This window comes from Staphylococcus sp. HMSC059F04 (assembly GCF_001812565.1).
Taxonomy (GTDB): Bacteria; Bacillota; Bacilli; order Staphylococcales; family Staphylococcaceae; genus Staphylococcus; species Staphylococcus lugdunensis.
In genome coordinates, this window is record NZ_KV809470.1 from 1 (window position 1) to 57,671 (window position 57,671).

At 33.0% G+C, this 57,671-nt stretch carries 49 protein-coding genes and 1 pseudogene (1 of these 50 running past the window's edge); 37 read left to right on the plus strand and 13 right to left on the minus strand.

Annotated features, from left to right (window positions below):
- The first annotated feature begins 241 nt into the window (after positions 1-241).
- From stsA to HMPREF2864_RS07070, 8 genes are read left to right on the plus strand one after another with little or no spacing between them, the layout of a single operon-like run.
- Complete coding sequence (stsA, locus tag HMPREF2864_RS12075; RefSeq protein ID WP_103284522.1) at positions 242-394, plus strand: stapholysin S; 153 nt, start codon at positions 242-244, stop codon at positions 392-394.
- A gap of 59 nt (positions 395-453) precedes the next feature.
- A complete protein-coding gene (locus HMPREF2864_RS07040) occupies positions 454-1,317 on the plus strand; it encodes an ATP-binding cassette domain-containing protein (protein WP_070545410.1) in 864 nt (287 codons plus the stop codon).
- Positions 1,314-2,048 carry an ABC transporter permease gene (locus tag HMPREF2864_RS07045; protein WP_002460972.1) on the plus strand — a complete coding sequence of 245 codons (735 nt, stop codon included), beginning with the start codon at positions 1,314-1,316 and terminating at the stop codon, positions 2,046-2,048. Before HMPREF2864_RS07040 ends, HMPREF2864_RS07045 begins: the two co-directional genes overlap by 4 nt.
- An 11-nt stretch (positions 2,049-2,059) precedes the next feature.
- Positions 2,060-2,353: an LlsX family protein gene (locus tag HMPREF2864_RS07050; protein ID WP_070545409.1), complete on the plus strand. Its 294-nt coding sequence runs from the start codon at positions 2,060-2,062 to the stop codon at positions 2,351-2,353.
- Positions 2,350-3,228, plus strand: a complete 879-nt coding sequence (locus HMPREF2864_RS07055; protein WP_002460970.1) for a SagB family peptide dehydrogenase — start codon at positions 2,350-2,352, stop codon at positions 3,226-3,228. Before HMPREF2864_RS07050 ends, HMPREF2864_RS07055 begins: the two co-directional genes overlap by 4 nt.
- Positions 3,229-3,235: 7 nt before the next feature.
- Positions 3,236-4,165 carry a hypothetical protein gene (locus tag HMPREF2864_RS07060; RefSeq protein ID WP_002460969.1) on the plus strand — a complete coding sequence of 310 codons (930 nt, stop codon included), beginning with the start codon at positions 3,236-3,238 and terminating at the stop codon, positions 4,163-4,165.
- Positions 4,152-5,477: a YcaO-like family protein gene (locus HMPREF2864_RS07065; RefSeq protein ID WP_070545407.1), complete on the plus strand. Its 1,326-nt coding sequence runs from the start codon at positions 4,152-4,154 to the stop codon at positions 5,475-5,477. Before HMPREF2864_RS07060 ends, HMPREF2864_RS07065 begins: the two co-directional genes overlap by 14 nt.
- Positions 5,478-5,490: 13 nt before the next feature.
- Positions 5,491-6,066, plus strand: a complete 576-nt coding sequence (locus HMPREF2864_RS07070; protein ID WP_225306488.1) for a CPBP family intramembrane glutamic endopeptidase — start codon at positions 5,491-5,493, stop codon at positions 6,064-6,066.
- Between the two features lie 247 nt (positions 6,067-6,313).
- Here HMPREF2864_RS07070 and HMPREF2864_RS07075 read toward each other — a convergent pair whose 3' ends face one another.
- The 4 genes from HMPREF2864_RS07075 to HMPREF2864_RS07095 all read right to left on the minus strand — a co-directional run bounded on the left by HMPREF2864_RS07075 (position 6,314) and on the right by HMPREF2864_RS07095 (position 10,733).
- Positions 6,314-7,417, minus strand: a complete 1,104-nt coding sequence (locus HMPREF2864_RS07075) for a sensor histidine kinase (protein ID WP_037544141.1) — start codon at positions 7,415-7,417, stop codon at positions 6,314-6,316.
- Positions 7,405-8,070 (minus strand): response regulator transcription factor, encoded by a 666-nt coding sequence (locus HMPREF2864_RS07080; protein WP_002460964.1) that lies wholly within the window; start codon positions 8,068-8,070, stop codon positions 7,405-7,407. Before HMPREF2864_RS07080 ends, HMPREF2864_RS07075 begins: the two co-directional genes overlap by 13 nt.
- A 669-nt stretch (positions 8,071-8,739) precedes the next feature.
- A complete protein-coding gene (locus HMPREF2864_RS07090; RefSeq protein ID WP_002479171.1) occupies positions 8,740-9,855 on the minus strand; it encodes an ABC-2 family transporter permease in 1,116 nt (371 codons plus the stop codon).
- Entirely contained in the window at positions 9,852-10,733 is an 882-nt protein-coding gene (locus HMPREF2864_RS07095) for an ABC transporter ATP-binding protein (RefSeq protein ID WP_070545405.1), read from the minus strand. Before HMPREF2864_RS07095 ends, HMPREF2864_RS07090 begins: the two co-directional genes overlap by 4 nt.
- Before the next feature lie 622 nt (positions 10,734-11,355).
- Here HMPREF2864_RS07095 and HMPREF2864_RS12160 point away from each other — a divergent pair.
- The gene (locus tag HMPREF2864_RS12160) at positions 11,356-11,520 is read left to right on the plus strand and encodes a hypothetical protein (protein WP_176744213.1); all 165 of its coding nucleotides are present in this window, start codon (positions 11,356-11,358) and stop codon (positions 11,518-11,520) included.
- A gap of 159 nt (positions 11,521-11,679) precedes the next feature.
- Here HMPREF2864_RS12160 and ausB read toward each other — a convergent pair whose 3' ends face one another.
- Both ausB and ausA read right to left on the minus strand, forming a co-directional pair.
- The gene (gene ausB / locus HMPREF2864_RS07105; RefSeq protein WP_002460956.1) at positions 11,680-12,306 is read right to left on the minus strand and encodes an aureusimine biosynthesis 4'-phosphopantetheinyl transferase AusB; all 627 of its coding nucleotides are present in this window, start codon (positions 12,304-12,306) and stop codon (positions 11,680-11,682) included.
- Positions 12,303-19,484 (minus strand): aureusimine non-ribosomal peptide synthetase AusA, encoded by a 7,182-nt coding sequence (gene ausA, locus HMPREF2864_RS07110; protein WP_070545403.1) that lies wholly within the window; start codon positions 19,482-19,484, stop codon positions 12,303-12,305. The genes ausB and ausA overlap by 4 nt, the downstream gene beginning before the upstream one ends.
- A 369-nt stretch (positions 19,485-19,853) precedes the next feature.
- Between ausA and HMPREF2864_RS07115 the strand changes: the two genes are divergently transcribed.
- The 6 genes and pseudogenes from HMPREF2864_RS07115 (at position 19,854) to HMPREF2864_RS07140 (ending at position 24,311) form a co-directional block, all read left to right on the plus strand.
- Complete coding sequence (locus HMPREF2864_RS07115) at positions 19,854-20,669, plus strand: tandem-type lipoprotein (protein ID WP_070572163.1); 816 nt, start codon at positions 19,854-19,856, stop codon at positions 20,667-20,669.
- Positions 20,670-20,757: 88 nt separating this feature from the next.
- Positions 20,758-21,320: pseudogene (locus HMPREF2864_RS07120) on the plus strand (tandem-type lipoprotein).
- A 267-nt stretch (positions 21,321-21,587) separates the two neighbouring features.
- The gene (locus HMPREF2864_RS07125; protein WP_002460948.1) at positions 21,588-22,373 is read left to right on the plus strand and encodes a tandem-type lipoprotein; all 786 of its coding nucleotides are present in this window, start codon (positions 21,588-21,590) and stop codon (positions 22,371-22,373) included.
- Positions 22,370-23,695: an alpha/beta hydrolase family protein gene (locus HMPREF2864_RS12165; protein WP_060795127.1), complete on the plus strand. Its 1,326-nt coding sequence runs from the start codon at positions 22,370-22,372 to the stop codon at positions 23,693-23,695. The genes HMPREF2864_RS07125 and HMPREF2864_RS12165 overlap by 4 nt, the downstream gene beginning before the upstream one ends.
- Positions 23,695-24,021, plus strand: coding sequence for a hypothetical protein (locus HMPREF2864_RS07135; protein WP_002460945.1), 327 nt, complete (start codon positions 23,695-23,697; stop codon positions 24,019-24,021). Before HMPREF2864_RS12165 ends, HMPREF2864_RS07135 begins: the two co-directional genes overlap by 1 nt.
- Positions 24,022-24,023: 2 nt before the next feature.
- Positions 24,024-24,311, plus strand: a complete 288-nt coding sequence (locus tag HMPREF2864_RS07140; RefSeq protein ID WP_002460943.1) for a hypothetical protein — start codon at positions 24,024-24,026, stop codon at positions 24,309-24,311.
- Positions 24,312-24,727: 416 nt separating this feature from the next.
- Here HMPREF2864_RS07140 and HMPREF2864_RS07145 read toward each other — a convergent pair whose 3' ends face one another.
- Positions 24,728-25,690 carry an L-lactate dehydrogenase gene (locus HMPREF2864_RS07145; protein ID WP_002460942.1) on the minus strand — a complete coding sequence of 321 codons (963 nt, stop codon included), beginning with the start codon at positions 25,688-25,690 and terminating at the stop codon, positions 24,728-24,730.
- 708 nt (positions 25,691-26,398) lie between these two features.
- On the opposite strand from HMPREF2864_RS07145, the gene HMPREF2864_RS07150 reads away from it, so the two are divergent.
- The 7 genes from HMPREF2864_RS07150 to HMPREF2864_RS07180 all read left to right on the plus strand — a co-directional run bounded on the left by HMPREF2864_RS07150 (position 26,399) and on the right by HMPREF2864_RS07180 (position 32,563).
- The gene (locus HMPREF2864_RS07150; RefSeq protein ID WP_002460941.1) at positions 26,399-27,112 is read left to right on the plus strand and encodes a GntR family transcriptional regulator; all 714 of its coding nucleotides are present in this window, start codon (positions 26,399-26,401) and stop codon (positions 27,110-27,112) included.
- 28 nt (positions 27,113-27,140) lie between these two features.
- Entirely contained in the window at positions 27,141-28,259 is a 1,119-nt protein-coding gene (locus HMPREF2864_RS07155) for an SIS domain-containing protein (protein ID WP_070545401.1), read from the plus strand.
- A 483-nt stretch (positions 28,260-28,742) separates the two neighbouring features.
- Complete coding sequence (locus HMPREF2864_RS07160; RefSeq protein ID WP_070545399.1) at positions 28,743-29,675, plus strand: tagatose 1,6-diphosphate aldolase; 933 nt, start codon at positions 28,743-28,745, stop codon at positions 29,673-29,675.
- Positions 29,676-29,874: 199 nt separating this feature from the next.
- On the plus strand, positions 29,875-30,354 hold the full coding sequence (locus tag HMPREF2864_RS07165) for a PTS sugar transporter subunit IIB (RefSeq protein ID WP_002460937.1): 480 nt from the start codon (positions 29,875-29,877) through the stop codon (positions 30,352-30,354).
- A 19-nt stretch (positions 30,355-30,373) separates the two neighbouring features.
- The gene (locus tag HMPREF2864_RS07170; RefSeq protein ID WP_002460936.1) at positions 30,374-31,273 is read left to right on the plus strand and encodes a PTS mannose/fructose/sorbose/N-acetylgalactosamine transporter subunit IIC; all 900 of its coding nucleotides are present in this window, start codon (positions 30,374-30,376) and stop codon (positions 31,271-31,273) included.
- The gene (locus HMPREF2864_RS07175; protein ID WP_070545397.1) at positions 31,260-32,150 is read left to right on the plus strand and encodes a PTS system mannose/fructose/sorbose family transporter subunit IID; all 891 of its coding nucleotides are present in this window, start codon (positions 31,260-31,262) and stop codon (positions 32,148-32,150) included. The genes HMPREF2864_RS07170 and HMPREF2864_RS07175 overlap by 14 nt, the downstream gene beginning before the upstream one ends.
- 17 nt (positions 32,151-32,167) lie before the next feature.
- Positions 32,168-32,563 carry a PTS sugar transporter subunit IIA gene (locus tag HMPREF2864_RS07180; protein WP_002491960.1) on the plus strand — a complete coding sequence of 132 codons (396 nt, stop codon included), beginning with the start codon at positions 32,168-32,170 and terminating at the stop codon, positions 32,561-32,563.
- A 167-nt stretch (positions 32,564-32,730) separates the two neighbouring features.
- Here the strand turns inward: HMPREF2864_RS07180 and HMPREF2864_RS07190 are convergent, their stop codons facing one another.
- Positions 32,731-33,429, minus strand: coding sequence for a response regulator transcription factor (locus tag HMPREF2864_RS07190; RefSeq protein WP_002491992.1), 699 nt, complete (start codon positions 33,427-33,429; stop codon positions 32,731-32,733).
- A 4-nt stretch (positions 33,430-33,433) separates the two neighbouring features.
- On the minus strand, positions 33,434-36,088 hold the full coding sequence (locus HMPREF2864_RS07195; protein WP_062078343.1) for a sensor histidine kinase: 2,655 nt from the start codon (positions 36,086-36,088) through the stop codon (positions 33,434-33,436).
- 166 nt (positions 36,089-36,254) lie between these two features.
- Between HMPREF2864_RS07195 and HMPREF2864_RS07200 the strand changes: the two genes are divergently transcribed.
- The 4 genes from HMPREF2864_RS07200 to HMPREF2864_RS07215 are packed head-to-tail and all read left to right on the plus strand — an operon-like array spanning position 36,255 to position 40,651.
- Positions 36,255-36,335, plus strand: coding sequence for a potassium-transporting ATPase subunit F (locus HMPREF2864_RS07200; RefSeq protein WP_002491980.1), 81 nt, complete (start codon positions 36,255-36,257; stop codon positions 36,333-36,335).
- A gap of 20 nt (positions 36,336-36,355) precedes the next feature.
- Positions 36,356-38,032, plus strand: coding sequence for a potassium-transporting ATPase subunit KdpA (gene kdpA / locus HMPREF2864_RS07205; protein ID WP_070572165.1), 1,677 nt, complete (start codon positions 36,356-36,358; stop codon positions 38,030-38,032).
- Positions 38,033-38,049: 17 nt separating this feature from the next.
- A complete protein-coding gene (locus HMPREF2864_RS07210) occupies positions 38,050-40,071 on the plus strand; it encodes a K(+)-transporting ATPase subunit B (protein WP_002460930.1) in 2,022 nt (673 codons plus the stop codon).
- A 19-nt stretch (positions 40,072-40,090) separates the two neighbouring features.
- Positions 40,091-40,651: a K(+)-transporting ATPase subunit C gene (locus HMPREF2864_RS07215; protein WP_225306489.1), complete on the plus strand. Its 561-nt coding sequence runs from the start codon at positions 40,091-40,093 to the stop codon at positions 40,649-40,651.
- A gap of 306 nt (positions 40,652-40,957) precedes the next feature.
- Here HMPREF2864_RS07215 and HMPREF2864_RS07220 read toward each other — a convergent pair whose 3' ends face one another.
- Entirely contained in the window at positions 40,958-43,030 is a 2,073-nt protein-coding gene (locus tag HMPREF2864_RS07220) for an NEAT domain-containing protein (RefSeq protein ID WP_070545394.1), read from the minus strand.
- A 310-nt stretch (positions 43,031-43,340) separates the two neighbouring features.
- On the opposite strand from HMPREF2864_RS07220, the gene HMPREF2864_RS07225 reads away from it, so the two are divergent.
- Genes HMPREF2864_RS07225 through HMPREF2864_RS07235 form a run of 3 tightly spaced genes read left to right on the plus strand, consistent with a single transcriptional unit; the run spans position 43,341 to position 46,106 of the window.
- A complete protein-coding gene (locus HMPREF2864_RS07225; protein WP_002460927.1) occupies positions 43,341-43,925 on the plus strand; it encodes an MptD family putative ECF transporter S component in 585 nt (194 codons plus the stop codon).
- A gap of 1 nt (position 43,926) precedes the next feature.
- Positions 43,927-44,634 (plus strand): energy-coupling factor transporter transmembrane component T, encoded by a 708-nt coding sequence (locus HMPREF2864_RS07230; protein ID WP_002460926.1) that lies wholly within the window; start codon positions 43,927-43,929, stop codon positions 44,632-44,634.
- Between the two features lie 11 nt (positions 44,635-44,645).
- The gene (locus HMPREF2864_RS07235; RefSeq protein WP_002460925.1) at positions 44,646-46,106 is read left to right on the plus strand and encodes an ABC transporter ATP-binding protein; all 1,461 of its coding nucleotides are present in this window, start codon (positions 44,646-44,648) and stop codon (positions 46,104-46,106) included.
- A gap of 84 nt (positions 46,107-46,190) precedes the next feature.
- On the opposite strand, the gene HMPREF2864_RS07240 is transcribed toward HMPREF2864_RS07235, so the two are convergent.
- The gene (locus HMPREF2864_RS07240) at positions 46,191-48,131 is read right to left on the minus strand and encodes an NEAT domain-containing protein (protein ID WP_070545392.1); all 1,941 of its coding nucleotides are present in this window, start codon (positions 48,129-48,131) and stop codon (positions 46,191-46,193) included.
- A gap of 629 nt (positions 48,132-48,760) precedes the next feature.
- Here HMPREF2864_RS07240 and isdC point away from each other — a divergent pair.
- From isdC to HMPREF2864_RS07280, 8 genes are all read left to right on the plus strand, one after another.
- Positions 48,761-49,447, plus strand: a complete 687-nt coding sequence (isdC, locus tag HMPREF2864_RS07245; protein ID WP_002460922.1) for a heme uptake protein IsdC — start codon at positions 48,761-48,763, stop codon at positions 49,445-49,447.
- A gap of 2 nt (positions 49,448-49,449) precedes the next feature.
- Positions 49,450-50,847 carry an NEAT domain-containing protein gene (locus tag HMPREF2864_RS07250; protein WP_070545390.1) on the plus strand — a complete coding sequence of 466 codons (1,398 nt, stop codon included), beginning with the start codon at positions 49,450-49,452 and terminating at the stop codon, positions 50,845-50,847.
- Between the two features lie 8 nt (positions 50,848-50,855).
- A complete protein-coding gene (gene isdE / locus HMPREF2864_RS07255) occupies positions 50,856-51,746 on the plus strand; it encodes a heme ABC transporter substrate-binding protein IsdE (RefSeq protein ID WP_002460919.1) in 891 nt (296 codons plus the stop codon).
- A gap of 21 nt (positions 51,747-51,767) precedes the next feature.
- Entirely contained in the window at positions 51,768-52,742 is a 975-nt protein-coding gene (locus HMPREF2864_RS07260) for a FecCD family ABC transporter permease (RefSeq protein ID WP_070545388.1), read from the plus strand.
- Positions 52,723-53,502, plus strand: a complete 780-nt coding sequence (locus HMPREF2864_RS07265) for an ABC transporter ATP-binding protein (RefSeq protein WP_002460916.1) — start codon at positions 52,723-52,725, stop codon at positions 53,500-53,502. The genes HMPREF2864_RS07260 and HMPREF2864_RS07265 overlap by 20 nt, the downstream gene beginning before the upstream one ends.
- The gene (gene srtB / locus HMPREF2864_RS07270) at positions 53,499-54,221 is read left to right on the plus strand and encodes a class B sortase (RefSeq protein WP_002460915.1); all 723 of its coding nucleotides are present in this window, start codon (positions 53,499-53,501) and stop codon (positions 54,219-54,221) included. The genes HMPREF2864_RS07265 and srtB overlap by 4 nt, the downstream gene beginning before the upstream one ends.
- Positions 54,222-54,238: 17 nt before the next feature.
- Positions 54,239-54,562 (plus strand): staphylobilin-forming heme oxygenase IsdG, encoded by a 324-nt coding sequence (gene isdG, locus HMPREF2864_RS07275; protein WP_070545386.1) that lies wholly within the window; start codon positions 54,239-54,241, stop codon positions 54,560-54,562.
- Between the two features lie 73 nt (positions 54,563-54,635).
- The gene (locus HMPREF2864_RS07280; protein ID WP_070545384.1) at positions 54,636-56,132 is read left to right on the plus strand and encodes a glucosaminidase domain-containing protein; all 1,497 of its coding nucleotides are present in this window, start codon (positions 54,636-54,638) and stop codon (positions 56,130-56,132) included.
- Between the two features lie 355 nt (positions 56,133-56,487).
- Here HMPREF2864_RS07280 and HMPREF2864_RS07285 read toward each other — a convergent pair whose 3' ends face one another.
- The gene (locus tag HMPREF2864_RS07285) at positions 56,488-57,486 is read right to left on the minus strand and encodes a FecCD family ABC transporter permease (RefSeq protein WP_002479131.1); all 999 of its coding nucleotides are present in this window, start codon (positions 57,484-57,486) and stop codon (positions 56,488-56,490) included.
- Positions 57,483-57,671, minus strand: partial view of a FecCD family ABC transporter permease gene (locus HMPREF2864_RS07290; RefSeq protein WP_070545382.1) — the final stretch only. The gene runs 807 nt beyond the window's last position; the window shows 189 of its 996 coding nt (coding positions 808-996); the start codon falls outside the window, past its right edge — the gene reads right to left on this strand; the stop codon is at positions 57,483-57,485. The genes HMPREF2864_RS07285 and HMPREF2864_RS07290 overlap by 4 nt, the downstream gene beginning before the upstream one ends.

Consider the following 57,671-nt stretch of genomic DNA (forward strand, 5'->3'; position numbering starts at 1 on the left):
GTCTTTTTTACATTGTTTAAGAACTTAATGTCCCGGACCCGCTTTTTTCTATATACATATCGAACACATAAACACAACTTTGACGGTTGATTAAATCGCATATTAACAAAATTGTAAAATTTACAAAAAATTAATATTTTAAAAATTATAATTTATTGACTTTTTAAAAACCGGATGCTAACTTTTAGTTAAATAAATAGTAATTTTACATTATTTATTATTAGGGAGAAGGAGGTGAAAAATAATGAAAATCAATAACCATTCAATTAATGGATATTCAGACATTAATAGTTCTGAAGCGATGCAATATGCAGGAGGTTGCTGCTCTTGTAGTTGTTCATGTTCTTGTAGCTGTTCATGTTCTTGTACATGTGCCTCAACAGCAGAGCAATAAATCAAAGGTGAAGCTTGGTCTATATAGATCAAGCTTTTCCAAATTTTAAAGGTGAGTATATGGAAAGTTTAATGACTATTAAGGATTTAAAGGTTGATATCAATAATAGAAAAATTCTAAACCTTAATAATAGTACTATAAATATTTATAGTGAAGATAAAATAGCACTGATTGGGAAAAATGGCGCGGGGAAAACGACTTTAATTAATTGTTTATTAAATGAGATAAATTACAGCGGCGTCATTGATAGAAAGATAAGTTCTAAAGATATAGGGATTGTTTTTCAGGAAAATAAGTATGGAGATTTAATCAAAGTACATGAATTAATTTATTTAGCAACAGCTTACAGCAAACGAAGTGAAGAATTTAAAGCATTTACAAAAGCTTTCTCTTTAGAACATCTTATAAATAAATTTGTTAAAGATTTATCCTTGGGAGAACAAAAGCGCTTAACTGTAGGATTAGTCTTAAATAAACAAAAAAAGCTATACATATTTGATGAATTAACATCTGGATTAGACTATGAAAAAAGACAAAATTTATTACAGAAAACTAAAGAAATCACCCAAAATAAAGCAGTAATTAAAATTACGCATTACTTTGATGAGGTTGAAAATTGGGCAAATAAATTAATCATATTAGATAAAGGAGAATTATTGTATTACGGGAGTATAGATCAATTTTTCTCAAAATTTTATCACTATGCGCTGATTGAAATAGTGAATCAAGAGTTAGATCATCTAGTTAGAGATGATATTGAAAATATAAATGCTGATGTATATTTTAATGACAAAATTGTTACCCACAATAAAGAGCAAATGAACGACGTTATTAACATATTAAATGAACGAAAAATAGAATTTAAAATCAACATGCAAAATATATACTCAACATATTTAATCTCAACTTTGGAGGAAATATGATAAATAAAATTTTGTTAAGCATAAAAATGCAATTTAGAGTTCCTATATCAGTGTTCTTTTCATTAATTTTTCCAATCATCATGATGTTAGTTATTATTATGTCTTATGGAAATTTTAGTATAGGAAATGGGAGACACTTTATAGATAAATATTTTTTAATTAGTACGAGTATTGGACTGCTACCGATTGCTTTTATTAGCTTTCCAATTTGGTTAAGTGAAAGCATCGAGAACGACACACTGAAACGATTAAAATATTTTGATGTAAATATTAGTAGTTTAATCGTTTCTAATATTATTTCATACTGCTTCTTAGCGATATTTAGTGTTATTTTAAATATCATTATTGGTAAAGTATTTTTCTCATTAACGCTACCAAACACGCAATATTTTATAGCCTTCTTTTTACAAATTTTTTATAACATTATCGCTCTGTTAATGATAGGAACATTTTTAGCTTTGTTAATAAGAAAGAGTAAGGTTTTATTACCTTTTGGAATGATATTGCTTTTTCTTACTTATATGATTATTGGTGTTTTTGTACAGTATGGGGAACTCCCCAATGTTTTAAAGGAAATAGGAAATTGGATACCAATCAAATATGCTACAAATGATTTTTATTCAATTTGGACAAATGAACGTATGTGGGATGTATCATTTTTAAAATTAAATTCATTGTATATCGTAGTGACGGGTGTTTTAAGTTTATGTATTTATAAGTTTAAGAAATGAGGAGAATAATGATGTTGAAGAGACAAGAAATGCGAGTGATTATTGAAATTTTAGCAGGTATTGTTTTATCTGCCATCACCACAGCCATCTCAATTTCAATAGGTTATTTTATTATCAATAAAAATGGTTATGCGCATTTTGATGTAAATTTATTAGGATTAAATTTATACAAAATACACAACCATGGCGATAGTGGAGAGCCAATTATAACGAATATTATGTTTTTAGGTGTGGCCCTGTCCATATTATTAGTAATCATTATTGAATTGCTTGTAGCAACTAAAAAAAGAGGTAAAAAGCAATGATTAATTATCAGTTAAAGGGAATGTTTAATCAGCATTCGTTATTTAAATTAAATGACGATAATATTGCAAATAATGATAATCGAAATAACTTTGCTCAAATTATTTTAGGGAATCAAGAATCAGAATCTTTAAAGTACTTATTAAATGTAAATCATCAGAGACTTAGTGATTTCAAAAGCATGTTAGCTTATAATGAATCGAATTATGCAGCTTTAGTTAATGAACATCAAATGTTGAATGAAATTAAGGATGAAGATACAAGATCACTTCCTAAAAGTGATAAGAAAATAAAAGAATCTTTTTATAATGTTTTAAATCACAGAAAAAGTACAAGGGAATTCACATCTTTTGAAATGGCTAGTAAAGAATTATCAACAATACTTAAATTTTCTTTTGGGATAGCGCCTAGAAAAGTGGAATATGGGGATATAAAAACAAGCACGCGATTTTATGCATCGGCAGGCGGGTTATATCCGATTGATATATATCTTTATATCAACAATGTAGAAGATTATGATAAAGGCATTTATTTATACCAACCGATAAGTCACTCATTATTAAAAATTGTGGCTCAAAAGGACATAAACACAGATGATTTATTAGAAGGCAATAATATAGATATCGAAAATTGTAGTTTTTTAGTCTTTTTTGGCTATAATTTTAATTCTAGTTTTTTGAAATACGGGGAATTAGCGTTATTAAATAGTTTGATAGAGATTGGTTGTATGTCGCATAATTTTGATTTAGTCATTACGTCATTAGGCTATACAGGATGCCCAATAGCAGGCTTTAAGAAAAATAATATAGAAAAATTACTTGAATTAGATCATGTTAATGAACATATACTATTTACGAATATATGTGGGAAGGAATAGTTAAGTAATGAAAACGTTTATTAAACCTAAAGATTTGTTTGTCGAAGAAAACAATAGTGAGTATATATTAAAAAAGGGATATTTACATCAACATTCAATAGCTATAGATAAAGAAGAAAGCAGCAAAAATTTTATAGACAATTTCAAAACGTTAATAGCTGAAAATCAAATAGAATTAAATGAAAATGACGATATTATAGAAGATTTTAATAAACTAACGCAATTGAATTTAATACATCAAAAAATCGATACTTTTAATAAAATTTGTATTATTACAGACAAGGCAGCCAAAGCATTTTTTAAAGATCATCTCGATCAAGTTGATGAAATATATGAGTTTAATGAAGTTTTAGAAAGACATGAAATTGAAATCTTGAATAATCAAAAAAATAATTTATCTATAAATGAAGTTGTAAAAAAACAGCAATCAAAGTTTGCAGATATGAATGTTTTTGTTATTTTATCATATGCCAATCAACCTTTTATTAAAGCGTTTAACTTTTTAACAAACTTGTTGGATATGACATATACACTTGCTTTTTATGATAATGAAAATGTATTTTTCACAAATATTCATCATGGAGAGACGGGTTGTTATGAATGCTTAGAACGACAATTAATTTCTAAGTTTCCTGGTACGATAGAAAATTATTTTGTTCCGGATGCGCAAAATCAAGGCATGTACAATCTCAAATTATACAGTTATATATTAAGTATAATGATAAATGAAATTAATAATATAGAAATTTACGGGGATTCAACGCTAATAGGGAATGTACTCCATTTTTATTTACCCACATATGAATACAACTTTAATTTCAATAAGCGTCAGTCTACTTGTTCTACATGTTCGACGATAAATAATGTTTTGTTTAAAGAGCAAAATATGAAGTCAGCAAATATTTTAAAAAGGGTGTTAGAGAATGATAACCTTTAAAAATAATTTGAATTATAATCTGTATAGACAAAACTTATTAGGTGGAAATGTAGCAGGAATATGGAAAGATAACAGCTTTTTCTTAGGATTAAATTCATATCCAATTATGAATTATCATTATGTGACGGCTCAATTTAATAATTTTGAAAAAAACTTCTTAAGTGAAGATTTCAAAGTGAATTATCATTTGAGTGGTTATGGTATTTATTATAATGAAGCACTAGCGTCATTCTTAGGAGAAAGTTCAGAAAGATATGCCTTTACGCTGTTGTATCAAAATTTAAAAGGCAAAATCATATATGCGTCACATGCACAAATTTCAGAACAACTAAAAAATACAAATAGCTTAGTACTACCTCTAGCATTAATTAATATATATTTTGAGGAAAAAGACGCCAAACATTATATTTATGACGATGACGTTATTCAATGGATTCCACTGAAATCTCTATATCATCCAGACCATGATGTTTTAGTACCTTTACAAATGCTTGTTCTATTTAATAAAACGATATTTAAAGATGAAAAACAGTTTACGAATAGCGGTGTTTCAACCGGTACAGCTAGTCATGAAACATTTGAGAAAAGTTTAACTAACTCTATTATTGAGATTTTACAAATAGATTCATATAATTTGTGGTGGTACGGAGGCATTGAAGGAAAGACGATTTCTGTAAATATTGCTGAAAAACTAAATGAATGGTTTAAACGGCCGAGCATTGTGCACAAATTTCTTGATAATTTCGATGTATCTTTTACTGATATCAGCTTTGATAAACCTATTCATGTTGTTGTCTGTGAGGTTAAATCTAAAGCTAAAGATTTAAGCTTACCTAAATATGTCGTTGGGGTTCAAGGCGATATGAACTTAGAGCAGTGTATCTATAGAAGCTTATTGGAATGTGTTACCGTGTTAGAGTATACAATGACTGAGGTTTGGAATAATACTACACATTTTAAAAATGTCACAGAAAATATTGAAAATCATCCTATTGATAATTTAGATGATAATGTTATGTATTATGCCAAATATGGTTTGAATTTTAATATGCAGAAAAGAAAAAACACCTTCCAAAATACTAAAAACGCCAATGATTTATATGAGATCATTAATGAGTTAAAACATTTAAGTCATTATGCGTGTTATTTAGATATCACACCTGTAGAATTTTATAATAAAAATTTAGTTGTCGTTAGAACATTTATACCTGAATTATTGACGATAGCTATACCATCATATCCACCTTATCTACATCCAAGATATAAAGAAATAGGAGGAATAATAAATGATATTCCTCATCCTTTGGCATAGTCTGATTGGTTTAATGTTTTTTCTAACTTGTTTTCCAGGTATATTGCTTATTTTCATTAGAAAAGTAGCGTATTTTAAATACCTAACTGAATTTTACAAGTACATTTTGGTACTTATTGTCGTATTGTTAATAGATACGTGTTTATTTTTAAGTAATACAAATATTTACTTATGTGTATCTGTTATTATCATTACACCAGTAATCGTTTATATTACAGAAAAATCATTACTGTTTAACAAAAATTTGTTCGACTTTTATAACAAAAACAGCAAATTTATTTTAAGTGTGTTACTTGCTTACCCAATACTAGAAGAATTAAATTTCCGATACTTCTTGTATTATTTCAGCTTAATATATCATTATCATTTTATTCAGTACATCATCTTATCAGTACTAACCTTTGTGTTCTCTCATTTTCTATATCAAGGAAAGTCTTCCATAGTAAAAATCTTTTTTGCTACAATACAAGCAATGATTTATTTGTATTTTAGAGATATTTTTATCAATATTATTATTCATATGATGTTTAATATATTAGTGTTCAGTAGCCAAATGAAGAAATTAAATCATTCAAGAATAATAAAGTAATAGGGAAGATTCTACGATAAAAAATGACATCTTGTCAGAATAGCTTGATATAAGCGGTCTCTTAGGTATAAACACTTAAAAAATCCCCTCATGACTTTCAAGCGTGAGGGGATTTCGTGTTATAAGTCTAAAATATATAATCGAGGGTTTGTTAAATATCCTTTGAGCTAATATTTTCAGTGACCTTCGTTAAAAAATGAACATAAAGCAGCATAAAATACGTCGTCGTTGTAACTAACTTGTTCTGTCACGTCATTTTAGATATATCCACGATAAAACTAACTTTAGCTTTATTTTCAATGTTTTCTAGAATGATTTCACTATTATATTGTTTAATAACTTCATTAGCAAAATACAAGCCTATTCCTGAGCCATTTGATGCTTTACCTTTAACGCCCCATTCTTTAGCAAATTTTAGTTCATCTTCAGTAAATTGTTTACCGTCATTAATAACTGAGAACTGCAATAAACGTTGATCTAGGCATTTGAAGTTTATACTAATTTCTTTGTTAGCATATTTCAAAGCGTTATTAATTAAGTTATCTATAACATGATATAGAATTTGATTATTTAAAAATATATGATTATGAAGTAATTTATTGTCTACTTGTATGTCCATCGTTTTATCTTTCAAAATATATTTATTATTATAGCTTTCATTGATAGTTGAGATAACCTTTTCAATATTAATTTTGTCTGAATGATTAGGTAATAACTTTACATTATTAATGTGAATTTTTATTTGATTATTAATGCGTTCAAGAGCGTTAAAGATTACTTTAGTTTCACTATTAATTTTGGATTTAATTTCTTGATTAGGCAGTTCTGAATTATTTATCTTTTTTAAAAGTTCAATGTGACCCTGCATGACAGTTAAAGGTGTTTTTAAGTCGTGTTCAAAGATTTCTAGCTTCTTTTTGAAATTGTTTTGAATCGTTAACTGATCCGCTATTCTTTTTTTAAGAAACGTATTAATGTTCTGTACTTCGTTAATCACATCATTAAATTCTTTAATATTTGTGGTTGTAACTTTCAAATCGATATCGTCGCTTTTTAAACTTTTAATAATATGATTTAAATAATCAATGTTTCTTGATAAATGCTTTTTATAAAAAAAACGGGTGAGCATATAAATAACTATTAGTGGAATAAATAAATTGATACAAATACTAGATATCGTAAAAAGGTAATGCGGTTGATGCCAGAAATCATGATATAGAGACTGTCCTATATTTGAAAATTCAAGTATATTAAGCAATAATTGTAAGACAAAAATAACGACTATACTGATGATCACAACTGATATATTTAGACGATGTAATTTTGTTTTGATACTTTCTATTCTAGCCATTTATACCCAACTCCCCACTTTGTATCTATATATTCAAAGTCACTATATTGATGCAACTTTTTCCTTATTTTTCGAATGTGTTCTGAGACAACCTGGGTATTACCTATTTTATTAAAATTAATAGAGTCATAAATTTGATCTTTGCTAAAATAAAAATTAGAATTCAAAGATAGCAGTTTTATGATTTCAAATTCTGTTCTCGTAATATCTAATAAATGGTCTCCCGCATATACGCTAAAGGTATCATAATTAATAATGAGATCTTTAGTTTTTTTAATATTTTTATTTTTGGAATAGCTATTATTTTGAGTTAAAATATTTTCAATCCTTACTATTAATTCTTCCATGTAAAATGGTTTGGCAATATAATCTTTGGCACCTAAAGAAAAACACTTAAGTCTTGTATCAAGGTTATCTTTAGCGGTCAAAAAAATAATAGGAATATTACTCTGACTAAGTGATTGAGCTACTTCAAAGCCATCAGAATAGGGCATTTTAATATCTAATATAATTAAGTGAATATGCTCATTTATTTTTTCCAAAGCTTCACGCCCATTATATGCGACAGTGGTCTTAAACCCCTCTAATTTAAGACTTTCTTGAATAAAAGAGACAATATTTTCCTCATCATCTACAATCATAATATTATACATAAGTTATCACCTTATATCGGATTATTAAAAGAAATTATTACCTATAATTAATGTACTATAAAACACAATCGCATATCTAAAAACAATTAAATTTTTACTTTTTTTGTGATATAAATCGTTATTATTGAAACTAGTATGCTAATTGAAAATTGTATTAATTTGAAATAAAACGGAAAGCCAAAGGTCTCAGAAAATAAATACATAAAACTCATATTCTTAAACCCTAGACATAATAAGAAATAAACTAAGCCAAACATATAACCAATCAAGGCATTTTTACTAATCATACTTATGAACAAACTTAACGAACCAATGAACATTGTATTTGTCAGTGCTATGAATATATCTTGTATAAATACAACATTAGAGTTACATATTTTAAAAGTTACTAAACCTATTAAAATCAGCAATATAGTGAACACAATTGTTAAAAACAGGCGTAATAACAATAAAAATCTATAATGATATCGTTTTGAGTTAATGATTAAAATCGTATTACGGGTATTATCAATTGCATATATTGTGGTAAATAAAATAATCCCAAGAAGTGTAAAAATAAGTTCAATGAATTGTGTTATTCTGTCATGGGTTAGATTGCCCACACCAAACATAAATAAACTACAAATAAAAAATATCACGCAACCAAGATAAAGCTTTGAAAGGTTAGTTTTAATTTCTAAGAAGAGTAATTTTCCCACTTCTAGTTAGCCCCTTTCTTTTTAAGTCAAATAGCCAAACACTAATTAAAAGCAAAAGAATGGCTATGAAACAATAGCTGATTCTATTAATAAGAATGTCATTTAAATGATTATAAAAGAATGAAGTATTGAAAAGTGAATTATGTCTAGGAATGAGTAAACTGCCATAATGACCTTCAACATAATTAGAACCTATATTCAAATTAATAAACCAAATGATTATTTGAATCAGGGAACCTAAATAAGAATTAAAAATCATAGTAATCAATAGTCCTAAAATAGATGCTACTAATAGAGTGGGGGTAGTCCACATAAATAAAATTTCATAAAATATAAAAATTGCCTTAATTGAAATAGGGTGAACAACCGACAAACTAATTAGGAAATAAACAGAGAATAATAGTATTGGTAAAAATGACAATATGATTAATGCCAGTACGCGTGTTAGGATTAATTTAAATGACGATATGTTTCTAGAATTTATTGTTTTAAATACATGATTCTTTCTATCTAAAAGATAAATATGAGCACCTAAAAAGAATGGGAGTATTCCTATTATTACTCCTGCAATATCAGAAAGATATCTGCTATATGCCCCGAAATAAATGTCTTTGTTTTTGATCATCTTCTTCTCCATTGAAAAATCTTCTTTACTCATTTGTTTAGTCCCAAATAAATATAAATTTTTTTCGGAATAATTAGATCCCCATCCTATTTCATGAGAAACCTTGTTAGAGTAGTATTTGAATCTCTTAAAATCTTTAGAATTTTCCATGTTTTTTATAGAGGTTTTGATTTTATCTAATTTATCTTTATTTAATTTCTTTTGTTTCAAGAAGCCAAACTGATACACTTTGAAGTTATTGCTGTGTAACTCTTTTTTTAAGTTATCTATCGCATTTTTCATGATTACTTTATTATTTGTAGTGTAAGTAGTCATAGATTTTGGTTGATAAATATCAGAGTTAATATTTTTATCAATCACTTGGTTACAGTTAACAAATACGAAAAAAATAACGAGAATACAGTAAAAAATAAAAATTTTACTAAAAAGTAGTTTCTTTATTTCTATCAAGAATAGATTCATCTTTTACCTCCTTGATTCATTTTTAAAAAATACATATAAGCATCTTCAAAGTCTTGTTTAACTTTTCTAGTTCCTTCAAGATTTGATTCTGATACAAATCTGACTTTTAGTAGATGCTCATATTCTTGTATTTTTGTAATAAAAATATTATTTTTTTTCAGTTGATTTAGTTTTGAAGGGGAGATAGTAATCTCATAAACTTTATTGTCACTAAGCTCAATTAAATTCTTAATCGATCCTTTATAAGCGATTACTCCTTTGTCTAGGATAGCGATATTTTCACAGGTTGATTCAATATCACTCACTATATGAGTAGAAATGATGACAATTTTATCTTTAGCTAGATTGGATAATAAATGACGCAAACGTACCCTTTCTTCAGGATCAAGTCCTGCTGTAGGTTCATCTACTATAAGTACCTGTGGATTGTGAATAATTGCTTGCGCGATACCTAATCTTTTTTTCATACCTCCTGATAAACTTTTAACTTTTTTATTTTGATGTTCTACAAGATTAACTTTTTCTAATGATGCAGCAACGTTTATTTTTAAATTGGCTTTAGGAATTCCAGATAAAAATCCTAAGTAATACAATGTTTCTTTTACTTTCATATTCGGATAAAAATCAAAATCTTGAGGTAAGTAACCGATCATTTTTCTAATTTGTTTCGTTTGAGTTAAAGAAATATTATTAATTTCTATAGTTCCACTACTTTGTTGAAGAATGGTTGAAAGCATATTCATTAAAGTCGATTTACCAGATCCATTTCTCCCTAAAATCCCAAACATACCATTTTTGATTTCAAGGTTAATATTTTTAAGTGCATACGTTTTACCGTCATATGTTTTATTTACATCTTTAATCACTATATTGTTCAATATGACCGCCTCCTTTAACTTCAAGTTATCAAAAAGAAATCAAGAAAATATCAATAATATGAATGTCACAAAAAAGACACTTATGAATACTTGGGCAAAATAAGCAAAAATGAAAAATAATTGATACGCTCAGATTGAGGTGATTGAATGTATTATGAAAAAAGTGGGAAAGAAGCATATTTTAAAAACAAAGTTAAAGGGATCAGTAAGAAAACTGTAGCATTAGATATTACAAACATTCATTTGGAGACCAGATAACTGGCTGTATTTAAGCGGTTATTAAAACAGAAAGTTGGATTAATCAACAAGTGAAAGAATATACTGAGCTACTGCTTAGATATGAGTAAATTCACGAGATTATGGATAGTGAATGATTTTATTATATTGTTTATGTGATTTATATAGGGGTAATTTTTTAATGAATAATAATATAGTTGGAGACATTAAATTACTTGAGAATAACAAAGGCACTGCACTCAGAGCGAACTGGGAAAAATGTGCTGAACTTGGTGGTGGAATTGCTAAATGGTGTTGGTTACGGAGCTATTGGTGCAACACCCGTCAGTGTAGGAACTGGATCTGCGATAGGTGTTGTGTCTGGAGAAATGGGAGGAGCTACTAGTTGTTTCGATTAAAAAAAAGTAAATCAATTTTATTGATGATTTTTGGTATTCCTTTAGCATGTTTTACATTGCCATTTATCATTGGGGTATTTTCTTTGTTCTTTATTTTTCCACCGTTATTTTTATTATTTTTGAATTTGTTTGTATTTAATGAAGAAAAATAAATTAAATATGAGAAATCTAATTATTTGTTAGGATTTGAACTATATATTGGCAGTAGCTGACTGGATTGAAAATACGCTTAGGCCATGTTTTTTCAATCCTAGTCAACCTTGCCAGAGCGGGACTACGAATTCATTGTGAATTCTGTCCCGCTCCTGTCATTAAAATAATTGTTTTAAAGGCACATCTACTATTTCGAATGGATGATTGCTACTTATATGACAGAGTTGAATGATACAGTTGTCTATAAGATGTTGTTTGAACTTTATGGTGTGGTGCTGATAGTATAATGGTTTTGTCACATCGTAATATGCTAATCCTCGTATTAGACCTTCTCCTATCATTTTTGAATAACTTTCTTTTTTGGTCCAAATTGTATAGAAGTCTTCAAGTGTTTGTATTTGATTGAATTCGTTTGTTGAAAACTGTTTGGCGATGTTTAAATCATCCATGCCTTTTATTTCTTCAATATCTGCACCTATAGGCAAATGGTCTATTGCGCAGATAATATAAGGGAAACTGTATGAAAGATTCACATAGATGTCGATTGGGCTTGCAATTTTGACGTGTCCATTAGGCTGGATATCATATGACCATTGGCTTGGCATGAGTCCATGGGTGTGTTCGATGCTGTATTGTATCAATAAGTCGCCTATACGATGCATCCATTTATCCTTAGAAAAACGATATGTTAGACGTTCGGGCTTTTTCAATTGTCGATGACTTTGAGACATCCAGTGCGCAATGTCTTTATAAGTATGGTTCATTTTGGTAATAAATAATTTCATCTATGGTATTCTTTACATTCAAATTTTTCATTGAGTAGTTCCCGCCATTGATATAACCAATGTTGTGTAACTTTAGGCCATACTTCGTCTAAATCTCTAAGCAAATTTTGAGTCATTGATGACTGGGTGACACCAGTTATTTGGTTGGATGCTTGACTATTTAATCCAATTACTTCATGCATGTTTAATTCATGTAAGGCTTTATCAAATTCCTCATCATTGATCAGTGGCAAGTCGGTATCTTTTGTTTCTTCTAACACGTTTTTCATTGTGAGTACATGCGGTGAATAGACGTGATAGATGATAGGTGTGGCATTTGAAATTGCTAGTGTCACGATATCTCTTGCAGTGATATCAATAAATGAAAATTCAATTTCTGTTTGTGAAAAACTGTCACCGATAAATGGTAATTTTAATAAATCATTCATGACGATTGAGAAACGATTTGTTGTTAAATTTTTCATATTTAGTTTTCCAGTATATGCGCTTGTTAAGTTGCCTAATCGCATGATTTGAGCATCTAAACCAGCTTCTATTGCTTCTAACACTTTGATTTCGCTATAGAATTTACTTTTTGTGTAAGGAGATGTGAATAGCTGACCTTTATATAAATCTTGTTCTGAAAAAGTATAATCCTCGGCATGGGAGTCAAATACTGTTCCTACACTAATTGTTGAAATGTAAATAAATCGCGCTTTATGTGTTTCAGCAAGTGTTAATAAATCTTCTGTACTTTTCACATTTACGTTGATAAATGCCTCATCATCTCCAAAATGATCTGTCCGTGCACCTGCATGAATAATGGTGTCAATATGACTTGTGATGTTTAATACATCTAAGTTGGAGAATTCACCTAATACGACTTCAATACGTATCATTAAGTCAGCAACATGTGCAGGATCAAAATAGCAACTTAAGTTTTCTTCTACTAATTGACGTGCGTCTTTCTTATTCAGTCCTCTCACTACGCAAGTAATTTTATCAGTATAACCGGTTAATTCATTAATTAAATATGCGCCTAAGAAACCTGTTGCGCCTGTTAATAACACATGACCTAGATGTCTTACTATCATTGGTTTTGAACGCATTTGATAGCGTTGTTTGATTAATGACTGTAATTGAGGTAAGTGATCCGGTAAAGTAACGCACGATTCGTCACTTTGTTGTTCTAAGTGTGCTGACAAATGACGGATTGTCTTATATTGATAAATATCTTGCATAGTAAGATGAATATGTTTCCTTTTAAGTTTAGAAATAAGGACCATAGTATCTAAGGAACTGCCTCCTAATTTAAAGAAGTCATCATCTATGCCTATCTCAGAAATATCTAGTATTTCTGCCATGATTGAGGCGAAAATTTGCTCGGTGTCATTTCTTGGTGGCTCAAATTGATGGTGATGCATTTCAGGATTTGGTAGCTTAGATTCATCAACTTTATCGTTACTTGTTAATGGAATTTCATCAATGGCAGTGAATGTATTAGGAATCATGTATTTTGGCAAGTATTGAGTTAATTGTTTAAGTAGATGCGATGCTATATCATGATTACCCACATAGTAGGCGTGTAATAAATCATGGCCGCCTTGTTGACGAATGATTACTACACTATCATCGACACCATCTAGCGCATTGATTACATTTTCAATTTCTTCTAATTCGATTCTATAACCATTGACTTTAACTTGTTTATCGATACGACCTAAAAATTCAATGTTGCCATCAGGAGTAAATCGTGCTAAATCACCACTTCTATATAGTTTTCCTGTACCAAAAGGATTGTCTATAAATGCTTGAGCGTTCAGTTCAGGTTGATTAAGGTAGCCTGCAGCAAGACTGTCTCCTGCAATACATAATTCTCCTGCGATACCGATGCCACATAATTGCATCTCAGAAACGATATAAACTTGAATGTTAGCTAAAGGCTGCCCGATTGGTATGGTTGATGGTATTGGGTCTCCTTTAGCGTGTGACCAAGTTGTTGTTACAACGGTTGATTCAGAAGGACCATAAGCATTGTAATACGTATCGCAATGTTTGGCAATGTGCTGTACAAATGAAGGTGTACTTGTAGCGCCACCAGTAATAATTTTAGGAATGTAAAATTGATGCATCACATTTAATACTTGAAGTGGTATGGATGCTACCGTTATTGCTTCCTTTGTAATCAGTTGTTCTAACAGCTCGGTATTAGTACGTTCATTTTTATTTGCAATAACAAGTGTGTGCCCATTTAATAAGCTAGAATAAATATCCATAGCAGATGCATCAAAGACATAATTTGAATATTGAATAATTGTTTCATGTTCTGAGAGCTCAAGTCGATCTGACCATGCGTTTACTAAATTAAGTATATTGCTTTGTTGAATGGACACGCCTTTAGGCATACCTGTGGTTCCTGACGTATAGATACAATATATTTCATCTTCTAGACTGCCCGCATACTCAGAAAATGGACGTTTGTTATTATTTGTCAGCTCTAAAGTTTCAAGCGCAATGGTTGGTATATTCATGTGTATATCTTTGCCATATGTGATAACGGCAGATGCTTGGGCATCTTTAATCATATAATCGATACGTTTATCTGGATGTGACACATCAATTGGAACATATGAGGCGCCAACCTTGATCGCAGCCACCATGCTAATAATCATTTCAAAGCTGCGTTCAGTGAGTAATGCGATACGGTCCCCAGATTGAACGCCGTTTACCGTTAATTCATATGCGAGTTGATTAGCATAGGCATCTAATGTTTGATATGTCATTGATTGGCCATTCATTCTAAGTGCTACATCTTCACTATGTTGCTTCACAACACGGTTAAAGCGCTGTTGAACCGTTTCATGGGTTGTATCGTCTCGTGTATAATAATTAACGTTTGTGTTTATCCAATCTAAGATATGTGGATCTTCTTGTATCTCTTTAATTTTTGGATTTGAAGTAGTAATCACATATTTGAAAATATTTTCAAGTTGTTGTGCCATCAATGGAATGGTTGCTTTACTATATAAATCAGTATTGTACTCAATGTTCACGGTATAGTCGTTATAATCTTCCTCGATAATAAAGGATAGATCAAACTTTGCTGTCGTGGATTGAGGTGGTATATGTGTCAAGCGACTATGACCAAAGTTAGCGTGATTTGTCTCATTATTTTGAAGCACAAGCATCACATCAAATAATGGGTTACGCGAAGGATCTCGGTCGCCAACTAAATCATTGACTAGGCTTTCGAATGGATATTCTTGTTGTTCATAAGCAGCTAAACTTGTCTCTTTCATTTCAGAAATAAATTGTTCCCAAGGCTTGTCATTTGTCGGTTGTCCACGATATACGAGTGTGTTGGCAAACATTCCTAGCATATTCTCAGTATCTCGATGTGTTCGTGAGCTAATCACGCTACCAATAACAAGGTCGTCTTGTCGTGTATATTTATGAAGCAGCACCATAATTGCGCTCGCAAAGAACATAAAATCAGTAATTTGATGTTGTTCAACATAAGACTTGAGTTGTGATTTGAATGTTTGGTCATAATGAAATGTCATCATATGACCATGTGTCGTTTTAATGCTTGGTCTAGGATAATCTGTTGGCATATTTAACACAGGTACACCATCTTCAAATTGTTCAAGCCAATAATGGCGTTGTGTTGATAAATCACGTTGTGCCATCCATTCACTATAATCTCTATATTGTAATGACAATTGAGGTAAAGATTTATTTTGATATAGCGCATTCAAATCTGCTAATAAAATCGTATTACTCATGCCATCGTTGATACTGTGATGTGTATCAATAAATAAATAGTGATGTTCAGGAGAGTGAATATATTTCATGCGTATTTGGCTTGGTTTTTCCAAGTTGAAAGGTTGCATATAGGCATGAATGATATCTTGTTCATCCGTTAAATCTGTAGTTACTTCCTCAAAGTCCGGAATAACATCTTTCGCAATGCGTTGTTTAACTTCATTATGATCAATAATGTATTGAGTACGTAATATTTCATGGCGCTGAATTAATTGTGACAAGCTACGTTGCAATTGATCGACATTTAATTCTGAAGTAAGGCGCCATAAAAATGGAATGTTATATACGGTATCTTTTGGATTTACACTCCATAATAAATACATACTTTTTTGAACAGCACTTAATTCGTATTGCGTATCTTCTGAAGCTTTAGGAATCACTTCATAGTGTTCATTTTGAGTCTCTTTAAGCTGTTGACTAAGGGCTTTAACAGTAGGAGACTTCATAATATCTCCAACTTTAAGGCGCTTTTGAAGTTGTTCTTCAATACGATTAACCACTAATGTCGCTCTCAATGAGTGACCACCCAGTTCAAAGAAATTGTCTTTAATACCTACGCGATCAACATGTAAAATTTCTTCAAATATGCGGCAAAGGACGCGTTCAAGTTCATTACGTGGCGCAATATAATTGGATTCATCAATCATATCAATATCTGGTAAAGCACGTGTGTCTAACTTACCATTGATTGTAATAGGAATTTTGTCTATTTTCATAAAATGAACTGGAATCATATAATTAGGTAGCGTGTGACTTAATAACTTCTTCAATGTGCTTGTTGATTGTGGTTGAGAAGCCTCATAATATGCCACAATTTGTTTATCACGATCTTGCTCATGTTCATGCACAACGACGACAGCTTTATTAATATCGCGTATCGCTTCGATTGCTTTTTCAATTTCTGATAATTCGATTCTGAAACCACGAATTTTCACTTGCTTATCGATACGACTAATGTAGTCGATATTACCATCTTCTTGTAGACGAACTAAGTCACCACTTTTATAAATCGCTTCCCCATTTAATGGAGATTTAACAAAGCTCTGTTGCGTTTGCTCAGGTTGATTCAAATAACCTTTTGCTAAACCTGAACCACCAATACATAATTCCCCAGGCACACCTACACCACATAATCGTTGACCTTGGATGACATAGACAGTCGTTCCATTAATCGGACTACCAATTGGAATACGTGCAGGCAATTTTGGTGGAATAGCATAAGTGGTCGTAAACGTTGTATTTTCAGTTGGACCATAACCATTGATTATTTGTGGGTGTCGTGCACGTGAATTCAATAGGTTTACCCATTTAGCATTCAACACTTCTCCACCGATAAGTAAATATTTGAGAGATTCTAACACTTCGATACGCTCACTGGCAATTTGATTGAAAAGTGATGAAGTTAACCACATTGTATTGACCTGTTTATCTGCAATGGTTTGGCCCAATTGCTTAGAATCAAGTAAAGTATCTTTTGATGTGATAATTAAGCGACCACCATTTAATAAAGCTCCGTAAATTTCAAAGGTTGCAGCATCAAAGGCAATCGTTCCTGATAATAAAATCACCGTGTCATCGTTAAGTTCAACATAGTTAGGTTGGTGAACTAGGCGATCGATACCTCTATGTGCGATGACAGTTCCCTTAGGTTTACCGGTTGTTCCAGAAGTATAGATGACATAGGCAGTGTCTTCTGGTGTATTAATGTGTGGCAGATTATCAATATACGTGCATTCTTCCCAATTGATTTCCTCCATTTTGATAAGAGGTAAGTCTGACTGCAGTGTTATATGATATGTGATTATCGCTTTAGGCATCGCATCTTTAAGAATATAGTGTGTTCTTTCTTGTGGATAGTCTGGATCAATAGGTAGATAGCCAGCACCAGATTTTAGAATACCTAATATAGCTACAATCATTTCCATACTACGTTCCATAATTAAAGCGACCGTATCATTTGGTTGAATGCCATAAGTCGTTCTCAATAAGTGTGCAATGTAATTGGCTTGTTGATTTAACTGACGGTATGTCATAGATTGCTGTTCAAATTGTAAGGCGATTGCATCAGGATGTTGATTAACTTGATATTCGAAGCGGCTCATTACAGTTTGATAAGCATCATTACCATTCAGTTGGGTCATACTATGACTATTTATTCTTTCGTATAATTGTAAGTCAGTTTGATCATTTAATTGAATCTCTTGTACTAACATAGTTGGTTGATTTACAGATTGCATATAAATGGTTGTAATTAAACGGCGTAATGTTTGAATCGTTAAATCATCATAGGCATTTGCATCGTAAACTAAGTCAAAACCACCATTTGCGAGTGGATAGATTTCAATATTCGCTAATGAAGATTTATTGTTGTACAAACGATGTACCTCATGTGAAACTTGATGAAGTTCAAAGTCGGCAACAACTGGTGTTACATGAAACATACTTTCTAATTCCATGACGTCAGCATTTGCTTCTGTAATGAATGACGCACCATGGTTTTGTAATGAATGAATTGCGGATGTCCAAGCTGTTAACAGACTGTCTACGGATGCGTGTTGGTCAATGTATAAACATACTGGGGACACATTTGAATTCGGTACCATCAACAACTCTGATTGTTTATTCGCTACTGGGAAGTGGATGTTCAATGCCACTTCGTTTGATTGACTCATAAAGTGATGTGCCAAATATGTGCTAACAGCTAATCGATGGATATCAAATGATGAGAGTTGTGTACGTACATAGCGCATCTCTTTTTTATCATAGACATTTTTTACAGGCATATAGGCATAATTTTCATTATCTGCATGAAGTACTTTAAATTGATTAAAGTCTTTTGGTGCATTTGGATTGCATGCTTTTTCGTTTATCTTTTGTACCGTCATATAGAATTGAGATATTCCAGCATGCTGATTGAGTGAATGTTTGTAAGCCTTATTTAATTCTGATAAAAATATTTGTAATTGGTTATCGTTAAAAATCATAGAATGGAAATCTAAAAGTAAGTATGCTTCATCAAGAAATTGATAAATTGTAAAGTTAAATTGAGGTAATTGATTTAAATAGTATGAATTCAATTTTTGTTGGAAGAAACTTTCGATATCAATATTTTTGGAATAGTCATCGAAAGCTTTTAATTCAATAAACGGGAAAAATTCTCGAATGCTTACACATAAATCATCCGAATCATCAATATTGAATTGTGATCTTAATACAGGTTGGTGTTGTACGACATTTAATAATGCATACATCAGTTGATGACAATCAATACGGGTATCCAATTTTACCCAATATGTCATCCGATGTGTTGAGGATGATTGTTTTAAATATTTAAGATAAAAATACTTTTGAAAATTCAATAGTTGTTTGTTCATTTAAGTCCTTCTTTCATATTCATTCTTTAATAAACATAATTAAGCATTCACATCTTCTTGTCTAGACAGTCTATATCATAATACATTTACCTGCATAAAAACAATTACCTAATTAAAAAATTTATAAAATCTTAATAAAAGCTTTTTAAAAAAATAATTATGATAATCTCAGTAAGGTTTGATAGTATTCGTATTTTTAATAATTGAATATTAAAACATATTTATTTAAAACGTAGTAGTTCAGACTACATTTGTATTGTTATAGGTGCACTTTTATGTTAAATACGCATTATATAAAAATTAAAATAGATTACATAAATATTGTTTGGTACTATAAAAGAGAAATTAATGTAAAAAAGGGGTGGAAGGATGAAACATTTAAAGAGATTAAGTCTGAGTATCGTTTTTTTACTGTTAATATTTTGTATTAGTGGATGTGGAAGCAGCCAAAAAGAAAACACTAAAACAGAAAGTAGTAAAAAAGAGTTTAGCAGAGAGGCACAAATCAAACAAAGCTTTAATAAGACATTAAAGCTATATCCTACGAAGAATCTCGATGATTTTTACGATAAAGAAGGTTTTCGAGATCAAGAATTTGATAAAGACGATAAGGGGACGTGGATTATTAGTTCTGAAATGACTATTCAACACAAAGATGAGAGTTTGAAGTCAAGAGGGATGACTCTATATGTAAATAGAAATACTAGAACAACAAAAGGTAATTTTATTGTTAGAGAAATAACAGAGGACAGTAAAGGCTATACACATAGTAAAGATAAAAAATATCCAGTGAAAATGGAACATAATAAAATTATTCCAACGAAGCCAATACATGACGACAAGTTAAAAAAAGAAATCGAAAACTTTAAATTTTTTGTACAATATGGCAAATTTAAAGATTTGAATGATTACAAAGGTGGAGATATTTCATACAATCCAAATGTACCGAGTTATTCCGCCAAATATCAGTTAAGTAATGATGATTATAATGTACAACAGTTAAGAAAACGATATAATATCCCAACGAAACAAGCACCGAAACTACTGTTGAAAGGTGATGGCGACTTAAAAGGGTCATCTGTAGGGCATAAAAACCTAGAATTCACTTTTGTAGAAAATCAAGAAGAAAATATCTTTTTTACGGATAGTATTAATTTCAAACCTACTGAGCGTGATGAATCATGAACAAACCGGGATATGAAATCTAGAGACATAATAGGTTATTCTAAACAGACCAAGCGTAGTATATAGAACAATATAAAGGAGTGAAAAGATGAAGCATTCCAAAAAACTAAAGTTATGTGCAAGTTTGTTTATCTTAGTCATTTTTGTTGGAGGATGTGGACCTTTTAACAAAGAAGCTCAAATTAAGAAAAGTTTTAATAAAACGTTAATTATGTATCCGACTAAAAATCTCGAGGATTTCTACGATAAAGAAGGCCTTCGAGATCAAGAATTTGAAAAAGGCGATAAAGGTACTTGGATTGTTCGTTCTGAAATGATTATTGAACCAAAAGGCAAGAATATGGAAACTAGAGGAATGGTGCTCTACATAAATCGCAATACTAGAACAACAAAAGGATATTTTTTAATAAGTGAGATAACCAATGATAGTAATGGATATGCGCATAATAAAGATAAAAATATCCAGTAAAAATGGAACATAATCAAATTATCCCAACGAAACAAGCTCCTGAATTAAAGTTGAAAGGCGATGGTGATTTAAAAGGCTCATCCGTAGGGTCTAAAGATTTAGAATTTAACTTTGTAAGAAATCAAGAAGAAAATATTTATTTTTCTGATAGTATCGATTATAAACCGACTGAGCATAGTTAATTATGAGCAAAACTGAATATCAAATAAAGTCTGACAATATAACGAGTATCTCTGAAGAAACAAACAGTGTATCAAAGATGAGCTGTGATTAGAAGCGTGTCATAAATGATGCGCTTTTTTGTGTAATATAATTATAAATAAATCATACAAAAATAAATTAAATTGATTGCTTATGCATTGTTTGCTAATATGAAAGTGAAATTGGTATCATTAAAAAATTTGTATGAATATATCATTTATATATAGAAAATATAAGGATGTGAAGGGATGCGACAGTCAAGGAAGTTAAAGCTCGGTATATGTTTGATCCTACTTATTATATTTATTGGAGGTTGTGTTATATTGACAAAAACAAATAGTCGAAATGCTCAAATTAAGGAAACATTTAATAAAACATTAAGTGTATATCCAACTAAAAATCTTGAAGATTTTTACGATAAAGAAGGCTTTCGAGATCAAGAATTTGATAAAGGAGATAAAGGCACTTGGATCGTTAATTCTGAAATGGTTATTGGACCAAAAGGTAAGAATATGGAATCTAGAGGAATGGTGCTCTATATAAATCGTAATACTAGAACAACAAAAGGATATTATTTTATAAGTGAAACAACATATGATAATAACGGTAGACCAAAGGATGATGAAAAGAGATATCCAGTGAAAATGGCGCATAATAAAATTATTCCAACGAAGCCAATACCGAATGATAAGTTAAAAAAAGAAATTGAAAACTTTAAGTTTTTTGTACAATATGGTAGCTTTAAAGATTTTAAAGATTATAAAAATGGAGATATTTCATACAATCCAAATGTGCCAAGTTATTCCGCCAAATATCAGTTGAATAATGATGATTATAATGTACAACAGTTAAGAAAACGATATAATATCCCAACGAAACAAGCGCCTGAATTAAAATTGAAAGGCGATGGCGATTTAAAAGGCTCATCCGTAGGATCTAAAAGTCTTGAATTTACCTTTGTAGAAAATAAAAAAGAAAACATCTATTTTGCAGATGCGGTACAATTTACCCCAAGTGAGGATAATAAATCATGAGTCAGATAGAATATCAAATAAACCCTGGCAATATAACAAGTAACTCTGAAGAAACAAGTTCGGTATCCAAAATAAGTTATGAAATAGAAAATGCGAATGATAATGGTTTAGACAAAGGCAAAATTAACAAGCAAATTAAAGCTTTAAAAAGAAATAATAATTTTCCTGGGAACTTAGAATACGTTGATAGTTATACCGATCCAAAAACAGGTACGACCACAAGTGCTTTTTTAAATAAAGAGACAGGAAAAGTTACTTTAGGTATGACAGGCACCAATTTACACAAAGGTGCAATGTTAAAACAAGCGTTTGGCGTTGCTTCTCCTCAAGACTATAGAGATGTGTATGAAACGCTAAATGATATTCGGGCAGATATCAATATTGGACTCCATTCCGTCACGGATAAAGATCCACATTATAAAAATACCCAAGACTTTATTAAAGGAATCAAAAAAGACTATGATATTGATACAATTACAGGACATTCTTTAGGTGGTAGAGATGCGATAATTTTAGGTACGAGTAATGACATTAAACATATCGTTGTGTATAATCCAGCACCATTGGCGGTCAAAGATGTGAGTATACTTTATGACGATGGGGAAGAACTTAAAAAAATGATTGAAAAGTATGATGGTCATATTGTGAGATTCGTGTCTAATCAAGATATATTAGATGCAGGTGTTCGCGATCTTATGTATGAAACTGCCGGAGAAAAAATAGTGATAAAAAATGGAGAAGGCCATTCAATGGATGGTTTTTTAATCAAAGGGACACAAGCTAAAATATTAGCCGAATTAAAAAGAGTCAAAGGATACCAAGACGCAAATAATAAATCATTTAAATCAGTTCGTAAGCAAACGAGACGTAGACTAGATAAAGTAGAGACGCTGAGAGCGAATTGGATTCAAACGAATGGTGGGGCGCTGTCTTCATCTCAACAACAATTATTAGAATCTTTAACGGCATTAACTATCGCCCAAGGATTAAGCCAATTGGTTGATGAAGAAAGTCAACATTTGAAAAAAATGTATCAATCGATGGCACATAAGTTTGGAGAAAATTGGAAAAAAGCTCAAGAAGCTGGGAATGAAATTGCTGAAAAACTAACCTTTGCAGAGGTCATAGATGAATTACGGGCAGGTGGCGCGTATGAAAGTAAACTTGAAACGGATCCCCAAAGAAAAATAGATAATAAGTTAAAAAAATTAAATGATGTTTCTAAAAATTGTGATGATTATATAGCTAAAATTAAACAGAGCATTCATGCAATTGTTGAAAAGGATAAAGCGTTAGCAAGTCAAATAGGTGGTATTATGTGATGTTTACAGAATATAAAAAATTAAGTGATCTTGAAAATGCCTATGATGTAGAAAGAAAAAAATTAAATGATGAATTAAATCAACTTTATGAACTAAAACATCAAACGCGCCGAAAATGTGAACAAATGTATGATCACTTCTTATATCTCAAACATAAACTGAATTATAGTGAAGCAGCTACTATCAAGATGACGCGTATTATAGAAGCATTTGATGGAGAAATGAATCAGCGTATCAGACATCAAGAAATGAAATTAGAAGATGATAAAGATACATTAAGAAGAGACTACTTAAAAAAATCTGCCAGAATTGAAGGAGATGAATAAGCATGATACGAGGTTCGAATGCCATACCAGATTTAGCAGTAATGGGAGGAATGATGGAAAAAGAACAAATTAGAACGGTTATTGCACCAGAACATGATCGAATGCATCATGACCATCAGAATAAGCTAAAAAGTGATGAAAAAATATTACTTGACCAAATGGTGAGTCATTTTAAAAAATTTGAAGGTGAATTTAAAAATGCGGCTCAAGGAGATTGGGTGAAAAGTGCAATGTCTGAATTAAATGATATAAGCGATGATTTAAAGCATATTCAGGATATCGAAGTATGATGATGTTGTCTAATAAGGATGTAGTTAGGATATATGTTAGTTATCAACTGTAGGGAAATAACAAATGAACATGTTGTTTTTCTGCAGTTTTGCTTTATCCAATGATATCATTATGTTTCAACTTGATATTCGTGTAAACGTGCTATGAATTTAAAAATGAAGGCTATAAAACGTTATATATGAAAATGTGCAATCATATTTTTAACTTCAAAGTATGGTCAAACGGTAATCACTGATAACAATTTAGATTATTTTCAGACAATCAGTTTAAGGGTAAAAAAACAATGATGCAAGCTGGAATGTACCTGAAATAGCTGTATATATGAAATATAAAGTATTATAATTAAGCCCAACATTATCGATCATCGACAGTGTTGGGCTCAAATCATTGATTATGTGGATTGTTTTCAGTAGTGTTATTTATCTTCTAATAGATATTTAATTGAGTTATATATATCTTCTAATGTTTTGACAGATTGATCAAATAGCGCTTTTTCTTTTTCATCTAATGGTAGTTCATATATTTTAACTGCTCCATCTTGATTGACCAATGTTGGCACACCTACATACACGTCACGATATCCACCGTATTGGCCTGTAAGTTGTGTTGATACATTTAATACGTTATTTTCGTTGTTTAAAATTGCTTTTGAAATACGCATTAATGCTAAAGCAATACCATAATATGTTGAACCTTTCGCTTGTATAATTTCATAGGCAGCATCACGAGTATTGACATAAATTTCTTCAGCTTTGGCTTCACTACCGGTTTTTTCTTTTAGTGCTTCGAATACTGGCATACCAGCAATGTTAGCTTGTGACCATACGGCTAATTCAGAATCACCATGTTCACCGATAATACTAGCATTTACACTTGCAGGTGCCACGTCGAATTCTCGACTGATTAAATATTGTAAACGTGCACTATCTAGTACAGTGCCTGAACCAATAACGCGTTCTGCTGGTAGGCCTGTATATTCTTTAATGAAGCGTGTTAGGATATCAACTGGATTTGCTGCAATTAAGAAGTAGCCATCAAAGCCACTATCCATCACACTTTTCACAATATCTTTCATGATTTTAGCGTTTTTCTCAACTAATTGTAAACGTGTTTCACCAGGTTTTTGCGGTGCGCCAGCTGTAATGACCACTAAATCAGCATCTTTACAGTCTGAATATGTACCCGCACTTATGTTAACTGGAGAAGGACAATGGGCTGTCCCATGGTTTAAATCTTGAACATCAGCATTGACTTTATCCGTTGCAATATCAATAATCACAAATTCATCAGCTACACTTTGCGTTACCATTGCAAATGCGTAGCTTGAACCTACTGATCCATCCCCGATTAATACAACTTTTTTACCAAATGCTTTCATAACTAATTCTCCTAACTATTTGATTTAATTTGAATGTACAATATTAAAAATATCTATTCAAAATAAATAATAATAATTTTCTTTCAGTATAATGTTTTGCTAAAAATTTACAAGTGATAGCATTGCTAGAAAGTAGCGTTAAATTACACTTGACCCTTTCAAAATACTGCAACAAGGGGTTATATCTATACCTCTAAAAATTTGTGACAATTTTTAGTATAGCACTTCAGAACATACTTATGATATTTATAGAGCGCGGTTCAGAACTACGGCAAGGCTGAATGTCAATATTAGTTTATAGACTAAAATATAATGATGTCTCAAATACTTTTAACTATGATCTAAAAAAGTATTGTATGTTCCTAATTGCAATTTTGAGTAAAGCGTATCAATTATAAATTTACATAAAATGGCCATAGTAAGTAAAAAATAACAATGCATTTCAAGGATAACATTTGTGCTGAAGCATCAAAAGTTATTCGTTACTGGACATTTAAAAAGTGGTTATATCCAGATAAATCGATATGTAAAAAAATTTAAGTATAACTGAATATTGGTAATTCCGTTTAAAATAATATGAATACTATTGTATTAAGCGTGAATTTAACTGCTATAGAATTAAAATAATATCAATTTATATGAAAACCTTTACAAATTTTTAAGCAAAGGTTATAATTCAAGTGGTTATAACCAGTAGGAGGAATAAAATTGAAGAAAGCGAACACGCCGTTATATTTTCAAATTTATGAAACACTTCATAAAGGTATAAAGTCCGGACTTTATCAGGAGGGAGATAAACTTCCTTCCGAGCGCAAACTTTGTGAAGAATATAACGTTAGTCGTATTACCGTCAGAGAGGCTTTAGACCGATTAGAGAAAGATCATCTAATTAAAAGAGAACACGGTAAAGGCTCATTTGTACTTGGAAGTCAATATACACAATTATTAAACAAATTGTATAGCTTTAAGGATGAAATAGAAAAAAACGGTGATGATGCCAGTACGAAAATGTTAAACATTGAACTTAAAGTATCTACACCCTTTTTACAAGAAAAAATGAACCTTGAACCATATCAATATGTATATGAATTAACAAGGTTACGATTGTCTAATGGCAAACCTTTAATCTATGAGGTGAGTTACTTACCATTAAGATTTTGTGAGGGGTTGGAGCGGTTTGATTTCAACAATGTATCATTATATGAGACTTTGAATCAACATTATAACATTCAAATTACCAACGCTTACGAAAATCTAGTTGCAAGTAAGTTGAATAAAAAATATGCAGCTTTGTTAAACGGAGAAGTAGATGATAGTTGTATGTATATTGAGCGCTTTAGTTACTACGGGGATGTGCTCATAGAGTATACCCAAAGTATCGCAAGTGGTCATAAGTATAAATATAAGGTAAAACTGATGTGATTTTGTTTAGATACAGGAGGTTTTCATAGTGTTAAATGAAACATATACTTATCAAGAGATTAAACAGCAGCCTGATATGTGGCGCCGCACAGCTGATATTGTGGCGCAAAAACAGGATGCCTTTGAAACGTTCATGCATCATATGATAAGCAACAATAAGGATAAAAAGTTGAAAGTGATATTTACTGGTGCAGGTTCTAGTGCCTATGTTGGAGATATAGCTAGAATGGCATGTGCAACAGAAAAATTTACTCAATTTGACTTTGAATCAGTACCTACTACGCATTTTGTCACGAGTCCAGAAGTATACATAGATGATGCAACTGCGTATTTAATTGTATCATTTGCACGCTCTGGCAATAGTCCGGAAACAAAAGCGACGGTAGAAATTGCAAATCAACTTACAGATAATGCATATCATTTATTCATTACCAACAACAAAGATGGCTTTTTAGGTACTGTGGAAGAAAGTGAACGTATTTTCAAAATTGTTTTACCAGACGAAACGAATGATCAATCTTTAGCAATGACATCCAGTTTTTCTTCTATGTTATTTGCAATTTACATTCTATTCGGTGGTAAATACAATGCTTCATTTTTTGATAAAGCTAAAGAAAATTTTGAATGGATCGAAGCACAGGTTGATCAAGTGAGTATGCTTGATTTTTCTAAGGTCTTTTACGTTGGAACAGGTCTTATTGGTGAATTGACAAAAGAAATAAGTCTCAAAATGAATGAGTTAACGGCAGGACGTGTTGAAATTGCACGAGAAACAACGCTAGGATTTCGACATGGTCCTAAAGCAGGGCTAAGCGATAATGCCATCTTTATTATGCTTCGTAGTAATCAACCATATAAACGTCAGTATGAACAGGATATTATTGCAGAAGTCAATCAAGTTAAAGGGAAATATCATATTCTGACACTAGAAAGTCAATTAACAGATGAAACCCATGCGATAACGTTGCCGAATTCAACGGAACTTACAGATTTAGAATTGGTCTTAGAATATTTGATGTTTGGTCAATTACTTGCTGCTAAAAAATCAGTTGCTTTTGGTCTGAACCCTGACAATCCAAGCCCTGATGGTTTTATTAATCGCGTGGTTAAAGGTGTCACAATTTATCCAGTTCAAGCATCTCATTAACGTCGAAATTTGACGTGTATTCAAGGGGACTATGTGTTGCACAAAGTTCAATAAATGAGCGGATCGCAATCTAACAGCTTAGTAAGAGAGGCAATGTAGCTACATCCAAAGTATATAAAAATAAAACGTGTCATTTTTTGAAAGCGCTTTAACTAAGGCGAGATTATCAAGGGTTTTGAAATTATTATGTGTGCAGATTTAAAGCAACGATTGATGCAAAAAATTAAAACACACGACAAAAAGATGCAGCTTTTAATGATATTTAAATAGTTGACGGTGGGATTGAAATATCAATTTAACGCGTTGTAGTTAAATGAATACGTTATCTATGACACATATATCATGCATCGTGAAACCAAAGATTACATTTAAGAGTATTTAGACTGCGGGAGGTCTAATTTCTTATACATACCTACCTACACAATATATTGGTATGAAACAAGTGAAATCATAGTAACTCTAAAAAATAAGGAGGGCGTATAGATGACTGTAAAAAATTTAAGTCGACTCGTAGATAAGAACGGCATATATTCGGCAGTGGCTGTCGATCAACGCGGTGCCTTGAAAAAATTATTAGGTAAGCAAGGTACAGCGCAAAACTTAGCATCCTTTAAAAAATTAGTTGCAGAAGTACTGACTCCAGAGAGTTCCAGCTTTTTAGTAGATCCTGAGTTTGGCTTGGAAGCAGCAAAAGCCAATGTAGCAGGTTTGATTTTAGCTTATGAACAAACCGGATACATTAAAGATCAACCAGGTCGTTTGCCTCGACTGATTGAGGGTCAAAGTGTGAAACGTCTAGTTGAAGCGGGTGCAGATGCAATTAAATTCTTGCTTTACTACGACGTTGATGAACCAGATGAAATTAATCAAAAAAAGCAAGCAGTGATTGAGCGTGTAGGGGCAGAATGCAAAGCTGAGCATGTGCCATTTTTATTAGAAATCTTGACCTATGATGATCAGATTGGTGATGAAAAAGGTGACGCTTTCGCGTTAGTCAAACCGCATAAAGTCAATAGTGCAATGAAGTTATTTAGCGAAGCACGATTTGGCGTTGATACTTTAAAAGTTGAGTTGCCGGTAAATATGAACTTTGTTCAAGGCTATGGTCATGAAGCATGCATGACTCAACAAGAAGCAGCAGAAGCCTTTAAAGCACAAGCGAATTCAACGCATATACCCTATATTTACTTGAGTGCCGGTATGGATTCGCAATTATTTAATAAATCATTACAATTTGCCGCAGAAAATGGTTCAACATTTAATGGTGTTTTATGTGGTCGTGCGACGTGGCAAGGTGCGACAGAAGTGCTTGCTAAAGATGGAGAAGTAACAGCACGTGAATGGCTTCAGACAGAAGGAATTAAAAATCTTAAGGCATTGAATCAGGTTAATCAACAAACAGCAACACCGATTTAACACAATGTTTTAAGAAATCATATACCAAGCTTTTAGCCGATACCAAGCCATCGTTTGACCTAGTAATACACACGAATCTAAAAAAACAACATACATGATATTCGTTATGCACTTACTGAACAATCGTTGTTTTGGTTATTAAAAAAATGCTGTGAAAGTAATATTAAAATGTTTTTAATTAAGAAAGGAGATATGTGAAATGGCAATCATTGCTAACAGAATTGATGGCAGACTTATTCATGGACAGGTTGCAAATTTATGGGCAACAAAATTAAACGTTGGACGCTTTATGATTATTGATGACGAAATAGCACAAAGTGATATTGATAAACAAGCATTAAAGCTTGCAACGCCAGCTGGTATTAAACTAAGTGTACTACCTATTGAAAAGGCTGCAACAAATATAAAAAATGGTAAATACGATTCTCAACGCGTCATGATTATTGCGAAACGTCCGGATCGTTTTGTTGAACTAGTGAATCAAGGCGTACAAATTGATAATTTAAACGTTGGAAATATGTCACAAACAAATGAAACACGTTCAATTACTAATTCAATTAATGTGATGGATGAAGACGTCGAAAACTTTGAAAAACTACAATCAGCAGGCGTTACAATCACTTCTCAAATGGTTCCAAATGATAAAGCTGTAGACTTCATGTCATTAATTAAAGCATAAATGAAGGAAGGTGTTTGTTTTGGAAATTATGTGGTGGCAAATTTTACTACTAACATTGTATGCAGGCTATCAAATTTTAGACGATTTACAATTTAATATTTTTGGTCATCCCGTATTTGCTGGTATTGTCTCTGGATTGATTATGGGAGATATTAAGACGGGCTTAATTATCGGTGGTGGTATGCAATTAACAGTTCTTGGTGTAGGTACATTTGGTGGGGCCTCTCGTATTGATGCCAATTCAGGTACTGTTTTGGCGGTAGCTTATTCGGTAGCTTTAGGAATGAACCCACAACAAGCATTAGCGACATTGGCTGTGCCAGTAGCAAGTCTAATGATTCAAACAGATGTTTTGGCAAGATTTACGAATACATTCTTTGCACATCGTATCGATGCTAAAATTGAGCAAATGGACTATAAAGGTATTCAAAGAAACTACTTATATGGCGCAATTCCATGGGCATTGTCTCGAGCGATTCCAGTATTTTTAGGATTGTTTTTTGGCGGTGGTGTGGTAAAAAACATTGTCAATTACTTGAATGGTGACCTAAAGTGGTTAGGTGATGGTTTAACAGTTGCGGGGGCAGTCTTACCTGCAGTTGGTTTTGCAATTTTATTGCGCTATTTACCTTTGAAAAAACACTATCCGTATTTCATCCTAGGTTTTATTATTACAGCGCTTATGGTTACAGTGTTTGATGGTTTATCAGGTATAGGAACTTCTGTTGCGCATTTAGACGACAAGTTTACAATGTCATTCTCATCTTTACCAATGCTTGCCATTGCAGCCATTGGCTTTGCGCTTGCCAGCTTAGAGTACAAACGAACATCTACGCTAACAGCTATGTCGTCAGCATCAGGAAAACAAGATTTGAATCATGCTGATGATGAAGGAGAGATTGATGATGACGAACTTTAACCATAAAAAACAGGATACTTCAAAAACTCATGTACATAAGGATGCAAAGCCATTAACAGGCAAGTCGCCTGAAACGCCTTATAAATTAACAAATAAAGACTTTCGACAAATTAATATGCGTAGTTTGTTCTTCTACCAATGGGGTTGGAACTATGAACGTATGCAAGGATCAGGTTATTTATTTACAATTCTACCTCAACTACGCAAAATTTATGGTGATGATACACCAGAATTAAAAGAAATGATGAAAACACATGCACAGTTCTTCAATACGAGTAATTTTTTTAACACAATTATTACCGGTATTGATATTGCGATGGAAGAAAAGGAACAGTTTGCTGCAAAAGAATCCGTTGAAGGGTTCAAAGTTGGTTTAATGGGACCATTTGCAGCAGTTGGAGATGCTATATTTGCATCATTAGTGCCAACTATTTTTGGTGCGATAGCTGCTAACATGGCCCAAGATGGTAACCCATTTGGCGCATTGTTATGGTTTATCGCAATATTAGCAGTTATTGTGTTTAGATGGAAACAATTGAAATTTGCATACAAAGAGGGCGTAGCACTGGTTACAACAATGCAACATCGTTTAGAATCACTGACGAATGCCGCAACATTATTAGGGGTCTTTATGGTAGGTGCACTCGTTGCAACGATGATACGTGTTCAGTTTGCATGGAAGCCTAAAATTGGTAATTTAACGGTTAATATTCAAGACAGTGCAAACATGATTTTGCCGCGTCTGTTACCGCTAGTCTTTGTCTTTTTAATTTACTGGTTACTTGGACGTAAAAAAATGAATTCAACCCGTGCCATTTTCTTAGTGATTATTGTATCGATTATTTTATCCGCATTAGGTGTTATAAAAAATATTTAAAAAGGTGAAATACAATTATGAAAAAGTTAATTTTAATAAGTCATGGTTCATTTTGTGAAGGTATTAAAAATAGTGTTGAGATGATTTTTGGAGCTCAAGATTATATATACACTGTAGCCTTAACACCGGAGCAAGGACAAGAAACATTTGAAAAAAACTTTAAAGCACTGATAGAAGATGACGACGATGTAGTGGTATTTGCAGATTTACAAGGTGGTACACCAGCTAATACAGTTTCAAAGCTCATCATGCAAGGTGCTAAATATCAACTGTATACAGGAATGAATTTGCCGATGATTATAGCTTATATTAATGCACAAATGATTGGTCAGCCAGCAGATATTGCTCAAAAAGCAAAGGATGGTATCATCGATGTCAATGCTTTGTTAGCGCATGATGACGATGAAGAATAGAGATAGCGAATCAGGTATAAATAAAGAATATGCGCGCTTCAAAGTGAACATTAAATATGTTTACTTTGAAGCGTGTTGTTTTATGTTTCAAAAAGAAAATTTAATGACTACAATAGACAAAACATCTATGTTTCACCGAAATGAACAACCGCCACATGTATTTATAGTTAAACTAAATGTTGCATTTGGTAGCCAATTCTAGGATGGGTAATGATTAACTTCTTATCCATATGCGCATCGTCTTCGCTGTAATTTAACTTCTTACGTAATGAAGCCATATGTACACGTAGTGATGCCATTTCACACTTATTAACGTAACCAAAGATTGATTTTAAAAGGACTTGGTATGTTAACACTTTACCAACATGATGACTTAGAATTTTTAACAATTGAAATTCATTTGGTGTTAAATGAATTGGTTGGTCGTTAATGTAAACCATTTTAGCATTGAAATCAACCGTAAGCGGACCATTTTTGAAGTTGTTTTCTTCGGTTGTTGTTTTTTTTGAGACACGCAGTGCGACTCTAATACGTGCTTGTAATTCGTCGACATTGAACGGTTTAATCATATAGTCATTCGCACCGCAGTCTAGCGCATTGACAATTGTTTGTTCTTCTGTACGCGCACTGATAACAATAATTGGTGTATCGATATCTGTTCTGATTTGCTTGATTAGAGTAAAGCCATCAATATCAGGTAAACCTAAATCAAGTAATATAACATCTGGATGCTCTGTTCGAATACGAAAGGCTGCGTCCTTTCCATTTCTTGCTGTGATTACTTTATAGTAATTCATGGTTAAAGTAACATCGATTAAATGTAAAATAGCAGCATCATCTTCAACAACTAAAAGTGTAGATTTCATCATCTCACCCTTTCATATCTATTTGATCTATATCTAAGTAAAAATAAAAAATACTGCCATGTGGATGATTAGGTTGGTATTCTAATTTGCTATCATGTTGTTTTAAAATGAGTTGCACTAAATATAGTCCCAGTCCTAAGCTGTCTTTTTTATTGTCTTTAAAATAATCCCCTGAATAATAAGGTTTATAAATTAAATGTCGTTCTTCTTCAGGAATCCCTTTCCCAAAATCAATCATTTCAAAGCGTACACGAGATGGCTGTAGATGAATGCAAAGTTTAATTTCTGAAGTGGTCCCAGAGTGTTTCAATGCGTTATCAACGAGATTAAATAAAACTTGCAGTATTAGTTTGCTATCAATGTGAACGAATGCCATGGTATCTTCGGTTTCAATCGTTACCTTTTGATTTTGGTGTCTGCGAATCAACCCTTGCTCGAATTCTTCTAAAAGTTCTTCTATAAGATAAGCCGTCCGTTTTACTTTTATATCAGAACTTTCCAACTTAGTGAGAGATAAAATATTAGTAACAAGTGTATACAGGTATTGTGCTTCCTTATATGAAGCAGTTAATAGTTTTAATTTTTCAGCGTTATCTAAGCTCTTACTGTGAAATTTCAACACATCTAAGTTTCCAATAATAGATGTGAGTGGTGTCCGTATATCATGTGAAATAGAATGTAAGAAATTAGAGCGTGTTGCTTCGCGCTCAGCTGTTAACATCGATTGTCTTGTTTGTTTAAGTAAATATACATTTTCTATTGCCAGCATTAAATCATTTAACATAGAGTCTAATATTGAATTGTCATACATATCGATATAATCTTTATCATCAAATTGAATGGACACGATTCCTTTTACGGGATTACTACCTATAGGTATACATAGATATTTGCTTCCGGGGAAGGTATCGGTAAGTCTTCCGGCACGATGTTCGTTTTCGATGACCCAAGTCAATGTTTCTGCATCTTCTACATCTTCCATATTTTTTGTGTTTTTAAATGATGGATGTCCAAATGAAGATGATTTGACTACTTTTTTTGATTCGACTAGAAACACCGTAACATTTTGATGTAACAATTGATGGATTTGTTCACCAGCTATATTTAACAGTTTCATTATAGAATAAGATTCTTTAATAGATTGATTAAACTGTAACATAATATCAGTACGATATAATTGGCGCTCTGTTAATGAGTGCTGATACTTTAAATTTTTTAAAATGGCACTCGTAAAAATACTTGCAAAAATACTGATTACAAATGTAATAGGGTATTCAAATCGATACATTTCTAGAGTGAATCTTGGCACGGTAAAGAAATAATTAAAAATAAAAACGTTTAATATCGATGTAAAGAATCCAATGAGATAAGATTGCGTCCATATGGATAATAAGATAATACCAATAAAGAATAATAGTAAAATAATTGCGCTTGATTCATTTTTATCAATTGTGTAAATCCACATACCAAGGAGAACACAAAATGTTTGAATAATAAGCATTTTCATTATATCTACAGATAATGCTATTTGATAAGATGGTTTATTCATTGATTGTGTACGTTCTTGCTTATTTGAGTTTATATAATAGATAGGCACAATCTCTAATTTGAAATAATGCGGCGCATGGTTAATTTCTTCAATAAGTGATTTTTTAAAATAATGTTTCCATTTTGGGTTTTCTGATTGCCCAAGAACTAACTTAGTAACAAATGCGCTATCGCACCAATCTGTTAATGCTTTTGCAACGTCTTGTGCATAAAGAACTTTAATCTCTGCACCTAACGATTTGGCGAGCATAAGATTTTTATGCACGTAATGGTCTTGTATTTTGCTTTCTGAAGGTGTCTCAAAGGTGTCGATATAAATAGCTGTAAATTTGGCATGTTCTTTATAGGCAGAACGTCTTGCTTCTCGAATAACGCGCTCGTTATAAATACTACCACTGACAGCAACGGCAATATGAGGCGTGATATCTGTATGTTTTGTATTACATTGTTGTTCTTTTTGACTCATAATGTCTGCTACAGTTCTGAGCGCAAGTTCACGCAATCTAGTCAAATTTTCATAAGAAAAAAAGTTGGAAAACGCTGTTTCTAAACGTTCTTTTTTATATACTTTTCCAGCTTTTAAACGTTGTATCAGCATATTCGGCGAAATATCTACAACTTCAAATGCATCTGCCGACATAATAAATTGATCGGGTACGCGTTCTGTCACTTGAATACCTGTCATTAATTCAATTTGTCCACTTAAACTTTCTATATGTTGGATATTTAGTGTTGTCCACACATCGATACCGTGAGACAGTATTTCTTCAATATCCATATATCTTTTCAAATGACGATTTTTAGAAATATTAGTGTGTGCGAGTTCATCAATCAATACGATATCGGGTTGAGCCTCAATAATTCTTTCAACATTGATAAACTGAAACATATGGCTACCGAATTTATGGCTAGAAGTTGTAATTTCAGGAAGTTGTTTGGCAAGCGCATTTGTCTCAGGACGTTGATGTGGCTCAATATAACCGATCTTAACATCCACCCCTTCTTTATATTGGTCGATACCATTTGAAAGCATTTCATACGTTTTCCCAACGCCAGGGCTATAACCTAAATAAATGGTCAGAGTTCCTCTTTTTTTATATGAACTTTCCATATGCTAACACCTCTTAAGTATATATTAATTAATACTAAAATAATTATCCATTTATATTTTTATTTTATGGCTCATCTTTATATTTTCTTAATATCTTTTTTGAAATATTAATACTATGATTATACAGTTCTTGCTAAGCTTTTCTTGAAAGTGAGGAGAGAACAAAATGATTGCACTATTAGCATTTGTTGTAATCGGATTAATTTTATATTTATTTTACGCATTATTTTGGAGTGAAAAATTCTAATAACGAAGGAAGGAATCGCAATGAGTATAATTTTATTTTTAATGATCTTTATTGCGTTGACATATATCGTGAGTCGTTACTTATATTTAGTAGCTCTAATTGTTCCATCTAAGATAGATATACTATTCAATCCTATTGAAAAGGTAATTTATCGACTAATCAATACTAAATTAGAGCATATGTCAGGCAAAACATATTTAAAACACTTTTTTTGGTTCAACGGAATAACAGGGATAGTGGCATTGATATTATTATTGACGCAACAATGGCTTTGGTTAAACCCGAATCACAATTTAAACCAATCCATATCTTTGGCCTTTAATACAATGGCTTCATTTATAACGAATACGAATTTACAACATTATTCAGGAGAAACGGGACTAAGTTATTTAACGCAAATGACGGTCATAACATTTTTAATGTTCACATCAGCTGCTTCTGGCTATGCTGTATGTATTGCAATGTTGAGAAGATTGACAGGTATGACAGATGTCATTGGCAATTTTTATCAAGACATCATACGTTTTATTGTGCGTGTTCTAATACCGTTCTCATTTATTATCAGCTTATTTTTAATCAGTCAAGGGACACCTCAAACATTTAAAGGAAACCTTGTCATAGAAACTTTGTCAGGCGTTAAACAAACGATTGCTTATGGTCCAATCGCATCAATGGAAGCAATTAAACATCTTGGTACAAACGGTGGCGGATTTTTAGGCGCAAATGCCTCGACGCCATTTGAGAATCCTAACTACTGGACTAATTTCGTTGAAGCTTTAAGTATGATGCTTATACCAGGGGCTTTAGTATTCTTATATGGCAGAATGTTAAAAAATAAAAAGCAAGTACATCCTCATGCTGTAATGATTTTTGTTGCGATGTTTGTTCTATTTATCGCATGTTTAGTGATGTGTCTACACTTTGAATTCTCAGGGAACCCCGTCTTACAGCATTTAGGAATTACTGGTGGCAATATGGAAGGTAAAGAAACACGATTTGGTGTAGGTCTTTCAGCGCTATTTACAACGATTACGACGGCTTTTACAACGGGCAGTGTAAACAACATGCATGATAGCTTAACACCTTTAGGCGGTCTTGTCCCATTATTATTAATGATGTTGAATGCGGTCTTTGGTGGCGAAGGTGTGGGACTTATGAATATGTTGATTTATGTCATGCTCACAGTATTTATGTGTAGTTTAATGATTGGAAAGACACCAAGCTATTTAGGTATGAAGATAGAAGGAAAAGAGATGAAGCTTATTGCGCTTTCATTTTTAATACATCCATTGCTTATTTTATTTTTCTCTGCATTGGCATTTATAGTACCGGGTGCAACAGATGCCATCACCAATCCACAGTTCCATGGTGTATCACAAGTGCTGTATGAATTTTCATCTTCATCTGCTAACAACGGTTCAGGATTTGAGGGATTGAAGGATAATACAACGTTTTGGAATATTTCAACAGGCATTGTCATGTTGTTAGCACGGTATATTCCAATTATTTTACAGTTAAGCATTGTATCAAGTTTAGTAAATAAAAAAACATATCAAAATCTAACAGAAGATGTACCAATCAATAATTTATTTTTCAGCAGTGTATTAATCATCTTTATTATTTTACTTAGTGGTTTAACGTTCTTACCAGATTTAATGATTGGACCAATAGGAGAGCACTTATTGCTACATTCTTAATAGGAGGAAGGTCTAAAATGATTGAAACTAAAAAAATATTTGAATCCAGTTTGGTCAAACAGGCTTTAAAAGAAAGCATTATTAAATTAAACCCAGTATGCATGGTTAAAAATCCTATTATGTTTGTGGTAGAAGTAGGGATGATGCTCTCTTTAATTTTAACAATGGCACCAAATTTATTTAGTTATGAAAATGTATCACGAACGTATTTATTTAGTATTTTCTTTATATTATTATTAACGTTAATTTTCGCAAATTTTTCAGAGGCTTTAGCAGAAGGGCGTGGTAAAGCACAGGCAAAAGCATTACGCCAAACACAAACTGAAATGACTGCAAGACGTATTAAGTCTGACGGTAGTTATGAAATCATTGATGCTAGCCAATTGAAAAAAGGAGATATTGTACGTGTAGAAACGGGCGAGCAAATTCCGAATGACGGTCAAGTTATTAATGGATTAGCTACCGTAGATGAATCTGCAATTACAGGTGAGTCTGCACCAGTTATTAAAGAAAGTGGAGGAGACTTCAATAATGTTATTGGAGGTACTTCTGTAGCTTCCGACTGGTTGGAGGTTGAAATCACATCAAATCCAGGTCAATCATTTTTAGATAAAATGATTTATTTGGTTGAAAATGCGACAAGAAAGAAAACACCTAACGAAATCGCATTATTTACATTATTGATGACCTTAACAATTGTTTTTTTAGTTGTCATTTTAACAATGTATCCTTTAGCGACATTTTTACATTTCAATTTATCTATTGCAATGCTGATTGCTTTAACTGTTTGTCTGATTCCAACAACGATTGGTGGCTTATTATCTGCCATTGGAATCGCGGGTATGGATCGCGTTACGCAATTTAATATTTTAGCTAAAAGTGGACGTTCAGTAGAAACATGTGGGGATGTTAATGTTTTGATATTAGACAAAACTGGGACGATTACTTATGGAAATCGTATGGCTAGCGAATTTATTCCGGTGGCATCGACGCAGTTTGAAAGATTGGTGAAAGCTTCATACGAATGTTCTGTCGAAGATGATACACCAGAAGGTAGCAGTATTGTAAAGTTAGCACGTCAGCAACACATTGATTTACCAACAGACAGAGGAGAATATTTCCCATTTACTGCTGAAACACGCATGAGTGGTGTGAAATTTTCTAATCGTGAAGTCTATAAAGGTGCACCTAATAGCATGATTAAACGTGTTAAAGAAGCAGGTGGCCATATTCCTGATGATTTAGACACGTATGTAAATGAAGTGTCTAAAAAAGGTGGCACACCATTAGTTGTCATTGAAAATAACGTCATATTAGGTGTTATTTATTTAAAAGATGTTATTAAAGAAGGGTTAGTGGCACGTTTTCAAGAATTGCGTGCGATGGGCATCGAAACGGTGATGTGTACAGGAGACAATCAACTTACTGCTGCAACCATTGCGAAAGAAGCGGGTGTAGATCGCTTTGTTGCCGAGTGTAAACCTGAAGATAAAATTAATGTTATTAAAGAAGAACAAGCAAAAGGTCATATCGTCGCGATGACAGGTGATGGTACAAATGATGCACCTGCTTTAGCTGTAGCTAATGTGGGGCTAGCGATGAATTCAGGTACGATGAGTGCGAAAGAAGCTGCCAATTTGATTGATCTAGATTCAAATCCAACTAAATTAATGGAAGTTGTATTGATAGGCAGACAATTACTCATGACGCGAGGTGCTTTGACAACGTTCAGTATTGCGAATGATGTGGCTAAATATTTTGCCATTTTACCTGCAATGTTTATGTCTGCTATGCCTGCAATGAATCATTTGAATATGATGCATTTACATTCACCAGAATCAGCCGTACTTTCAGCTTTAATATTTAATGCCTTGATTATTGTGTTGCTTATTCCAATTGCAATGAAAGGCGTGAAATTTAAAGGTGTTTCAACTCAAATGATATTAATAAAGAATATATTGATTTATGGAATAGGTGGCATGATTGTACCATTTATTGGTATTAAGCTGATTGATTTAATCATTCAATTTATTGTTTGAAGGAGAATATAATAAAATGATACAAGCGATAAGAAAAAGTACTAGGCTCGTCATTGTCATGTTGATATTATGTGGACTGTTATTTCCGTTGACTGTAACAGCTGTTGGACAGATTATATTTCCACATCAAGCAAATGGAAGTTTAATCACGAAAAATGGTAAAGTTGTCGGTTCTGAATTGATTGGTCAACAATGGGAGAGTCGGAAATACTTTCATGGTCGTATAAGTGCTGTGAATTATAATATGAATAATCAAGAAGTAAATAGCAATGGTGGGCCTGCCTCAGGAGGATCGAATTTCGGCAATAGTAATCCTAAATTGAAGCAACGTGTGAAAGAGATGATTCAACAAGAGGGTAAAGCACGTTCTGTCGATGCTGTCACAGCTTCTGCTTCAGGATTGGATCCGGATATTACCGTTAAGAATGCTGAACAACAGGCCCAAAGAATAGCAAAAGCGCGTGATATTGATGTGTCTAAAGTCAATCATGTGATTGTAGAAAATAAAAAATCTTTGCCTATGGCTGATGATTATGTCAATGTTTTAAAGATGAATATTGCTTTAGATAAACTGAAATAACTCGTGAAAGTATATTAATATTTAGCTTACGTCAAGGTGAACGGACGTTAACATCATGTTGTGATATCGTTTATAACTAAAAAAATGTAGGAAAAACAGCAGGTTGAAGCTGCCATTTTCCTACATTTTATTATGCCTATTTATAATTAAACTTTATAGCCTAAACAGTGATGAATGTAATGCACTTATTATATTTCAAGGCGCAGCATGTATATTGGAAGAGGTATGAATAATATAATAAAAACTAAAAATTTCTAACTGCGCAATTCCTTATACATTTTGCGGTGGTATCTTTCAGTGCTTTATTTATTGATGTTTCTTTTTCGGTCGTATTAAGAACATTATACCACCTAAAATAGCAACTAATGATGCCCATAATGTTGCATGATTTGTTGTTTGGCCGGTAGCTGGTAATGTATGTTGTGCTACTGGTGACGGATGTGCTGCTGTTTTATGCATATGTGATGTCTGTGATTGCACTGTATGATTGTTCTGTGCATGTGATAAAGGTTTGGTTACATCCTGTTGTTGTGTGTGGTGACTTCGTTGATTGTTGTGTTGCACTTGATTGTGTACTGAATGTTTAGCAACATTTAGCGTGCTTATTTGTGTTTTAGTGCTTACATTTTGATGTGATGTATTACTGTGTGTATGATTGTGCGCTGCTCTTTGTTGGACTACAGTTTGTTTAGTATGACCAGTGTTTGAAGCTACACTCACAGTTGGTTTATTCATTTGTTTATGGTTTGCCGGTGCGTGTGTTGTTGTAACTACAGGTTTGGTTACTTTTTTGTGGTCTGTTGTAGTGTCAGCTGGTTTTACGATAGGTTTATCTGCTTTCTTGTTATTAGAAGTTGCTGTATCTGCTTGGTTTATGTCAGGTTTAGCATCTTTTTTATTGTTTGGTGTTGTTGGTGCTTCCGCATCTGCTTTTTTAGAAATCGCATTATTTTTAATGCGCACATGATATTGACCAGAATAGCCTATTGTTGGGAAATCTACTTTAACAATCGAATTATAAATCTCTTTACCTTCTACATATGGGAAGAGTACAGTACGTTTATCATTGACCGTATCTTTATCAATGGTCATCACACGTTGCCCTTCGACTTGGAAATCTTTCCAAATTGAATCTATTGTTGTTGTTAATTTAATGTACTTTTTACCGTCTACTTCTACAAGTTCAAATGGTTTTTCAACAAAGCCATCCATCGTTGAAAGGTCGTCATCATCACTTTGTAATACTGAAATGTCCAGCGATTTGCTGTTCGTTATTTGAACTTTTTTAACGGGTGCGTGTTCGAATTCCACTTTAGCAGAGGCAACTTCTTGGTCTAAATCTTTCTTTAGTTGCTCTAATTTTTGACTGTATTGTGCTCTTAATTTTTCTGGTAGTTGATCTTTAACACGGTTGAGTTCGTAAATTTTACGTTCTAAAGTTTTAGCTTTGTTGTAATCTGCTAATAGTGCTTCTGTTTCGAAATCTTCACGTGTTTTGAATTTACTTTCATCATTATAGATGGGTTGTTCAAAAACCATTTTCGTATAGTCATAGTTTGTTTCAGGATCATTATAAATTTGTGTAGATGATTTTATAACGAGTTCTTTTATGCCATTGGATACATCGAAGCGAATATACGCATCGTCTGTTTCTGGGTTATAAGTAACGAGTTCAATAGGCAGCTTTTTGTTATTTTCATAAACTTCAAATTTTTTCCAAGTTGAAGCGGTTTTTAATCCTAATTCTACAGTTGTTTTATTTTTATCTTTGTTGAAATAAACATTGGCTGGAGAAATTGTACTTGCATAATGATAGAACTGAAGGTCACCGTCTTTGTTTTTCATTTCGAATGATATAGGTCGACTGTTTGAAGTATCATGTGGCTTGTTTGTATATGTCTTATCTTTAACAGCATCTTTAATAGATTGATCTACAGCCTGTTTAGCTGGATTTGACACTGCAGTAGAAGACTTAGGATTAACAGCGTTTGTAGTTAATGCTGTTGGCGCAGGTGCAGCTTTTGGTTGTGTCGTATTAGAGACGTTAGTTGCAGGTGTAACCGTTTGTTTATCGTTTGCTTGAGCCCGCGACTTATCATTTGTTGTAGTTGCAGCTACTGTCTTGTCAGTGTGATCAGCGTTAGGCTGCGCATTCGTTTCCACTGTCGGCGCAACTGGCTTGCTTTGTGCAGGTGTATTACTTTCTGATGCAGCAGCTGAATGAGCTGGTTCTACTGCGTTCTCTGCAGCTTGTGCCTGATGTTCGGCATTTAAAAATAAGCATGTGCCTAATGTAATTGAAGCCGCACCTATTGAGAATTTACGTATTGAAAAATGCTGATTTGGTCTTGCATTGTTATTTTCGTGGTGGGTTTTCATGGTTTTAACAACTCCCAATTTATTTTTTCTCAATTGATAATCATTATCAGTTGAGTTAAAATGATTATACATAATTTTTATGTAATTGGGTAGTATTTTTTAAATAGAATTTAAGTTAAAATAATTTTTGTAAAAATTTAGAATATAATATTCTACAGTACAAGTGCTTAATACGGAATGAAGTTGTAATTGTCTAAGAAAGATGCAGGTAATTGATAATCGTTATCAATTATAGTACACTTATACTTCGTACCATATATCATTGTAAGAAGATATTTTATGATTGTTTTACATTAAAGGAGTGTGACAAATGAAGAGACAGACATTAGATGTTAAAGAGTTAATACATATTGGGATATTTACAGCTATTTATTTCATGGTCATTGCGATACCAGGTATATTGGGTATCATTCCTATTTTTATGTTATTGTTACCTGCCATGATTGGCTTTTTAGGCGCAATACCAATTATGTTGTTAATTGCTAAAACACAAAAATTTGGAGCGCTAACTATTTTATGTCTTATTATTAATATTTTATTAATTATTGGCGGGCATCCTTGGATTGCACTAATCTACAGTATTCCAGTGACGGTTATTGCAGATTATATTATGGCGCATGGTCATTATCAGAATACGAAATTAAATGCCCTAGGTTATATTATTTTTTCAATGTGGTCCATCGGTAATTTATTACCGTTTTACTTTATGAGACAAACATTTTTAGCACATTTAGCTGAACGACATGGCAGTCATTATGAACAAACTGTAGCAATGTTATTTTCATATCAAATGATTCCAGTTTTAATTATTTTAACAATTATTGGTGCATGGCTAGGTTACATTATTGCTACAACAGTCTTACGTAAACATTTTAAACGTGCAGGTATGATTTAAAATGTTAGGTTATATAAGTAACAAGCCGCGTATATTTAATTTCGATCCTCGTGTCAAAATAACGTTGATGTTGTTAATTTCATTTGTAGCAATGACTGGAAATAGTTTAGGGTTACATAAATATCCTAGACTATTTTTAATGTTAATACCGGTGTGTTTGCTAATTGGTGTAGGTTTTTATTATAAAGGACTTATATTGGGCATTATGATTGGTATGAGTTGGTATATAGAAGCATTTATGTCTATTCGAACACAGTTGTTATTATTTATTGTTGTCATCATTATTACGAAATTTGCTTCGGCGCTAGCTATGGGTTATTTTATTGTTCAAACAACTCAAGTTGAAACGCTGATTCAAGGCTTAGAGCGATTGAAAGTTTCGCGAAAAGTAACACTGCCTTTAGCAGTTATGTTTCGTTTTATTCCAACTATTAAAGAAGAATCAAGTGCGGTCAAAGATGCGATGACCATGCGTCAAATTGATGTTAAATCGGCAGGGAAACATCCGATAAAATATATAGAGTATCGTTATGTCCCATTGATTAATAGTGTGTTAAAAATTGGAAATGAATTAACCATGTCAGCAATCACTCGAGGACTTAATTTAACGAATGCCCGCACGTCTATACATCATATACAAATGACGCTGTTAGATTGGATGATGCTGTTGGGTACATTGAGTTTAGTTATTCTTTATTATGTAATGTGAGGTGAAGGACCATGATTGAATTGAAACATGTGTCATTTTCATATGAAAACGGAACGCCATCATTAAAGGATATTGATTTACTCATTTCATCTGGAGAGGTCATTTGTTTTACTGGTGCATCAGGTTGTGGGAAGACAACCTTACTAAGATTATTTAATGGCTTGATTCCATACTTTTTTAATGGCAAGTTAACAGGGGAAATCATTATAAATGGAACGTCAACGCAAACACAGTCGATCTATGATTTATCTCAACAAACTGGTTCGGTATTTCAAAATCCTCGAGCACAGTTTTTTTGTCTGAATAGTACGAGTGAGATGGCATTTGAAGCAGAAAATTATGGCTATCATCCACAGTATATTACAGAGCAAATTCTTAAAGGAACCACAGATTTAAACTTAAGCCATTTGTTAGATAGAGATATTTTTAAATTATCGGGTGGTGAAAAGCAACTGTTGGCTTGTGCCACAATTGAAGTTTGTCAACATGACATCATTATATTAGATGAGCCATCTTCCAATTTAGATCATGAGACAATCAAAAAGTTAAAGCAATTAATCCTTCGATGGAAACAAGCTGGGAAGACAGTGATTATTGCAGAACATCGCTTATATTATCTATATGATATTGTGGATCGCTTAGTCGTCATGGAACAAGGTGCGGTGGCACATAGTTACACATCAGCTGAGCTGAAGCAGTTAACTCAAACCCAATTAGCAGGCTTAGGGTTACGCGCAACTCGACTAGATTTATTACCCGGGAAATCACATCAGCGGCATATTGACAGCGAGAACAGATTGCAATTGAATGAATTTAATTTTAAATATAAGAAACAGGATAAGACAACATTACAGTTAGGCGACTTATCATTAGCACGTGGGGCAGTCACGGCTATAGTTGGACATAATGGTGCTGGTAAATCAACCTTTGCACGTTGTTTATGCGGTTTAGAACGACATTTTAAAGGTACAGTTGTAGAAGCGCAGTTAACATTAAAGCGTAAAGCACGTCTGAAAAATGTCTTTATGGTGTTTCAAGATGTGCACCGTCAGTTATTTGCTGAAGATTTAGAAGAAGAATTGCGCTTAAGTGACGAGACGTTGACTGCAGAAGAAATCCAGCATAATTTGGAGACATTTAATATTGCGCATCAATCAGATACACATCCGTTAGCATTATCCGGTGGGCAACAGCAGCGTCTAGCTGTGGCTAGTGCAGTCGTATCTAATAGAAAAATATTAATCTTTGATGAGCCTTCAAGTGGGTTAGATGGGGCTAACATGAGGCAGATGGCAGCGTTATTAAACAGATTAGCTGATAAGGGATACACGATCATATTAATCACGCATGATTATGAATTACTGATGGCTTGTACGGATGAAGTCATCGAAATTGAACATGGACAACTAGTGGCTCAATTTGTTTTGAATCCTGAAAATGAAATGCGGCTTGCGCCACTATTTATAAATTAAATAAATATTAAATAAGACGAAATCTCAGTTTTCTGTTGAGATTTCGTCTTTGTCTATCACGTTCATTTAATTATTTGGGCGATATTAACGTTGTTCTTTACGTTTTCTACCAAATAGTAAGATAGAACCACCTAGGGCCAATAAGCTACCAAAGATTGATGCTGAAGTTGTCGCATTTTCTTGTCCAGTGTTTGGCAATGAATGCATATGACTTTGTTGAGCTGGTTGTGGTTTTGTCATGGCAATGTGTTGTTTATCTTCATGTTTGTTTTGAGATAAATGTACATGTTGTTGTGTTGTTGGTTGTGCCATTGTAGCTTGTGCCTTAACTTCATCCTTAGCTGGTTTATAAGTGCTTGCTACAACTGGTGTATGATGTTGTGTTGCTGTTGCATCATGATTGACTGTAGTAGATACGTGACTCGTTTTAATTGTCGTGTGCGTAGCAGCTGCTTTAGAATGTTGATTTACTGTTGTTGCAGGTTGAACTACTTTTGGTGCATTATTTTTAGCTTTATCAACTTTTTTAGTTTTATTAGCTTTATTTTCTTTATTTGCTTTTGTTGGCTTTGTCGTTGATGTTTTAGCTTTATTTGTCTTATTTGCTGGTTTGGTTTTTGGTGTTTCTGGTTTGGCTGTAGTTAATTCAGGTACAGGTGTTTCAAATAATAGTGTCGTTTGGTATTTGTTGTCGTAGTTAATGGCTGGGACAACGATATGCACTCTAGAAATTAACTGTTTCATGCCTGGTTTTACTTCGACACGAATGGTTTTAGTATCTGCTTTTTTATCGTGTTTGACAACGGTTGTTGTTAATTCTTTATTTTGTGGTGTAAAGAATTGGAATGATTTCCACCAGTCAGCATTTTTCAATGTAACTTCAAAGTAAGTTTTACCATTTTCTTTAATGAATTTACCTGGGTGTTCCATGTAGCCATCCATAACAGATGTTTCTGTTGATTTATCTTTTTGCACTTTATATTTCGCAGTTTGTGTTACTACTGCTGATTTTGCTTGTTGTGAAGCAGGTTTTTTAGCACTTAAAGTCATAACAGATGGACGAGCTACATTTTTAGCTTGTGCCAATGTTTCTGGTTTAACAGCATTTTTTTGAGTTGATTGTACATCAAGCGCTTGTGCTTTGCTTGCTTGTGCTTTGGCAGGCTGTGGAACAGGTTTAGCAAATGCGATTTGAGTTGTATATTCATGATCATAATTAATCACTGGGACAATAATATGTACTTTCGAAATCAGTTGTTGTGTACCTGATGCCACTTCGACACGGATTGTCTTGATATTTTTACTTGTATCATCTTTAGTTACTACGGTATTAAGCTTGTTATTATTTTCATCATAAAATTCAAATGATTTCCACCATTTGGCATGGTTTAATTCAGCTTCAAAGTAGTATTTATTATTCGCATGAACGAGTTTGCCTGGATGGTTCATATATTGATTCATTGTAGATTTTTGTTTTGTTTTATCTTTGTTCACTTGAAACTCGAAGTCTTCAGTTGTTTCTGAAGTAGCGCTTTTAACAGAACGTACGACTGGTTGAGCTTCTCTTGTTTGTTGTGTCGCAGGTTGAGCAGGTGCTTTAGTATTTGCTTGGGTTGCTTGTTGCTTGACTGCGTCTTGTTTCGATGTACTTGATTGTTTAGGTGATGCTTGTGCGTCATTTTGTGACTTGCTGTCTGATGTTACTGCTGCAGCTTGATTACTTTTAGCCAGTTGTTTATTTGCTTGTGTATGATTTTGCTCTGTTTTTGGCGTTTGGTTAGTTGTGGCAGCTTGATTTTGAGGTTGATCGATAATAATTGGATCAATGTTTGTTTCTACTTTGTTCTCTTGATGCGTAGCAGGTTCATTTTGCGTGGTATTAGCTTCAGCAGCATGTGCAGGATTACCTAAAAAGAGTAGTGAACCAACGATAATTGAAGCCGTACCTACTGAGAATTTGCGAATGGAATAGTGGTTAGCGATAAAGCCAAATTTATTAGTTTGTGTACGTTGATGTTTTTTCATGTGTTTGTCTCCTTGTATCAATATAATTTAAATTTTTAAAGATGATTATCAGAACTAGAGAGTAGTGTGTAAGTCATGTGGTATGAATAATGTAATGTGTCACTTATTGAAAATGATTATCATTATTGATTATATCAGTTCCATGTCATTTTACAACAAGGTATAAATATTTTAATATTGCTTTTTTAATAATTGTTTTGATAATAAAATTAAATAACATTGATTAAATTATCTGCTATTAAATGAAGGAAATGGACACTAAATGAAAATACAACTAAATCCATTATGGAAGATACTTTCATTATAGGTTAGCAATGATATAACTGTTTAAGCACGCTTCAATCTCTTATGTCACGACTACCATAACTTTGTTAATACAATCTAGATAAAGACATTAATATATAAGGAATTGCGATAAAATGTTCTATGTATGGGGTATGAGCTAAGCGTTGTCATTTTAATTGCTAATGTGGTGCGATCAGTTTTTTATTTTCTTAAATGCCTTAAAAAATTAAGAAAAAATTTAAAAAATAAATTGACATTGATAATCATTTTCAATTAATCTAATAAGTAGAACTAGAGTGAGCAAAATGATTATATTTTTATTGTGAAAAGGAGGCAAAATAAGCGTGAAAACAGTATTTAAAATAGTTAGTTTTATATTCTTATGTATTTTCTCATTTGGGATATTGTCATCAAGCAGCGCGTTCGCAGAGGGTCAGTCACTTAATTATGAGGTATTAAAATATAATACCAATGATACTTCGATTGCGAATGACTATTTTAATAAACCAGCAACCGTAGTTGAAAGAAATGGTAAGAAATATGTTCAAATAACAGTTAATCATAGTCACTGGATTACCGGAATGAGTATTGAAGGTAAAAATGAAAAAATCATCAATACCAATAAAGCAAAAGATGAACGTACGTCAGAATTTGAAGTAAGTAAAACATCAGGTAAAGTAGACGGTAAAATTTCAGTTTATATAAATGAAAAAGTAAATGGTAAACCTTTTAAATATGACCACCACTATAACATTACATATAAATTTAACGGCAAAGATAGTGGTAGTTCTAGTGCAGCAACACCGGGAATAAATAAATCGGAAAATGGCGGTACAGGCTCAGCAGCAAGTGATGCAGGAAATGGTACAAGCTCAGATAGTAACAGCGCATCTACTGATGGATCTTCAGTTGAAAATCCTCAAACGAGTGCTGGTACACCGGCATATGTTTATTTAATACCAGTTGTAGCCGTGGTATTCTTAATGCTATCTGTTGCAATTTTAAAACGTAACAGAAAAGGTAACCACTAATAATGTCTAAGCGTTTGAAATTATTATTGGCTACGTCATTAATTTTTTCATGGTCTGTTGTTACTGGCTCATATAGTAATGCGGCAATGCTTAATGTTAGAGCTGATGATTCGAGTTATTCATCAGCTCCTTCTCATATAGACACAAACCAATGGACTCATTCAAGCAACGCTCAATTAAGTATTTATTATGCAGATAGCAAGACACTTGCGCAATCATACAATAAGATGGTTGATCCAAGTGTTCAAATCATCAAAGATCATGGGCGACTTGTAGCAAAAATTAACATTGCTAAACATGGATTGTGGAAGCAACTTCAAGTTGAAGATCAAGGGCAAATGAGATTACTTAACATACATACCACACCATCACAGCCAACTAAAGATTATGTATTGTTACCTTTAAATAAGCAACAAACGCATTATAAAGTTAACGTTACAACTATAGAGAATGGGCAAGAAAAACAGCAACAACTGCTATTCAATATTACACCATCAACAGCGCAAGAAGACGGTCATCAGGTTAATAAGCAAGCAGTTAATTTTTATGTACGTAAAAAAGAAGAAAATAAGCTGTCACATATGGATGATTATGTGAAACACCCAGGGCATTACGTCACGATTCAAGGGAAACGTTATTTTGAAATGACGTTAACGCATATAGACTGGTGGCAAAGTTATCAATTTTATCATCAAAATACGAAATTACAACATGAGGTCATCTATGAAAATAGCGATACTCAAGAAGCCACTGTGCGCATACCTGTAGAAGAAGATACTAAAGAGATAGAAGCACGCATCCACATTGTCATTCCAGAATTAAACTATGATCATCACTACACAACGTATATTGTGCTAGGTGTAAAACATCCAAATGAAACAGACGATAGTCAATCAGATACATCAGCGGAAAAACGTAACAAAGATAAACATCAGCAAGACCCCGGAGATAAGTCAGTACCTCCAGCTTCAGAAAAACAACAAGCGCATGTTAAGCAGCAACAACAAACACAGCAAAATAATGATACACATGCATCCAACAATCAAGATACTTCAAGTAGAACAACAACGCCGTCTAATAATAGTGAAACGACAACGCAATCATCAAGTTCAACACCAACACCATCTTCACATGAATCGTCAGCACAACAAGGTGAAAAGAAACAAGTAACAACAGCTGCATCAAAAAATAAAGCGCACGCCGCGCAGCAGCACAAAGATAAAAATAAACGAACACCAGCATTTGATAGAAATGCTGATAAATCTTATCACACAGATGGCAATAAACAACCTAACGTTAATTTGCCAAAACATACGAAAGACTATATTATATTCGGAATTTTAATTTTTATTTCAGTAGCAGGTTTAATTGCTACATATTTCATTAATAGAAAGCGGTGAGTAACAAAATGAACATCAGCAAAATAATGTCATCATTAGCTATATTGCTTGTGTTGCTTACTGGATGTAGTCAAAGTAGTAAACATACAAAAGGTGATAATGTAGATCAACAAGGTAACGCATATCGCATTGTACCAACCACGGTGGCTTTAACGATGACACTAGATAAACTGGACATTCCTATTGTCGGAAAGCCAACGACATATAAAACATTGCCTAAGCGTTATAAAGACGTGCCAGAAGTTGGGCAACCGATGCAACCAAGTGTGGAAGCAGTGAAACAAGTCAATCCAACGCATGTATTAAGTGTAAGTACGATTAAAGATGAAATGAAGCCGTTTTATAAACAATTGAATATGAAGGGATATTATTACGATTACGATAGTTTAGATGGCATGGAAAAATCCATCACGCAATTGGGACATCAATTTAATCGTGAAAGTAAGGCAAAAGCATTAAATCAACACATCAATTCAGTCAAAAAGGATATTCAAGACAAAGCTGCTAAACAAAAGAAACATCCTAAAGTGCTTATTTTAATGGGGGTTCCTGGAAGTTATTTAGTAGCTACAGATAAATCATATATTGGGGATTTAGTGAAAATTGCAGGTGGAGAAAATGTGATTAAAGATACATCAAAACAATATATATCTTCTAATACTGAAAATCTAGTGAATGTCGATCCAGACATTATTTTACGCTTGCCTCATGGTATGCCAGATGAAGTGAAAAAGATGTTCCAAAAAGAATTTAAGCAAAATGACATTTGGAAACATTTTAAAGCAGTTAAAGAAGACCGTGTGTATGATCTAGAAGAGATACCTTTTGGCATTACTGCAAATGTTGATGCTGATGATGCCATGAAGCAATTATATGACGTTTTTTATAATCAACATTAAGTTTTAAAAGAGGAAGAGGATATGAAAAAACATCCAGCATTTTTAATGGTTATCATGTTAGCATTGCTCATTGTGACAACATATGTTGCTGTGGTTGTTGGTAAAATACCAATTAGTTTTGATCAAGTAATGACTAAAGTAACTACTGGTAGCGAACAGCATGTTGATGCGGTTATCGATTTAAGGTTTCCAAGGATATTTATTGCATTATTTGTGGGGGCTATATTAGCAGTATCAGGCGCTTTATTACAGGCTGTTCTGCAAAATCCACTCGCAGAAGCAAATATTTTGGGTGTTTCATCAGGTGCGTTAGTGGTTCGCAGTCTTGTGCTTTTACTATTTCCAGGGTTATATTTTTACGCGCCATTTCTAAGTTTTATTGGTGGCGTTATACCATTTATGGTGTTGTTTGTGCTTATTGTGAAATATAAATTAGCGCCAGTGAGAATGATTCTTGTAGGTGTGGCATTATATGCAATGTTAAATGGCATACTAGAACTGTTAGCTCAAGATCCGTTTATGAAGATTCCACAAGGTCTTACTATGAAAACTTGGAATGATGTATACATTGTTGCAATTACTGCAATCATCGGTATTACTTTAGCTTTGATTTTGGCACAAAAAACAAACTTATTGGCTTTTGATGAGAAGCAGGCAAATAATATCGGTTTTAATATTACGAAGTATCGATTAATGATTGGATTAGTCGCTGTCTTTTTAGCAAGTGGTGCAACAGCAATAGTAGGACAAATGGCATTTGTAGGTTTGATTGTGCCACATATTGTACGTAGATGTATTGGCAGTAATTATAAAAAAGTATTGCCATACTCAGCTATGATGGGTGCGTGGTTGGTGTTGTTAGCCGATATCATTGGCCGTACTATTCATCCACCACTTGAAATACCAGCGAATGTGCTAACCATGATGTTAGGTGGTCCAATATTAATTTATATGATTTGTAAAGGAGCGGTAAGTCATGCGCATAGAACATCTTAACTTTTATTACGACTTACAGCGACCAATCTTTGAAGATATTTCACTCGAATTTAAGTCGAATGCGATAACTACCATTATTGGGCCAAATGGATCAGGAAAATCTACTTTGTTGCAACTTTTATCTCATAATCTCAAGCCAAAAAGTGGTCAGATTTTTCTTCAAGACAAATTATTAAATCAATATAGCCAGAAAGCGTTAGCTCAGCGATTAGCGACGGTACATCAAAAAAGTAAGGTACCTGAAGATTTTACTGTTAGACAAGTGATTGAAACAGGCCGTTATAGTTATCAACGTCTGTTTAAGAAAGATTTACGCAAAGATAGTGTCGTGAATACGGTGATTCAACAATTAGATTTGACACAATTTGAACATCAATCAGTGATGAACCTATCTGGTGGTGAATTACAGCGTGTATTTATTGGCATGGCTTTAGCACAAGAACCTCAATACTTATTGTTAGATGAGCCAACAACCTTTCTAGATATTCATTATCAGTATCAAGTTTTAGATATCATTAAATGGCTGCATGAGGAATATCAAATGACGATTATTATGGTGCTACATGATATTAATCAAGCGATTGAATATAGTGACGAACTGATTTGTCTAGGCAATAAAGGATTACTTGCGCAAGGGCGACCTAAAGATATTATTGACCACACATTAATTCAAGACATGTACCACATTGATGCAAAGATACTTCAAGATCCTGATTGCGGCACGGTCATTGTCAAAAAACGAGGCGGACACAACAAATGAAATTAGTGCTTCGATTATGTCAAATCATCCTAATAGCAGTTATCGTCATTTCAGTCTATCAAATTTATCATTTACATTTAGCAGATAAACAAGCTGAAGAAAGATATAAGAACTTACAACAAAACTATACTACGCAATCAGCAAATAATGAGGTCAGACCACAGTTTACACAATTAGAACAAGTGAACAAGGATATTGTTGGCTGGATTCACCTTAGTGATTCAACTTTAAATTATCCGGTATTGCAGGCTAAAGATAATAAGACTTATTTACAGCATGATTTTGAGCATGAAGCAAGTCGCAAAGGTAGTATTTTTATGGATTATCGTAATGCGATAGCACAGCCTGATTTAAACACTGTCATTTATGGACATCATGTTGGTGATAACACCATGTTTGATGTATTAGAAAAATATTTAAAACAATCATTTTATGATAAGCATAAAAGCATTCAATTCGATACAAAATATCATAAATATCGCTTAGAAGTTTTAAGTGCTTATCAAACAACGACGAAAGATAATTATATTCAAACATATTTTAAAACGCAGCAAGCCTATGACAAATTTTTAAAAGACACGATGCGCAAGTCGGTAATAAATACTACTACAGAAGTATCAGCTAAAGATAAGATTGTAACGTTATCGACATGTGAAGATGCGTATAGTCAAACATCTGGCCGTATTGTAGTGGTCACAAAATTAGTTGAATTAAAATAGAAAAGGAGCATGTAGCAATGAATTTTATGGCAGAAAACAAATTAAAGTTAGATAAAGGTACAGCAGAAGGGATTATCGATCGATTCTATACTAGACATGGGATAGAGACATTAGAAGGCTTTAAAGGCATGTTTGTTATGAAAACACATGAATTAGAAGATTATGATGAAGTGAAAATTTTAACATTATGGGACACTGAAGAAGATTTTAAAGATTGGTTACAATCAGATGTTTTTCGCAAAGCACACCAACATGTACGTCATCAATCACAAGATAGTTCAAGTCCAATCTTAGAAAATACTGTAATAAAATATGACATTGGTTATCAATATTTAAAGTAAAGTGAATCAGATTGCTTTGAAATTTATTCATGCAATCAGCACTGGGGAATAGAGAATTGATGGAGGTAAATAAGTGAGCAGAAATAAATTAATATTTTGTGTAATTACCGTCACTGCATTGTCGCAATGGATAAGTACGCCACTAAGTTCCTATGCGATGGATACGCAAGTGCATCAACATAAAAATAAAAAGGTACATAAGCAAGATGAGGATGCGTATCTTAGCCCAAAAGACAAGCACATTGAATCAACGGAAGTACCAATCAATGATATTGAAGAAGAAGTACCATTGCCTAAAGTGGTTGCCTCGCATCAACGCGTCAATCAGCATAAGCCACCTAAAGTAACTTTATTACCACCTAATGAGACGTCAACAGTTGCATCTCAGCATGATGATGAAACATTGATTCAACGTATGCAACATGATGAAGAATCGAACGATGTACAATCTAAGCAGTTAACGACGTCTAAGGCACAACATCAGCAAGTTAACAATCCTCAGACGAGTGAAAATGAGTCATCTCAAAGGAGAGCAGCGCAAGTTGTGACGAAGCAGGGAGATTCATCTACAAATGGTTATCGCGATACAGCGATATTGCAGCAAGCGCCAGATACTGATGATGATAAAGCTGAAACACAGTATGAAGTTGCTCAGAGTAGTGACACGCGTGAATTTATACAAAACATTGCTGAAGATGCACATCATGTTGCACAAAAGGAACATTTGTATGCTTCTGTAATGATTGCACAAGCCATATTAGAATCTGATTCTGGTAATAGTGCGCTTGCAAGTGCGCCACATAACAATTTATTTGGCGTGAAAGGTGCTTATCAAGGAGAAACTACAAACTTCAATACATTAGAAGCAGATTCTGAAGGTAAAATGTATCAAACAACTGCAGCATTTCGCAATTATCCTGATACTAAAGCAGCATTAGAAGATTATGCTAAGTTAATTCGTTATGGTATCGACGGGAATAACAATATTTATCAAGGTAGTTGGAAGACACCTGGCATGACATATGAAGATGCTACAAAAAGTTTAGTAGGTACGTATTCAACGGATCCTGATTACGATAAAAAGTTAAATAGTATTATTAAACAATATCGTCTAACGGAACTGGATGGAGAAGAAATGCCTATTTTAGATGAAGCATTTTTCAATAAGTCTTACGATGATAATCAAGGTGACTATAAGCCATTTAAAGAAATGGACAGTCAGTCTAAAAACTTTTACCCACAAGGGCAGTGTACCTGGTATGTCTATAATCGTTTGCAACAATTTAATCTTTATGTAGATGGATCAATGGGTAATGGCGGAGACTGGGCTGTGCGTGCTCGTGATAAAGGCTATCAAGTGTCAAATCATCCATCAGAACATACAGCGGTATCGTTTAAACCAGGGCAGCTTAATGCGGATCGCTATTATGGACATGTTGCGTTTGTCGAAAAAGTAAACAGCGATGGTTCAATTATTATCTCAGAAAGCAATGTCAAAGGCTTAGGTGTGATTTCATATCGTAAAATCAATGCTAATCAAGCTGAGACATTACAATATATTCAACCTTAAGAAGCATTGTGAATGCAAGTGTTGTGCTATAAAGTATCATCTTGGGACACGAGTCATTGAAAAAGAACAGGCTGGGACATACATCTCAGAAAAGTAACACTCAGATGAATTAAATTCAACTCATCTGAGTGCTTCTTTTTTATTCATAGTGATGTGCACCCCAAAAGTTGTACTTTGGTTTAGTACAATGCTTCGTATTGTTGGCTTGCTTTCTTAGAGGACAGTTTCAGCCTGTCTTGTTTCTTCATAAGTCTTGCCAAAATACTTTGCAGTTATAGCTAAGTTACACACCTATGCATGGCGATGCATTTAGTTATAATTTAGCGTGCGGTATGTCTGAAGGTTGACTACTTTTTTATAATTTTTTAACAGTTAGTAATAAATATATAAAGAATGGCGCACCAAAAGCGGCTATAAATATACCAGCAGGAACTTCTTTTGGAAGGAATAAGGTACGTCCAATTAAATCGGCAATGACTATTGAGATGGCACCTAACATTCCTGACATCAACAATTTGCTAGCGTAACTGCCTTTAACGATTGTCTTAGCAATGTGTGGGGCAATTAATCCAACGAAGCTAATATTTCCCACTAGACTAATGGCTATGGATACTAATATCGTAGCTATTAGTATTTGCATTAGTTTCATGCGCTGTACATGTAAACCTAAACCAATAGCTAAAGGGTCAGTTAATGCGGATATTTTCATTTTAGGAATGATTACCAGAAGCAGTGGAACAATCGCAATAAGGACACTACCTAGAACAATACTATCTTTAAATGTTGCGCCATAGAGACTTCCCACTAACCATGTGTAAGCTTTAGCAGCTGATAGTTGCTTGGTCGTTATAAGCAAGCCTTGTACTAATGCTATGCAGAGCGTTTGCATAGAAATGCCAATAATAATTAATGTTGTTGGCTTAATTTGGCCGTGCTTTTGAAAGATGAGTAGAACCAGCATTGCAATCATCCCTCCAGTCACTGCGAATAGTGGGAGCACCTGTATACTTATTTGATTAAAAAAGTTAATAAATATGACTGCTCCTAAGCTTGCACCTCCTGTAATGCCGATAATATCGGGTGAGGCAATAGGATTCTTTAGCACATTTTGCAGTATTAAACCACTTATACCGAGAGCCATACCAGCTAAAATGGCTAATATGATTCGCGGCAAGCGCAATACCTCTATCGTAAACTGATCAATACTATCAGCTGGATTGAAAAAATACATGACAATGCGTTGCAAAGAAATATAACTGGAACCAGCCATCATGCTAATAACTGAAATTACTATTAAGAAAATAAGCGCAATGATAAGGTAATAAAAGTCTTTCTTTTTAATCCTTTCTGTCATAAGCGATGTGGTCCTTTCTGCATAAGATAAATTAATACACTTGCACCCATTATAGCGGTTACAACACCGATGGGTAGTTCAAGCGGTTGGATAATTACTCGTGCAATCATATCCGATAAGAGCATTAAATTCGCGCCAGCAAGTGCATTAAATGGTATGAGGTATTTATAATTTGGTGGCAATAG

Bases quoted from the DNA above. Each gene is read 5' to 3' on its own strand.
- HMPREF2864_RS07040 (WP_070545410.1), top strand. From the start codon at position 454: ATGGAAAGTTTAATGACTATTAAGGATTTAAAGGTTGATATCAATAAT.
- HMPREF2864_RS07045 (WP_002460972.1), top strand. From the start codon at position 1,314: ATGATAAATAAAATTTTGTTAAGCATAAAAATGCAATTTAGAGTTCCT.
- HMPREF2864_RS07050 (WP_070545409.1), top strand. From the start codon at position 2,060: ATGTTGAAGAGACAAGAAATGCGAGTGATTATTGAAATTTTAGCAGGT.
- HMPREF2864_RS07055 (WP_002460970.1), top strand. From the start codon at position 2,350: ATGATTAATTATCAGTTAAAGGGAATGTTTAATCAGCATTCGTTATTT.
- HMPREF2864_RS07060 (WP_002460969.1), top strand. From the start codon at position 3,236: ATGAAAACGTTTATTAAACCTAAAGATTTGTTTGTCGAAGAAAACAAT.
- HMPREF2864_RS07065 (WP_070545407.1), top strand. From the start codon at position 4,152: ATGATAACCTTTAAAAATAATTTGAATTATAATCTGTATAGACAAAAC.
- HMPREF2864_RS07070 (WP_225306488.1), top strand. From the start codon at position 5,491: ATGTTTTTTCTAACTTGTTTTCCAGGTATATTGCTTATTTTCATTAGA.
- HMPREF2864_RS07075 (WP_037544141.1), bottom strand. From the start codon at position 7,417: ATGGCTAGAATAGAAAGTATCAAAACAAAATTACATCGTCTAAATATA.
- HMPREF2864_RS07080 (WP_002460964.1), bottom strand. From the start codon at position 8,070: ATGTATAATATTATGATTGTAGATGATGAGGAAAATATTGTCTCTTTT.
- HMPREF2864_RS07090 (WP_002479171.1), bottom strand. From the start codon at position 9,855: ATGAATCTATTCTTGATAGAAATAAAGAAACTACTTTTTAGTAAAATT.
- ausB (WP_002460956.1), bottom strand. From the start codon at position 12,306: ATGAAATTATTTATTACCAAAATGAACCATACTTATAAAGACATTGCG.
- ausA (WP_070545403.1), bottom strand. From the start codon at position 19,484: ATGAACAAACAACTATTGAATTTTCAAAAGTATTTTTATCTTAAATAT.
- HMPREF2864_RS07115 (WP_070572163.1), top strand. From the start codon at position 19,854: ATGAAACATTTAAAGAGATTAAGTCTGAGTATCGTTTTTTTACTGTTA.
- HMPREF2864_RS07125 (WP_002460948.1), top strand. From the start codon at position 21,588: ATGCGACAGTCAAGGAAGTTAAAGCTCGGTATATGTTTGATCCTACTT.
- HMPREF2864_RS12165 (WP_060795127.1), top strand. From the start codon at position 22,370: ATGAGTCAGATAGAATATCAAATAAACCCTGGCAATATAACAAGTAAC.
- HMPREF2864_RS07135 (WP_002460945.1), top strand. From the start codon at position 23,695: ATGTTTACAGAATATAAAAAATTAAGTGATCTTGAAAATGCCTATGAT.
- HMPREF2864_RS07140 (WP_002460943.1), top strand. From the start codon at position 24,024: ATGATACGAGGTTCGAATGCCATACCAGATTTAGCAGTAATGGGAGGA.
- HMPREF2864_RS07145 (WP_002460942.1), bottom strand. From the start codon at position 25,690: ATGAAAGCATTTGGTAAAAAAGTTGTATTAATCGGGGATGGATCAGTA.
- HMPREF2864_RS07160 (WP_070545399.1), top strand. From the start codon at position 28,743: ATGACTGTAAAAAATTTAAGTCGACTCGTAGATAAGAACGGCATATAT.
- HMPREF2864_RS07165 (WP_002460937.1), top strand. From the start codon at position 29,875: ATGGCAATCATTGCTAACAGAATTGATGGCAGACTTATTCATGGACAG.
- HMPREF2864_RS07175 (WP_070545397.1), top strand. From the start codon at position 31,260: ATGACGAACTTTAACCATAAAAAACAGGATACTTCAAAAACTCATGTA.
- HMPREF2864_RS07180 (WP_002491960.1), top strand. From the start codon at position 32,168: ATGAAAAAGTTAATTTTAATAAGTCATGGTTCATTTTGTGAAGGTATT.
- HMPREF2864_RS07190 (WP_002491992.1), bottom strand. From the start codon at position 33,429: ATGAAATCTACACTTTTAGTTGTTGAAGATGATGCTGCTATTTTACAT.
- HMPREF2864_RS07195 (WP_062078343.1), bottom strand. From the start codon at position 36,088: ATGGAAAGTTCATATAAAAAAAGAGGAACTCTGACCATTTATTTAGGT.
- HMPREF2864_RS07200 (WP_002491980.1), top strand. From the start codon at position 36,255: ATGATTGCACTATTAGCATTTGTTGTAATCGGATTAATTTTATATTTA.
- kdpA (WP_070572165.1), top strand. From the start codon at position 36,356: ATGAGTATAATTTTATTTTTAATGATCTTTATTGCGTTGACATATATC.
- HMPREF2864_RS07210 (WP_002460930.1), top strand. From the start codon at position 38,050: ATGATTGAAACTAAAAAAATATTTGAATCCAGTTTGGTCAAACAGGCT.
- HMPREF2864_RS07220 (WP_070545394.1), bottom strand. From the start codon at position 43,030: ATGAAAACCCACCACGAAAATAACAATGCAAGACCAAATCAGCATTTT.
- HMPREF2864_RS07225 (WP_002460927.1), top strand. From the start codon at position 43,341: ATGAAGAGACAGACATTAGATGTTAAAGAGTTAATACATATTGGGATA.
- HMPREF2864_RS07230 (WP_002460926.1), top strand. From the start codon at position 43,927: ATGTTAGGTTATATAAGTAACAAGCCGCGTATATTTAATTTCGATCCT.
- HMPREF2864_RS07235 (WP_002460925.1), top strand. From the start codon at position 44,646: ATGATTGAATTGAAACATGTGTCATTTTCATATGAAAACGGAACGCCA.
- HMPREF2864_RS07240 (WP_070545392.1), bottom strand. From the start codon at position 48,131: ATGAAAAAACATCAACGTACACAAACTAATAAATTTGGCTTTATCGCT.
- HMPREF2864_RS07250 (WP_070545390.1), top strand. From the start codon at position 49,450: ATGTCTAAGCGTTTGAAATTATTATTGGCTACGTCATTAATTTTTTCA.
- isdE (WP_002460919.1), top strand. From the start codon at position 50,856: ATGAACATCAGCAAAATAATGTCATCATTAGCTATATTGCTTGTGTTG.
- HMPREF2864_RS07260 (WP_070545388.1), top strand. From the start codon at position 51,768: ATGAAAAAACATCCAGCATTTTTAATGGTTATCATGTTAGCATTGCTC.
- HMPREF2864_RS07265 (WP_002460916.1), top strand. From the start codon at position 52,723: ATGCGCATAGAACATCTTAACTTTTATTACGACTTACAGCGACCAATC.
- srtB (WP_002460915.1), top strand. From the start codon at position 53,499: ATGAAATTAGTGCTTCGATTATGTCAAATCATCCTAATAGCAGTTATC.
- isdG (WP_070545386.1), top strand. From the start codon at position 54,239: ATGAATTTTATGGCAGAAAACAAATTAAAGTTAGATAAAGGTACAGCA.
- HMPREF2864_RS07285 (WP_002479131.1), bottom strand. From the start codon at position 57,486: ATGACAGAAAGGATTAAAAAGAAAGACTTTTATTACCTTATCATTGCG.